Origin of the sequence: Shigella dysenteriae (genome assembly GCF_022354085.1) — a bacterium.
Taxonomy (GTDB): Bacteria; Pseudomonadota; Gammaproteobacteria; order Enterobacterales; family Enterobacteriaceae; genus Escherichia; species Escherichia coli.
The window spans coordinates 4,891,357-4,949,027 of record NZ_CP055055.1 but is presented as its reverse complement, the minus strand read 5'-3'; the positions used below and the strand labels follow the sequence as shown (position 1 = coordinate 4,949,027).

General features: G+C 52.2%; 47 protein-coding genes, 7 tRNA genes and 3 rRNA genes (2 of these 57 only partly in view). 14 read left to right on the top strand and 43 right to left on the bottom strand.

Features of this window, described 5'->3' with window-relative positions:
* Positions 1-1,717, bottom strand: partial view of a class I adenylate cyclase gene (cyaA, locus tag HUZ68_RS23595; protein ID WP_239593985.1) — the 5' portion only. It extends 830 nt beyond the left edge of the window; only the first 1,717 of its 2,547 coding nucleotides appear in the window; the start codon lies at positions 1,715-1,717; its stop codon lies off the left edge, out of view.
* Positions 1,718-2,103: 386 nt separating this feature from the next.
* Between cyaA and hemC the strand changes: the two genes are divergently transcribed.
* From hemC to aslA, 5 genes are all read left to right on the top strand, one after another.
* Entirely contained in the window at positions 2,104-3,045 is a 942-nt protein-coding gene (hemC, locus tag HUZ68_RS23590) for a hydroxymethylbilane synthase (protein WP_001307481.1), read from the top strand.
* Positions 3,042-3,782, top strand: coding sequence for a uroporphyrinogen-III synthase (hemD, locus tag HUZ68_RS23585; RefSeq protein ID WP_000026057.1), 741 nt, complete (start codon positions 3,042-3,044; stop codon positions 3,780-3,782). Before hemC ends, hemD begins: the two co-directional genes overlap by 4 nt.
* A gap of 21 nt (positions 3,783-3,803) precedes the next feature.
* On the top strand, positions 3,804-4,991 hold the full coding sequence (gene hemX / locus HUZ68_RS23580; protein WP_239593984.1) for a uroporphyrinogen-III C-methyltransferase: 1,188 nt from the start codon (positions 3,804-3,806) through the stop codon (positions 4,989-4,991).
* Positions 4,992-4,993: 2 nt separating this feature from the next.
* Positions 4,994-6,190, top strand: coding sequence for a protoheme IX biogenesis protein HemY (hemY, locus tag HUZ68_RS23575; protein ID WP_021565478.1), 1,197 nt, complete (start codon positions 4,994-4,996; stop codon positions 6,188-6,190).
* A gap of 678 nt (positions 6,191-6,868) precedes the next feature.
* Positions 6,869-8,524 (top strand): arylsulfatase AslA, encoded by a 1,656-nt coding sequence (gene aslA, locus HUZ68_RS23570; protein WP_069913881.1) that lies wholly within the window; start codon positions 6,869-6,871, stop codon positions 8,522-8,524.
* A 167-nt stretch (positions 8,525-8,691) separates the two neighbouring features.
* On the opposite strand, the gene HUZ68_RS23565 is transcribed toward aslA, so the two are convergent.
* The 21 genes from HUZ68_RS23565 to trxA form a co-directional block, all read right to left on the bottom strand.
* Complete coding sequence (locus HUZ68_RS23565; protein WP_069913880.1) at positions 8,692-9,927, bottom strand: anaerobic sulfatase maturase; 1,236 nt, start codon at positions 9,925-9,927, stop codon at positions 8,692-8,694.
* Between the two features lie 146 nt (positions 9,928-10,073).
* Positions 10,074-10,150: transfer RNA gene (locus HUZ68_RS23560), tRNA-Pro, on the bottom strand.
* A gap of 42 nt (positions 10,151-10,192) precedes the next feature.
* Positions 10,193-10,279 (bottom strand) — tRNA-Leu (locus HUZ68_RS23555).
* Between the two features lie 20 nt (positions 10,280-10,299).
* A tRNA-His gene (locus tag HUZ68_RS23550) sits at positions 10,300-10,375 on the bottom strand.
* A gap of 58 nt (positions 10,376-10,433) precedes the next feature.
* Positions 10,434-10,510, bottom strand: a tRNA-Arg gene (locus HUZ68_RS23545).
* A gap of 102 nt (positions 10,511-10,612) precedes the next feature.
* The gene (gene thrP, locus HUZ68_RS23540; protein ID WP_000774731.1) at positions 10,613-11,998 is read right to left on the bottom strand and encodes a bifunctional threonine/serine APC transporter ThrP; all 1,386 of its coding nucleotides are present in this window, start codon (positions 11,996-11,998) and stop codon (positions 10,613-10,615) included.
* Between the two features lie 190 nt (positions 11,999-12,188).
* Entirely contained in the window at positions 12,189-12,929 is a 741-nt protein-coding gene (gene wecG / locus HUZ68_RS23535; protein WP_033814724.1) for a lipopolysaccharide N-acetylmannosaminouronosyltransferase, read from the bottom strand.
* Between the two features lie 2 nt (positions 12,930-12,931).
* Positions 12,932-14,284, bottom strand: a complete 1,353-nt coding sequence (gene wzyE, locus HUZ68_RS23530; protein ID WP_021541473.1) for an ECA oligosaccharide polymerase — start codon at positions 14,282-14,284, stop codon at positions 12,932-12,934.
* Positions 14,281-15,360 (bottom strand): TDP-N-acetylfucosamine:lipid II N-acetylfucosaminyltransferase, encoded by a 1,080-nt coding sequence (gene rffT, locus HUZ68_RS23525; RefSeq protein ID WP_239593983.1) that lies wholly within the window; start codon positions 15,358-15,360, stop codon positions 14,281-14,283. Before rffT ends, wzyE begins: the two co-directional genes overlap by 4 nt.
* Positions 15,357-16,607, bottom strand: coding sequence for a lipid III flippase WzxE (gene wzxE, locus HUZ68_RS23520; RefSeq protein ID WP_239593982.1), 1,251 nt, complete (start codon positions 16,605-16,607; stop codon positions 15,357-15,359). Before wzxE ends, rffT begins: the two co-directional genes overlap by 4 nt.
* Position 16,608: 1 nt before the next feature.
* Complete coding sequence (gene rffA, locus HUZ68_RS23515) at positions 16,609-17,739, bottom strand: dTDP-4-amino-4,6-dideoxygalactose transaminase (RefSeq protein WP_000612044.1); 1,131 nt, start codon at positions 17,737-17,739, stop codon at positions 16,609-16,611.
* A 4-nt stretch (positions 17,740-17,743) separates the two neighbouring features.
* Positions 17,744-18,418: a dTDP-4-amino-4,6-dideoxy-D-galactose acyltransferase gene (gene rffC / locus HUZ68_RS23510; protein ID WP_021578137.1), complete on the bottom strand. Its 675-nt coding sequence runs from the start codon at positions 18,416-18,418 to the stop codon at positions 17,744-17,746.
* Positions 18,396-19,277, bottom strand: a complete 882-nt coding sequence (gene rfbA, locus HUZ68_RS23505) for a glucose-1-phosphate thymidylyltransferase RfbA (RefSeq protein WP_000676056.1) — start codon at positions 19,275-19,277, stop codon at positions 18,396-18,398. The genes rffC and rfbA overlap by 23 nt, the downstream gene beginning before the upstream one ends.
* Positions 19,278-19,295: 18 nt before the next feature.
* Complete coding sequence (rffG, locus tag HUZ68_RS23500) at positions 19,296-20,363, bottom strand: dTDP-glucose 4,6-dehydratase (protein ID WP_001226600.1); 1,068 nt, start codon at positions 20,361-20,363, stop codon at positions 19,296-19,298.
* Entirely contained in the window at positions 20,363-21,625 is a 1,263-nt protein-coding gene (gene wecC / locus HUZ68_RS23495; protein WP_000006621.1) for a UDP-N-acetyl-D-mannosamine dehydrogenase, read from the bottom strand. The genes rffG and wecC overlap by 1 nt, the downstream gene beginning before the upstream one ends.
* A complete protein-coding gene (gene wecB / locus HUZ68_RS23490) occupies positions 21,622-22,752 on the bottom strand; it encodes a non-hydrolyzing UDP-N-acetylglucosamine 2-epimerase (protein WP_000866670.1) in 1,131 nt (376 codons plus the stop codon). The genes wecC and wecB overlap by 4 nt, the downstream gene beginning before the upstream one ends.
* 55 nt (positions 22,753-22,807) lie before the next feature.
* A complete protein-coding gene (wzzE, locus tag HUZ68_RS23485) occupies positions 22,808-23,854 on the bottom strand; it encodes an ECA polysaccharide chain length modulation protein (RefSeq protein WP_001295256.1) in 1,047 nt (348 codons plus the stop codon).
* An 11-nt stretch (positions 23,855-23,865) separates the two neighbouring features.
* Positions 23,866-24,969: a UDP-N-acetylglucosamine--undecaprenyl-phosphate N-acetylglucosaminephosphotransferase gene (gene wecA / locus HUZ68_RS23480; RefSeq protein ID WP_001050960.1), complete on the bottom strand. Its 1,104-nt coding sequence runs from the start codon at positions 24,967-24,969 to the stop codon at positions 23,866-23,868.
* Positions 24,970-25,208: 239 nt separating this feature from the next.
* On the bottom strand, positions 25,209-26,468 hold the full coding sequence (gene rho / locus HUZ68_RS23475) for a transcription termination factor Rho (protein ID WP_001054527.1): 1,260 nt from the start codon (positions 26,466-26,468) through the stop codon (positions 25,209-25,211).
* 84 nt (positions 26,469-26,552) lie between these two features.
* Positions 26,553-26,654 (bottom strand): rho operon leader peptide RhoL, encoded by a 102-nt coding sequence (rhoL, locus tag HUZ68_RS23470; protein ID WP_001295255.1) that lies wholly within the window; start codon positions 26,652-26,654, stop codon positions 26,553-26,555.
* Between the two features lie 140 nt (positions 26,655-26,794).
* On the bottom strand, positions 26,795-27,124 hold the full coding sequence (gene trxA / locus HUZ68_RS23465) for a thioredoxin TrxA (protein ID WP_001280776.1): 330 nt from the start codon (positions 27,122-27,124) through the stop codon (positions 26,795-26,797).
* Between the two features lie 130 nt (positions 27,125-27,254).
* Here trxA and rhlB point away from each other — a divergent pair, with 130 nt between their 5' ends.
* Together rhlB and gppA are read left to right on the top strand one after the other, a co-directional pair.
* Entirely contained in the window at positions 27,255-28,520 is a 1,266-nt protein-coding gene (rhlB, locus tag HUZ68_RS23460; RefSeq protein WP_000047499.1) for an ATP-dependent RNA helicase RhlB, read from the top strand.
* A 133-nt stretch (positions 28,521-28,653) separates the two neighbouring features.
* The gene (gppA, locus tag HUZ68_RS23455) at positions 28,654-30,138 is read left to right on the top strand and encodes a guanosine-5'-triphosphate,3'-diphosphate diphosphatase (RefSeq protein ID WP_001295254.1); all 1,485 of its coding nucleotides are present in this window, start codon (positions 28,654-28,656) and stop codon (positions 30,136-30,138) included.
* A gap of 46 nt (positions 30,139-30,184) precedes the next feature.
* Here the strand turns inward: gppA and rep are convergent, their stop codons facing one another.
* Positions 30,185-32,206, bottom strand: a complete 2,022-nt coding sequence (gene rep / locus HUZ68_RS23450) for a DNA helicase Rep (protein WP_001238869.1) — start codon at positions 32,204-32,206, stop codon at positions 30,185-30,187.
* A gap of 216 nt (positions 32,207-32,422) precedes the next feature.
* Between rep and HUZ68_RS23445 the strand changes: the two genes are divergently transcribed.
* Together HUZ68_RS23445 and ppiC are read left to right on the top strand one after the other, a co-directional pair.
* Complete coding sequence (locus HUZ68_RS23445; protein ID WP_000996686.1) at positions 32,423-32,872, top strand: type II toxin-antitoxin system PemK/MazF family toxin; 450 nt, start codon at positions 32,423-32,425, stop codon at positions 32,870-32,872.
* A gap of 194 nt (positions 32,873-33,066) precedes the next feature.
* Entirely contained in the window at positions 33,067-33,348 is a 282-nt protein-coding gene (gene ppiC / locus HUZ68_RS23440) for a peptidylprolyl isomerase PpiC (protein WP_001140251.1), read from the top strand.
* A 45-nt stretch (positions 33,349-33,393) separates the two neighbouring features.
* On the opposite strand, the gene ilvC is transcribed toward ppiC, so the two are convergent.
* Positions 33,394-34,869, bottom strand: a complete 1,476-nt coding sequence (gene ilvC / locus HUZ68_RS23435; protein ID WP_000024951.1) for a ketol-acid reductoisomerase — start codon at positions 34,867-34,869, stop codon at positions 33,394-33,396.
* Positions 34,870-35,018: 149 nt separating this feature from the next.
* Between ilvC and ilvY the strand changes: the two genes are divergently transcribed.
* Positions 35,019-35,909, top strand: coding sequence for an HTH-type transcriptional activator IlvY (ilvY, locus tag HUZ68_RS23430; protein ID WP_000365773.1), 891 nt, complete (start codon positions 35,019-35,021; stop codon positions 35,907-35,909).
* Here the strand turns inward: ilvY and ilvA are convergent.
* From ilvA to ilvL, 7 genes are all read right to left on the bottom strand, one after another.
* Positions 35,906-37,450, bottom strand: coding sequence for a threonine ammonia-lyase, biosynthetic (ilvA, locus tag HUZ68_RS23425; protein ID WP_000785599.1), 1,545 nt, complete (start codon positions 37,448-37,450; stop codon positions 35,906-35,908). The two genes, ilvY and ilvA, sit on opposite strands and share 4 nt — an antisense overlap.
* A 2-nt stretch (positions 37,451-37,452) precedes the next feature.
* The gene (gene ilvD, locus HUZ68_RS23420) at positions 37,453-39,303 is read right to left on the bottom strand and encodes a dihydroxy-acid dehydratase (protein WP_001127413.1); all 1,851 of its coding nucleotides are present in this window, start codon (positions 39,301-39,303) and stop codon (positions 37,453-37,455) included.
* Positions 39,304-39,367: 64 nt separating this feature from the next.
* Positions 39,368-40,297, bottom strand: coding sequence for a branched-chain-amino-acid transaminase (ilvE, locus tag HUZ68_RS23415; protein WP_000208520.1), 930 nt, complete (start codon positions 40,295-40,297; stop codon positions 39,368-39,370).
* Between the two features lie 19 nt (positions 40,298-40,316).
* A complete protein-coding gene (gene ilvM, locus HUZ68_RS23410) occupies positions 40,317-40,580 on the bottom strand; it encodes an acetolactate synthase 2 small subunit (protein WP_000983255.1) in 264 nt (87 codons plus the stop codon).
* Positions 40,577-42,223, bottom strand: coding sequence for an acetolactate synthase 2 catalytic subunit (gene ilvG / locus HUZ68_RS23405; protein ID WP_097761086.1), 1,647 nt, complete (start codon positions 42,221-42,223; stop codon positions 40,577-40,579). Before ilvG ends, ilvM begins: the two co-directional genes overlap by 4 nt.
* 2 nt (positions 42,224-42,225) lie before the next feature.
* Complete coding sequence (ilvX, locus tag HUZ68_RS23400) at positions 42,226-42,276, bottom strand: peptide IlvX (protein ID WP_001387183.1); 51 nt, start codon at positions 42,274-42,276, stop codon at positions 42,226-42,228.
* 86 nt (positions 42,277-42,362) lie between these two features.
* Positions 42,363-42,461, bottom strand: coding sequence for an ilv operon leader peptide (gene ilvL / locus HUZ68_RS23395; RefSeq protein ID WP_001311244.1), 99 nt, complete (start codon positions 42,459-42,461; stop codon positions 42,363-42,365).
* 352 nt (positions 42,462-42,813) lie between these two features.
* On the opposite strand from ilvL, the gene HUZ68_RS23390 reads away from it, so the two are divergent.
* Positions 42,814-44,334: a YifB family Mg chelatase-like AAA ATPase gene (locus HUZ68_RS23390; protein ID WP_000058987.1), complete on the top strand. Its 1,521-nt coding sequence runs from the start codon at positions 42,814-42,816 to the stop codon at positions 44,332-44,334.
* A gap of 24 nt (positions 44,335-44,358) precedes the next feature.
* On the opposite strand, the gene maoP is transcribed toward HUZ68_RS23390, so the two are convergent.
* On the bottom strand, positions 44,359-44,697 hold the full coding sequence (maoP, locus tag HUZ68_RS23385; RefSeq protein ID WP_000841001.1) for a macrodomain Ori organization protein MaoP: 339 nt from the start codon (positions 44,695-44,697) through the stop codon (positions 44,359-44,361).
* 118 nt (positions 44,698-44,815) lie between these two features.
* On the opposite strand from maoP, the gene hdfR reads away from it, so the two are divergent.
* Positions 44,816-45,655, top strand: a complete 840-nt coding sequence (gene hdfR, locus HUZ68_RS23380) for an HTH-type transcriptional regulator HdfR (RefSeq protein WP_000379246.1) — start codon at positions 44,816-44,818, stop codon at positions 45,653-45,655.
* Between the two features lie 95 nt (positions 45,656-45,750).
* Here the strand turns inward: hdfR and HUZ68_RS23375 are convergent.
* The 6 genes from HUZ68_RS23375 to HUZ68_RS23350 all read right to left on the bottom strand — a co-directional run bounded on the left by HUZ68_RS23375 (position 45,751) and on the right by HUZ68_RS23350 (position 50,974).
* Positions 45,751-45,826 (bottom strand) — tRNA-Trp (locus tag HUZ68_RS23375).
* Positions 45,827-45,834: 8 nt separating this feature from the next.
* Positions 45,835-45,911, bottom strand: a tRNA-Asp gene (locus tag HUZ68_RS23370).
* A 54-nt stretch (positions 45,912-45,965) separates the two neighbouring features.
* A 5S ribosomal RNA gene (gene rrf, locus HUZ68_RS23365) occupies positions 45,966-46,081 on the bottom strand.
* A gap of 94 nt (positions 46,082-46,175) precedes the next feature.
* A 23S ribosomal RNA gene (locus tag HUZ68_RS23360) occupies positions 46,176-49,078 on the bottom strand.
* A 193-nt stretch (positions 49,079-49,271) separates the two neighbouring features.
* Positions 49,272-49,347: transfer RNA gene (locus HUZ68_RS23355), tRNA-Glu, on the bottom strand.
* A gap of 85 nt (positions 49,348-49,432) precedes the next feature.
* Positions 49,433-50,974: ribosomal RNA gene (locus tag HUZ68_RS23350) — 16S ribosomal RNA — on the bottom strand.
* Together the 16S, 23S and 5S rRNA genes with 3 tRNA genes alongside form the textbook arrangement of a ribosomal RNA operon.
* Before the next feature lie 480 nt (positions 50,975-51,454).
* On the opposite strand from HUZ68_RS23350, the gene HUZ68_RS23345 reads away from it, so the two are divergent.
* On the top strand, positions 51,455-52,147 hold the full coding sequence (locus HUZ68_RS23345) for a FadR/GntR family transcriptional regulator (RefSeq protein WP_001131179.1): 693 nt from the start codon (positions 51,455-51,457) through the stop codon (positions 52,145-52,147).
* Between the two features lie 22 nt (positions 52,148-52,169).
* Positions 52,170-53,597, top strand: a complete 1,428-nt coding sequence (gene mdtD, locus HUZ68_RS23340; RefSeq protein WP_001280852.1) for a multidrug transporter subunit MdtD — start codon at positions 52,170-52,172, stop codon at positions 53,595-53,597.
* Here mdtD and rbsR read toward each other — a convergent pair.
* The 5 genes from rbsR to rbsA form a co-directional block, all read right to left on the bottom strand.
* On the bottom strand, positions 53,563-54,555 hold the full coding sequence (gene rbsR, locus HUZ68_RS23335; RefSeq protein ID WP_000224470.1) for a ribose operon transcriptional repressor RbsR: 993 nt from the start codon (positions 54,553-54,555) through the stop codon (positions 53,563-53,565). The two genes, mdtD and rbsR, sit on opposite strands and share 35 nt — an antisense overlap.
* A gap of 3 nt (positions 54,556-54,558) precedes the next feature.
* A complete protein-coding gene (gene rbsK / locus HUZ68_RS23330) occupies positions 54,559-55,488 on the bottom strand; it encodes a ribokinase (RefSeq protein WP_001300603.1) in 930 nt (309 codons plus the stop codon).
* Positions 55,489-55,613: 125 nt separating this feature from the next.
* The gene (gene rbsB / locus HUZ68_RS23325) at positions 55,614-56,504 is read right to left on the bottom strand and encodes a ribose ABC transporter substrate-binding protein RbsB (RefSeq protein WP_001056273.1); all 891 of its coding nucleotides are present in this window, start codon (positions 56,502-56,504) and stop codon (positions 55,614-55,616) included.
* A gap of 24 nt (positions 56,505-56,528) precedes the next feature.
* Positions 56,529-57,494 (bottom strand): ribose ABC transporter permease, encoded by a 966-nt coding sequence (gene rbsC, locus HUZ68_RS23320; protein WP_000211852.1) that lies wholly within the window; start codon positions 57,492-57,494, stop codon positions 56,529-56,531.
* A gap of 4 nt (positions 57,495-57,498) precedes the next feature.
* On the bottom strand, positions 57,499-57,671 hold the 3' portion of the coding sequence (gene rbsA / locus HUZ68_RS23315; RefSeq protein ID WP_000387770.1) for a ribose ABC transporter ATP-binding protein RbsA. Its footprint extends 1,333 nt past the window's final position; only the last 173 of its 1,506 coding nucleotides appear in the window; its start codon lies beyond the right edge, outside the window; the stop codon is at positions 57,499-57,501.

Below are 57,671 nucleotides of genomic sequence, written 5' to 3'. Positions count from 1 at the left end.
AATGCACCACCTGATTGCGGAACGCCGCTGTCGGGTCATATTCCAGGTTAACGATAATCGCCAGATGGCGGATCTCACACGGGCTGTAGAGCGCCTTCGGTGTCGGTGCAGGTAAGCGCAGCGGGAAATGGTGCGACACGTCGGCGACCATCTCCTGCAACTTAGGCAAATCGACAATGCCGTTACCTTTAATATACAAACGGGTGCGCGAGGTCAGCAGGCCGTTAAACCATGCCCACGCCACCAGTTTATTCAGGTAACGGTTATATTCCAGCGGCTGATGGCTGATGATCGACTCAATATTTGGCGCGCGGTTATACAGATACCAACCTGAACGGTTAGCACGGCCCGGCGGCACATAAATAAAGGTCAGATTCGGTTCCGAGAGATCGGGTGAAATCTGCGGGTTTACCAGCGTCACTTTACCTGGTAATGCTTCAAACGCGGCATACAGCTTACGCGTCAGCACGCCGATATCCTGCGGACTGGCGGAGACGCTAAGGTTATTGCGACGCGCAAAGCGGATCAGATTACGGTAGCTCTGCATCATCGCGTCGAGCAACTCGTTGTGCGCCTCACGCACCTGATCAATCTTCCAGTTAGCGCGGTTATCGAGCATTGCCAGACGAGCTTCGTCCCAACCCCACTCGCTCACTAACTGGCTCAACACTGCGCGACGCCAGCCTACGCAGGCGCGTTCACGGCTGAGCTTTTCGCACACTTTTAAATAGAAGCAGCGACGTACTAAATCCAGACGGGTAAAATCTTCAATCGCCGCCAGGTATTCAGTAACACGCTCCAGCATCATGCAGTATGGATCGAGACCAAACGATACAATCTCGCCGTCGTGCAAACGCTGTTTGATATCTTTCGCCAGCAGACGTGGGTTCGGGTATTCCCAGGAATAGGCTTCCAGCAGCAGTGTTTTCAGTACCGCTTTGTATGGGGAATCGATACTCTTGTAGAGCTGCCAAAGGCTGGCACCAAAGTACTCTTCAGCAGAAAGCGAGCTTAAGCCACCGAGATCCAGCCATTCATTTGGCGTCAGCACGCCCTGCGCGTAAAGCGTCATCACATAGTCGTCGTAATGCTCTTCTTCGTCGCACGGCACCATATTCCACAGAATACGCTTACCGGCGAGACGCACGGCGGTACGATAAAATTCGTCAAGCAGCAGTATATGCTGGGTGGAGCCACAATCTTCGCCCCCCAGGCTGCCGCTTTCATTATGACGGAAGCGGTTTTCATCAATCAGGAAGAAGCTGACTTCCACACCCAGCGAGGCGGCCCAGCTTTCCAGCAGACTACATTTACGTTGTAGTAACTGGCGCTCTTCGCTATCGAGCCAGGATTGATGACAGACCCAGATATCCAGGTCAGAGGAACAACTTTGCCCTACGGACGAGGTGCTGCCCATGGTGTATACACCAGTAATTGGAAGCTCACCTTTCGGTGGGTCCTGTACTGACATTCCACGATACAGTTCAAGCTCGTTCAGGTAGTGGCGTTGAGTTTCATCAGGCGTGTAAAGGCAAATGCCTTTGGGAACGTTACCATCAAGGTAACCCGGCATTAGCGGATGGTGATAGTGCAACAATGTCGGCAGTAGACTGTAGACCTGTTGGAATGCAGGCCCCATAGCAGCAAGCGCGCGATCCACACGCAATTGATTTATGGCATCCAGTCTCTGTTTCAGAGTCTCAATATAGAGGTACAAGACGTATCGCCTGATTTGCTACCCGTCATGACTGTGATTCCGCCAACATCAACGGTAACACGCGGCATTCGGGATATTTCGTATGTCAAAGGTAACCGTTACCACTTTTCGCGCCTGGTTTTTTTAGTTTCACGACGAAAAAATGGTCTAAAACGTGATCAATTTAACACCTTGCTGATTGACCGTAAAGAAAGATGCGCTACATACAAGTGTAGCACCGTTTATTCTCTGTAAATTCCTTATTACGACGGCGTGAAACGCCTGTCAGGATCCACTGCCAGACCTCATTTTACGGTTTGCGCAGGCGTCTACGTTTCACCACAACACTGACATCACTCTGGCAAGGATGTTAGGATGGACCACGGATGATAATGACGGTAACAAGCATGTTAGACAATGTTTTAAGAATTGCCACACGCCAAAGCCCACTTGCACTCTGGCAGGCACACTATGTCAAAGACAAGTTGATGGCGAGCCATCCGGGCCTGGTGGTTGAACTGGTACCGATGGTGACGCGCGGCGATGTGATTCTTGATACGCCGCTGGCGAAAGTAGGCGGAAAAGGCTTATTTGTAAAAGAGCTGGAAGTCGCGCTCCTGGAGAATCGCGCCGATATCGCCGTACATTCAATGAAAGATGTGCCGGTTGAATTCCCGCAAGGTCTGGGGTTGGTCACTATTTGTGAGCGTGAAGATCCTCGCGATGCCTTTGTGTCCAATAATTATGACAGTCTGGATGCGTTACCGGCAGGCAGTATCGTCGGGACGTCCAGTTTACGTCGCCAGTGCCAACTGGCTGAACGCCGCCCGGATCTGATTATCCGCTCCCTGCGCGGCAACGTCGGCACTCGCCTGAGCAAACTAGATAACGGCGAATACGATGCCATCATTCTTGCCGTAGCCGGACTAAAACGTTTAGGTCTGGAGTCCCGCATTCGCGCCGCGTTACCACCCGAGATTTCTCTTCCGGCGGTAGGACAAGGTGCAGTCGGTATTGAATGCCGCCTTGATGATACGCGCACTCGCGAGCTGCTTGCCGCGCTGAATCACCACGAAACTGCACTGCGCGTTACCGCAGAACGCGCCATGAATACCCGTCTCGAAGGTGGATGTCAGGTGCCAATTGGTAGCTACGCCGAGCTTATTGATGGTGAAATCTGGCTGCGTGCGCTGGTCGGCGCGCCGGACGGTTCGCAGATTATTCGCGGTGAACGCCGCGGTGCGCCGCAAAATGCCGAACAAATGGGGATTTCGCTGGCAGAAGAGCTACTGAATAACGGCGCGCGCGAGATCCTCGCTGAAGTCTATAACGGAGACGCCCCGGCATGAGTATCCTTGTCACCCGCCCGTCTCCCGCTGGAGAAGAGTTAGTGAGCCGTCTGCGCACACTGGGGCAGGTGGCCTGGCATTTTCCGCTGATTGAGTTTTCTCCGGGTCGACAATTACCGCAACTTGCTGATCAACTGGCAGCGCTGGGGGAGAGCGATCTGTTGTTTGCCCTCTCGCAACACGCGGTTGCTTTTGCCCAATCACAGCTGCATCAGCAAGATCGTAAATGGCCCCAACTACCTACTTATTTCGCCATTGGACGCACCACCGCACTGGCGCTACATACCGTAAGCGGACAGAAGATTCTCTACCCACAGGATCGGGAAATCAGCGAAGTCTTGCTACAATTACCTGAATTACAAAATATTGCGGGCAAACGTGCGCTGATATTACGTGGCAATGGCGGTCGTGAGCTAATTGGGGATACCCTGACGGTGCGCGGTGCTGAGGTCACTTTTTGTGAATGTTATCAACGATGCGCAATCCATTACGATGGTGCAGAAGAAGCGATGCGCTGGCAATCCCGCGAGGTGACGATGGTCGTTGTTACCAGCGGTGAAATGTTGCAGCAACTCTGGTCGCTGATCCCACAATGGTATCGTGAGCACTGGTTACTACACTGTCGACTATTGGTCGTCAGTGAGCGTTTGGCGAAACTCGCCCGGGAACTGGGCTGGCAAGACATTAAGGTCGCCGATAACGCTGACAACGATGCGCTTTTACGGGCATTACAATAACTCTCATAACAGGAAGCCATAATGACGGAACAAGAAAAAACCTCCGCCGTGGTTGAAGAGACCAGGGAGGCCGTGGACACCACGTCACAACCTGTCGCAACAGAAAAAAAGAGTAAGAACAATACTGCATTGATTCTCAGCGCGGTGGCTATCGCTATTGCTCTGGCGGCGGGTGTCGGTTTGTATGGCTGGGGTAAACAACAGGCCGTCAATCAGACCGCCACCAGCGATGCCCTGGCTAACCAACTGACGGCATTGCAAAAAGCCCAGGAGAGCCAAAAAGCCGAGCTGGAAGGCATTATTAAGCAACAAGCTGCACAGCTTAAGCAGGCGAATCGTCAGCAAGAAACGCTGGCAAAACAGTTGGATGAAGTCCAACAAAAGGTCGCCACCATTTCCGGCAGCGATGCTAAAACCTGGCTGCTGGCTCAGGCCGATTTTCTGGTGAAACTCGCCGGACGGAAGCTGTGGAGCGATCAGGACGTCACGACCGCTGCAGCGTTGCTGAAAAGTGCAGATGCCAGCCTGGCGGATATGAATGACCCGAGTCTGATTACCGTTCGTCGGGCAATTACCGATGATATCGCCAGCCTTTCTGCAGTTTCGCAGGTGGATTATGACGGCATCATCCTTAAGCTTAATCAGCTTTCAAATCAGGTAGATAACCTGCGTCTGGCCGATAATGACAGCGATGGTTCGCCGATGGATTCCGACGGTGAAGAGCTTTCCAGTTCCATCAGCGAATGGCGTATCAATCTGCAAAAAAGCTGGCAGAACTTTATGGACAACTTCATTACGATTCGCCGTCGTGATGACACCGCCGTACCGCTGTTAGCGCCAAATCAGGATATCTATCTGCGCGAAAATATTCGCTCTCGCCTGCTGGTCGCAGCACAAGCTGTACCGCGTCACCAGGAAGAGACTTATCGCCAGGCGCTGGAGAACGTCTCCACCTGGGTACGAGCTTACTACGATACTGATGATGCCACCACCAAAGCGTTCCTCGACGAGGTGGACCAGTTAAGCCAGCAAAATATCTCGATGGATCTTCCGGAAACCCTGCAAAGCCAGGCGATGCTGGAAAAACTGATGCAGACCCGCGTGCGTAACCTGCTGGCACAACCGGCAGCGGGGACAACGGAAGCTAAACCTGCACCGCAAGCTGCACCGCAAGCTGATACTCCGGCAGCCGCGCCGCAAGGAGAATAACCATGCTAAAAGTGTTATTGCTCTTTGTGTTGCTGATTGCGGGGATCGTGGTTGGCCCGATGATTGCCGGTCATCAGGGTTATGTGCTGATCCAGACCGACAACTACAATATCGAAACCAGCGTCACGGGCCTGGCGATCATATTGATTCTGGCGATGGTAGTGCTGTTTGCCATTGAGTGGCTACTGCGGCGGATCTTCCGCACTGGCGCGCACACCCGTGGGTGGTTTGTCGGGCGTAAGCGTCGCCGTGCACGTAAGCAGACCGAACAGGCGCTGCTGAAACTGGCGGAAGGCGATTATCAGCAAGTTGAAAAGCTGATGGCGAAAAATGCCGATCACGCTGAACAACCGGTGGTGAACTATCTACTGGCTGCCGAAGCCGCGCAACAACGTGGTGATGAAGCGCGCGCCAACCAACATCTGGAACGCGCAGCGGAGCTGGCCGGCAATGACACCATTCCGGTAGAAATCACCCGTGTACGTCTGCAACTGGCCCGTAATGAAAACCATGCTGCACGCCACGGCGTGGATAAGCTGCTGGAAGTTACGCCACGCCATCCGGAAGTATTACGTCTGGCGGAACAGGCGTATATCCGCACAGGTGCATGGAGTTCGCTGCTGGATATTATCCCATCAATGGCGAAAGCCCATGTTGGTGATGAAGAACATCGTGTAATGCTGGAACAACAGGCATGGATTGGCCTGATGGATCAGGCGCGTGCCGATAACGGTAGCGAAGGTTTGCGTAACTGGTGGAAAAACCAAAGCCGGAAAACGCGTCATCAGGTAGCGTTGCAGGTGGCAATGGCGGAACATCTTATTGAATGTGACGATCATGATACTGCCCAGCAAATTATCATCGATGGCCTGAAACGCCAGTACGACGATCGCCTACTGCTGCCGATTCCTCGACTGAAAACAAACAATCCGGAACAGCTGGAAAAAGTGCTGCGCCAGCAAATCAAAAACGTCGGCGATCGCCCGCTGTTGTGGAGCACACTGGGCCAGTCACTGATGAAGCACGGAGAATGGCAGGAAGCATCGCTCGCCTTCCGCGCAGCGCTGAAACAACGTCCGGACGCCTACGATTACGCATGGCTTGCCGACGCGCTGGACAGACTGCACAAGCCGGAAGAAGCTGCAGCGATGCGTCGCGACGGTTTGATGTTAACGTTGCAGAACAACCCACCACAGTAGTTCCTTCTCACCCGGAGGCAAGCACCTCCGGGGCCTTCCTGACACATAAAAAAACGCCTGCTCTTATTACGGAGCAGGCGTTAAAACAGGTCTGTATGACAACAAGTGGGTGCTTCACTCAACGTTGTGTCCATGGTGTCTGATGAGGCATAAGCGACATCTGTCAGTGGACGATAAGCACCGTAAACGGCTCTGCGTCATTCCGGAGTTTATGAGGCACTAAGGCGAACATAAGAGATGGAATGAGCATCTACTCGTTTATTATGCCACAGAGAATCGGGAAATAACATCCCTTAACACTTGTTATGAGATAATTCTGTAATCCTCTTTGCTTCCTGAGTAATAACTTCCTGAGTGAATATTTAACCTGAGCTTGATCCTACACATACTTATTATGAATGATAAAATTCATTCAATTAATAACACATATATTAATTGCCGTTAAAACTAAAAACAGCATCAATAATCAACGCGATATAATAAACCTGCCTTACATATCAACTGCGCCAGAGGTAGGATTGAAAACGCTCTCCTGATTTTTAAATTCATTTCTTGGATAAATAAATAATTTATTTTTATCACTATTATTTATGTAATCATCCTGTCAGGGAGAGGGATCTCAATTATCAATGCTTAATTACGTCATCATTTTGTTGACATGAAACCGGAGCATTTTGCATGGAAATTTCGTTTTCACCCAAACTACTGGTGGTCGCTGTCGCCGCCGCTATTCCTTTGCTCGCCAGTGCTGCAGATACCCCCTCAACCGCTACCGCGCGCGAAGGCTATGCCGGGTATGATCACCCCAATCAGTACCTGGTTAAACCTGCAACCACCATTGCCGATAATATGATGCCTGTGATGCAGCATCCGGCACAGGATAAAGAAACCCAGCAGAAGCTGGCGGAATTAGAGAAAAAGACCGGTAAGAAACCGAACGTGGTTGTTTTCTTACTGGATGACGTGGGCTGGATGGATGTCGGCTTTAATGGCGGTGGCGTGGCGGTAGGTAACCCAACGCCAGATATTGACGCCGTTGCCAGCCAGGGATTGATTTTAACCTCTGCCTATTCTCAACCAAGTTCTTCCCCTACCCGCGCCACTATTCTCACCGGGCAGTACTCCATCCACCACGGCATTCTTATGCCGCCGATGTACGGGCAACCGGGCGGGCTGCAAGGGTTAACCACCCTGCCGCAATTGCTGCACGACCAAGGTTACGTCACCCAGGCTATCGGGAAATGGCATATGGGGGAAAACAAAGAGTCGCAGCCGCAGAACGTCGGCTTTGATGATTTCCGTGGCTTCAACTCAGTGTCCGATATGTATACCGAATGGCGCGATGTTCACGTCAACCCGGAAGTCGCCCTGAGTCCGGACCGTTCTGAATACATCAAGCAATTACCATTTAGCAAAGATGATGTTCATGCTGTACGCGGCGGCGAACAGGAGGCCATTGCTGACATTACGCCGAAATATATGGAAGACCTGGATCAACGCTGGATGGAATATGGCGTTAAGTTCCTCGACAAGATGGCGAAGAGCGATAAACCTTTCTTCTTATATTACGGTACGCGCGGCTGTCACTTCGATAACTACCCGAACGCCAAATATGCGGGAAGTTCTCCGGCCCGTACCTCTTATGGTGACTGTATGGTAGAGATGAACGATGTGTTCGCTAATCTCTACAAAACGCTGGAGAAAAACGGTCAGCTGGATAACACGCTTATTGTCTTCACCTCCGATAACGGCCCGGAAGCCGAAGTGCCTCCGCACGGTCGCACACCGTTCCGTGGTGCGAAAGGATCTACCTGGGAAGGCGGCGTTCGCGTTCCAACTTTCGTGTACTGGAAAGGCATGATCCAACCGCGTAAATCTGACGGCATTGTTGATCTGGCAGATCTCTTCCCAACAGCACTGGATCTGGCGGGGCATCCTGGCGCGAAAGTCGCGAATTTAGTGCCGAAAACCACCTTTATCGATGGTGTGGACCAGACATCTTTCTTCCTGGGAACAAACGGTCAGTCTAACCGTAAGGCCGAGCACTACTTCCTCAACGGCAAACTCTCTGCTGTACGTATGGATGAGTTCAAATACCATGTGCTGATTCAGCAGCCATACGCTTATACCCAGAGCGGGTATCAGGGTGGGTTCACCGGCACGGTAATGCAAACAGCCGGATCGTCGGTGTTTAACCTGTATACCGATCCGCAGGAGAGCGACTCTATCGGCGTGCGCCATATTCCGATGGGTGTACCGCTACAGACCGAAATGCACGCGTATATGGAGATCCTGAAAAAATATCCACCACGCACGCAGATTAAATCTGATTAAGCCGGCGCTATCGCTGAGATCTGCCTTTGCCGGATGCGATGCTGACGCATCTTATCCAGCATACAGAACGCTGCAATTTATTGAATTTGCACGATCATGTAGGCCGGATAAGGCGTTTACGCCGCATCCGGCAATCAACCGCAGGCGGCCACAAAATGGCCGCTTTTTTACTTACTCACCACCAGCAAATGCGCATGCATAATGTCGCTGGCCGGACGACCGTGCGCCAGCAAATCAGCCATTGCTTTAAGATATGGCGGTAGATGGCGGAAATAACGCTGATACCCGGCACACAAATAATTCAGTCCCGGTTTGCCGCTGGCATCGAGCATGAAGCGGTGTTTCGGGCAGCCTCCCCAGCACGCTTTTAACACGTTGCAACTGCGACACTGCGCCGGTAACTGCTTAAATTTATCTTCACCAAAAGCCTGCTGCTGCGGAGAATCTACCATTTCTGCAATTGTTTGCTGGTGCATATTCCCCAACCGATATTGCGGATAAACATAGTGATCGCAGGCGTAAACGTCGCCGTTGTGCTCAACAATCACCGAGCGCCCACAGGTTGGCTGATGATGGCAAACCGCACCCGGCGCACCGACAAAATTGGCAAACGCCCATTCGATATTCATCACGAAAATCTTGCCGACGTCGCGTTTAATCCAGTGGTCGAATATCGCCACCAGAAATTCACCAAATTCATCGGGGCGCACAGACCATTCCGTCAGTTCCCCCTGAATATCACCAGGCGCATGTAGTTTCAGTCCTTCGCGGGCAGTCGTTTCATCAGCCAGGCGCTCGACCACCGGAATAAACTGGATGAATTCCACTCCCGCATCGCACAAAAAATCATATACCTGCAACGGTTGCTGCGCGCTGGTGCGATTAACGCAGACCAGCACGTTATAGTCGACATGATGTTTTTGCAGGAACGTCAGGGCACGCATCACCAGCTTATGCGTGGGTCTGCCACCTTTAGTCACGCGATATTGATTGTGGATCTCAGCCGGACCATCCAGCGATAACCCAACAAGAAAATGATTTTCTGCCAGAAATGCACACCATTCGTCATCGAGCAGCACGCCGTTAGTCTGGAAGCTGTTACTTATCTTCCTGCCAGCACCATATTTCGCCTGTAGCGCTACGGCACGGCGGTAAAACTCCAGCCCGAGTAGCGTTGGTTCGCCGCCCTGCCAGGTAAAAGCCACTTCGTTTTGCGGTTCGCTGGCAGCGATATAGTGACGGACATACGCTTCCAGCGTGTCATCGTCCATATGCGTGACTGGCTTTTCGCGGTAAAGGGATTGTTTTTCGAGATAAAAACAGTAGTCACAGTTCAGATTACAATCGGAACCGCTCGGTTTCGCCATCACATGAAAAGCACGCGTTGGAACCTGTTGCAGCATGGTCGCTCCTTGCCTGAAGTCATCCTTCAATACGTTAAGGGCGAAATCATACCGTGGGGCAATGAGTTATTACGGGCGTTTATTGCGAAGGAAGGGTGATAGAATGCACAGAAAACAAAAAACCCCGCCGAAGCGGGGTTCAAAATTGGTCGGCGAGAGAGGATTCGAACCTCCGACCCACTGGTCCCAAACCAGTTGCGCTACCAAGCTGCGCTACTCGCCGAAATACTGCTTTTTGAATTTTTAGTTCAATTCTTTAAAGTCGTGGTGCGAGGGGGGGGACTTGAACCCCCACGTCCGTAAGGACACTAACACCTGAAGCTAGCGCGTCTACCAATTCCGCCACCTTCGCATTGTCACAACTTCTAATAATGGGGTGGCTAATGGGATTCGAACCCACGACAACTGGAATCACAATCCAGGGCTCTACCAACTGAGCTATAGCCACCACTACAAATCTTGTTACGCGGTATTACTACCACCGCAGCTCAAGCGCCGGGACTAAATGGCGCGCCCGACAGGATTCGAACCTGAGACCTCTGCCTCCGGAGGGCAGCGCTCTATCCAGCTGAGCTACGGGCGCTTAGCGCCGTTGCGGGGGTGGATAATACGGACTTCCCACCCCTCTGTCTAGTCCCTTTTTAAATAAATTGCGCGTTTGGTTACGGTTTGTGCGTTTTGCTGCTTATTCCTCCAGTTTATGCGCTTTCCCGTGGCGATTAAGGCCAAAAACTTTATAAATCGCCGTCACCGCCAGCATAAAGATGATGCCAACAAACAGCGACATACGCGTATCTTCATTAAAGTACATGCCGATCAAAACGCAAATCAGGAATGCCATTGTTACGTAGTTGGCCCACGGGAACAGGATTGAGCGGAACGGATGGCTGGCAATCGCCGCTTTATGTGCACGCCGAAAACGCAGCTGGCTTATCAATATCACAAACCATGGCACCATCCCCGGAAGCACGCTGGCACTGTAGACGTAGACAAACACACGCTGCGGATTGGGAATGATGTAGTTCAGGCATGAGCCAATTAGCAGAATAGCAATAGATACTGCCACACCCGCAACTGGTACGCCGTGACGGGAAACTTTCGCCATCGCCGCCGGTAACTGACGGTTTTTCGCCAGTGCGTAGAGCATACGTCCGCAACTGTACATGCCGCTGTTACAGCCAGAGAGCGCAGCCGTCAGCACCACAAAGTTGATAATGCCCGCCGCTGCGGTAATACCGATTTTGGCAAAAGTCAGTACGAACGGGCTGCCGTTGCTGCCTATTTCGTTCCACGGGAAGATGGTGACGATAACGAAAATCGCGCCAACGTAGAAAATCAGGATTCGCCACAGCACCTTGCCTACGGCACTGCGCAGCGTCACCTGCGGATTCTTCGCTTCACCGGCAGTAATGCCAATCAGCTCCACGCCCTGGTAGGACGCCACCACAATACACAATGCCGTCAGGAACCCTTTCCAGCCACCAGCAAAGAACCCCCCGTGCTCTGTGAGATTGCTAAAACCAATCGACTGCCCGCCATTGCCAAAGCCAAAGAAAATCACGCCCAGGCCAATGACAATCATCACGATAATCGTGGTGACTTTGATCATCGCGAACCAGAACTCGATTTCGCCGTACAACCGCACCGCCGCCAGATTCGCCAACGCCACCAGCGCCACTGCGATCAATGCGGGTATCCACTGCGCCATCTCCGGGAACCAGAACTGGACATAAACGCCAATGGCGGTGATTTCAGAGATCCCCACCGCCATCCACATAAACCAGTAAGACCAGGCGGTGAGATAGCCAAAAAACGGGCTCATATAACGATGCGCATAAACGGCGAACGAACCGGTAACCGGTTCGAGGAACAACATTTCGCCCATTGAACGCATGATGAAAAAGACGAACAGCCCGGCGATGATATAGGCCAACAATACGGATGGCCCGGCCCATTTCAGGGTACTGGCGGCCCCCATAAACAGGCCGACGCCAATAGTGCCCCCCAGGGCGATGAGTTCGATATGTCGAGCTTCCAGCCCACGCTGTAGCTCTGGTTTGTTATCTGCCATAAATCCTCGTGTTGTGTTTGCATGCTTTCCGGTGTTACCGGTTATCGTTATGGGTACATCGAGTGTTGCGAATGTTTTCGTAATTCAGGAGAAATGGCAAATAAAGCATTAAAAATTTGAATGCTTTGTGTAATAAAAAGACAGGCAGGCGACGAAGTGACCACTCCGTCGCTTTACAAAGAGAGGAAAATCAGAGCTCGCCGGTGTAATGCCAGCGTAAATAACGCAGCAAACGAAGCTGACGCTTAATGCGGCTCGGCTGCGAAAGCAGGCGGTAGAGCCACTCCAGTCCCAGCGTTTGCCAGATTTTCGGTGCGCGTTTTACGTGACCGGTGAAAACATCGTAAGTCCCGCCAACGCCCATATACAGCGCATCTGGATGCACCAGACGGCAGTCGCGCATGAAGATCTCCTGCTTTGGCGATCCCATCGCAACGGTGACAATTTGCGCACCGCTGGCATGAATGCGTTCAAACAGCGCCTGACGCTGCTCGGGTTTAAAATAACCATCCTGACTGCCAACGATATTCACATTCCACTGGTTGCGCAGTTTAGCTTCAGTTTGCGCCAGCACTTCAGGTTTACCACCCACAAGAAATACCGGCGTCCCTTCTTTGCCTGCGCGCGCCATCAGCTCTTCCCAGAGATCGGCACCGGCAACGCGGGAAACCTGCGCCTGCGGGTACTTTTTACGTACTGAACGTACAACGCTGATGCCATCCGCATATTTAAATTCGGCAGCGTTAATTAACTCCCTGACCTCGGCGTTATCTTCAATGGTCAGCATTTTTTCAGCATTAATGGCAACCAGCGTTCCCTGCTTAAGCTGCCCGTCAGCAAACAGATAATCGAGGGCGTGCTGCATATCACGCCAACCAATCAACTGTAAGCCACGCAGCGTATAGGTCGGTGCCGTGGTGTTGTTATTCATTGTTATCCTTCAACCTGCGTCCGGAGCGATGATTTTGTACGTTTATGAATGAGTCCGGCGCTTTCAAAAAGCCAGTACAACAGTTTTGCGATCATCAGACATGCGCCGAAGACCACGATAAAAAAGACTACGCGTGAGACAAACGAATCCAGCCCTTCACGTGCCAGCACGATCATATTGAAGATCGCCCCAAAGCAGAAACTGTGCAATATCGCAGCCTTATAGCGATTAGTCTCGCGGTTGCCCAGCTCATACAGCCAGTCGAACCATTTGATGATCAGGCCAACCACGATCGCCCCTAGCGGGATGAACAACGCGCCGCCCATAACAACCAGTGAGCCTATAAGCGTAGGCGAGATCGCCAGACCGGAGTGGTTATTCAGCACTTCCCAGGTAAAGTAGTTGGCGGAGTTCAGCACCAGACTCGGGCGCCCCGGCCACAGCCAGGAAGGGATAAAGACATAGAAATCGCGGACAATTGGCGCCAGGCCCTGGAAGTCGATGTTGTCGTAGTTCTGCAACAGCAACGCCAGATTCTCCCACGGCGAGAAGGTATCGCGAGTGAGATAGAGAAATGTATAGAACGCCTCATCGCCGCTCACGTTCATTCCGTAGCGTTTTAGCGCCAGCCAGAACATGCCAACAATCCCCAGCACGCCCGCCGCCGCCAGCATCCACAGTGAAATCCAGCCGCGAATAATGCCGATAAACAGGAAGATAGCGAATGCGATGATGATATTGGCGCGAGTACCGCCGACAATCATGTAAGTCAGCAGGCCAAAGGCGACCGTGCTGACGAGGAAAAACAGCCACGCTTTGCTGTCCTGGCGCAGAAAATAGACCACCAGCATCGCCGGGATGAAAAAGTAAAAGAAGCGTTTTAACGCCACGCCGGAGACTTCACTGGAAAAGATCTGACTGTAGGAGTTAAGCCGGAACAGCAAAAAGCCGTTGTGCATGAAGAAGATGCCGACGCTTACCAGCGCGATACCCATCAGGATCACCCACGTAAGATTGGTCTCCACGCGGTTCATGGTAAACAGCGGACGGCGCGGTACATCAGCAACGCGTTTGCGTAGGCGGGTTTTGTAGGTGACATAGTAAACCGCGTAGAAGCAGCCCGCAGAAAGCAACGCCTGCAACAAGATTTCTGGCGGCGCGACACCAACATCAAAGCGAAATACCAGCACGCTGGTCAGCGGGAAGCCGAAGAAAAAGGTGAGCAAAAACAGCAATGAAAAGAAGACATTGAAGTTAAAGCGCACACGGCGAAACTCAAACCAGGTCAGCGTGGCAATAAACAGCGTGCAGAGCAGCCAGACAACAAACAGGCCACTGAATTGCAGCAGACTCATGCGACCTCCCCGGCGGCAATCGCCAACGCCCGCTGCCAGCCTTGTAGATAGTTAGGGCTAAAGAAGGCAATGGTGTTTTTATCCACCGACGCCAACTGGCGCTGCGCTTCACGCACAATATCCTCGTTGAGATCGTCGGTAGTAAACAGCACCGGTAAATGCTGTTCCGTCATATCCTGCCAGAACGGATTTTCCCGGTTAAGCACACAAGGAATGCCCGCCTGAATCAGTAAGCACAGCGTACCAATGCCCTGCTGGCGGGCAAAAATAAAGTAACCAAGATCGCACTGACGAAGTAGCGTCAGATAGGCGTCAAATTCCAGTTTTTCACTCAGAACTTGCAGATTTTCTTCGCTGAATAACTCCAGCCCCGCCTGACGAACTTCCTCGATGTACGCTTCGTTATTAGGCGGATATCCCATCGGCACCACCACTTTTACCGTATCGCCAAATTGCTGATGAACGGCGCGCAAGGCAGCAATATGCTCATTGCTGCGGTCGCCGGAGTTCCCCACCAGAATGGTCATTTTCCCTTCACGTTGCCGATCGTTCGCCATCGTATTGAGAGAAGGATCCATCCGCGTCGGGAAGTACAGCAGTTCGCCCCGCATCTTTGGATGCGTTTTGGCAAAAAAGCTCAAATCACCGCGGGTGGCAAATACACAGCCGACTCGCTTTTGCGCCAGGCGACGTAGCGGGTAAAAAAGCTTATATCTCAAGCCACTGGAAAGCTCATACAGATCTGCCCCCCAGATATGCCAGAAAAACTGGCGGGACTTAATGCCACCACTCAGCAAAGCCAGCCACAGTGTGGGATTGAACTGACCGTGGAAGAAAAAACGCTGCTGACGGTTAGCTTTTGCTTTCGCGATGACCGCTTCCGCCAGCGATTTTTTCCCAGGGAAAAATTGCACAGAAAGCGCCGGACAGCTATCACTTAAGCCGTCGTCCTTGCCAACAACCATAAACTCGCGCGCGTGCTCGCTCGTCGCGGCCAGCGCGTCATTGAAAAACCGCAAAACGGTTCGGTTATGGTGAGGGATATCCGATCCCAGTACGTGAATCAGTACAGTCATGCCCGCCTACGCCAGAGTAAAAACACGCCACAACAAAGAGAAAAATAGACGATATAGGTTGCCATATAGGCCTGCGCCGCGCCCAGTGCACCATGCGCAGGGATTAGCCAGTGGGCAAATACCATCAATAAAGTGAACTGGCTGACTTCCGCCAGAATATAAAACCGCAATGACGCTTTGGCGATCACCAGATAACCAAAGACATAAGCGCCCACTTTTAACACATCACCCACCAACTGCCAGGCAAAGAGATCGCGCATAGCGGTAAATTTATTCGACAACAGCAGCCAGATAGCAAAATCACGCAGCAACCAGACGGTAAAACTCGCCGCCGCCACTGCCGGTAAGACGAATTTCAGCGATTTAACCACTTCCCGGGTGATATCGCGCTTTTCCGTTAGCCGCGACAACGTGGGCAGTAAATATACGCTGAACGATGCCGTAATAAATTGCAGGTAGGCATCGGAAATACTGCTCACCCCTTGCCAGATCCCCACTTCATCCCAGCTATACTGCGCCGCCAGCAGTTTACGCATCATGATGTAAGCAACAGGCAAGGTCACCGACGTAATCAACGCCATGAGCGTAAATTTGCTCAACTGCCCTGCCAGACCGTTATCCCAGCTGGGTTTCAGATAGCTTAACGGGACAGCACCACGCTTAATTAACATGACGGCGGCAGGAATCACCACCAGCGCGGGAATCAGCGCCAGACCCAGCAACGCCCCTTCATAACCGCCCAAACGGTAACTGACGTAGTACGCGAGAACGCCAATCAAGCTACCGACAATCAGCGATAACGCATTACCTGCGGCATCGCGAAAGCCTTTCATCAGCGCCAGTAACAGGTTGCCCCAGGCGATCCCCATTTGCACCAGCGCCACTAAACGTACCAGCCCCTGATAGTCGTTATTACCAAACAATCCCTGGCTGATTGGCGCTGCTGCCAGCACAAAAACCAGCGCCATCAGCGTAGAGAAACCAAGTACCATCGCTGATGAAGTGCCGACCACGCGGCGCAGCTGTTGCGGATTATCATGGTACTGGGCAACGTATTTGGTTACACCGTTAAAGATGCCAGCCCCGGCAAGCACGCCGAGCACGGTAATCAACTGGCGGAAATTTGCCGCCAGCCCAAGCCCCGCAGGACCAAATGACACCGCCAGCAACTTACCGACCAGCAACCCGGCACCAATCTTGACCAGTGTACTGGCCGCCGTCCATAAGGACGCTTTTGCCAACGACATATCAGGAGAAGTAGTTCAACAAAGTCGCAATTACCGTACGCTGATTGACGGGCGACAGGTTGTAGAACAGCGGCAGGCGCAGCAGGCGCTCGCTCTCTTTGGTGGTGTAGCGATCTTCACCGTGGAACTCACCAAAGCGTTCCCCCGCAGGGCAACCGTGCAGCGGAATGTAATGGAACACCGCCATAATTTCCGCTTCTTTCAGAAAGTTAATCAACGCGCTCCGGTCATCAATATCCCGCAGTTTAATGTAGAACATATGCGCGTTCTGCACGCAGCCATCGGGAATCGACGGCAGCTCGATACGCCCGGCTTTCGCCAGAGGTGCTAACGCATCGTAGTAGTTTTGCCACAGCGCCAGACGTTGCTGGTTGATACGATCCGCTGCTTCCAGTTGCGCCCACAAGTACGCAGCTTGCAGATCGGACATCAAATAGCTGGAGCCAATATCGCGCCAGGTATATTTATCGACCTGACCACGGAAGAACTGGCTGCGGTTAGTGCCCTTTTCACGGATGATCTCGGCTCGTTCGATTAACGCTTTATCGTTAATCAGCGTCGCGCCACCTTCACCGCCCGCCGTGTAGTTTTTGGTTTCATGGAAGCTAAAGCAGCCAATATGACCAATGGTTCCCAGTGCACGCCCTTTGTAAGTGGACATCACGCCCTGAGCGGCATCTTCCACCACAAACAGATTATGCTTTTTCGCCAACGCCATAATGGTGTCCATTTCGCAGGCCACACCCGCGTAATGGACCGGCACGATAACGCGCGTTTTGTCGGTGATCGCCGCTTCAATCAGCGTTTCGTCGATGTTCATGGTGTCCGGGCGAACATCCACAAAAACGATTTTTGCGCCACGCAGCACAAAGGCATTGGCGGTGGAGACAAAGGTGTAGCTCGGCATGATCACTTCATCGCCAGGCTGGATATCGAGCAGCAGCGCCGCCATCTCCAGCGAAGCGGTGCAGGACGGCGTCAGTAACACTTTGGCGCTGCCAAAACGTTGCTCCAGCCACTGCTGGCAGCGACGGGTAAAACCGCCATCGCCACACAGTTTGCCGCTACCCATTGCCGACTGCATATAGTCGAGTTCGGTTCCCACCACCGGCGGTGCGTTAAATGGAATCATGTGATCACCTGTATAACCAGTACGCGGTGCTTTCTACATTCGCACCACTTTGTATGTATCGTTTAAGCGCGGCGGTGTTGCCCATTTGGGTCGCCACCCGCAAAGTTGTTTTACCGCGAGCATACGCCCAGTTTAGCGCCGTTTGCATCAGCTCAGCACCTGCACCGCGTCCAGCCAGCAGGCCAATTCGCGCATCTGTCGCATTGAGTTCCCGTAAAGAGACATAGCCGCGAATATCGCCGGACGCCGCACGTAAAATCAGACATTGATGATCAAAGGTGCCGCGCACGGCATTTTCAATCCACTGTGCATAAAAGCGACTGCTGGCGTCAGGCGCATACCATGGCGCACGAAAACGGCTTTGCGCAAATGCGGCGCTGGCTAACTGACGTAATGCGGGAATATCGGTCTCTTGTGCCACTACAGCACCGCTATCACTGGCATTGTTCACGGGTAGCGCCAAATCAACTTCACCTTCTACCAGGGAGAATCCCAGCTGTTGCAGGGCATCCAGTTCACCCGTATTTGATGCCGCAATTTTGGCCTGCACCCGTGACCACGGCGCTAACGCGTCTGGCGTCAGGAGCGGTGCTTCAGACGTAATGCGCACGATGGCGCTGTTAACACCAAAGAAGTCGTTTTCCCAGGTTAGTGGCTCAATACTGGCGCGGACGGGCACGAAGTAACTCCAGCAGATATTGGCCATAGCCAGTTTTCGCTAATGAACTGGCAGCACGCTTCACACCCTCGTCATCGAGCCAGCCGTTACGCCAGGCGATCTCTTCCAGGCAGGCAATCTTAAAGCCCTGGCGTTTTTCTACTGTCTGCACAAAGGTACTGGCTTCAATCAGGCTGTCGTGAGTGCCAGTGTCCAGCCAGGCAAATCCGCGCCCGAGCAGTTCAACGGTCAGGTTGCCCGCCTCGAGGTACATCTGGTTGATGGAGGTAATCTCCAGTTCACCACGCTCCGACGGCTTCACCTGCTTTGCGTACTCCACGACTTTACTGTCGTAGAAATAAAGCCCGGTCACCGCCCAGTTTGATTTCGGCTGTTTTGGCTTTTCTTCCAGCGAGATAGCGCGGAAATTATCGTCAAACTCCACCACGCCAAAGCGTTCCGGGTCCATCACCTGATAGCCAAAAACCGTCGCCCCTTCCGTGCGCGCCGCAACATGACGCAGCTTCGGACTGAAGCCCTGACCGAAGAAGATGTTATCGCCCAGCACCAGACAAGAAGGTTCACCATTAAGGAAGGTTTCACCGATGATAAAGGCCTGCGCCAGACCGTCCGGGCTGGGCTGTTCGGCATATTCCAGCTGGATACCGAACTCACTACCATCGCCCAGCAGGCGCTGGAAATAACCTTTATCTTCCGGCGTAGTGATGATGAGAATTTCGCGGATACCGGCCAGCATCAGCACCGACAGCGGATAGTAAATCATTGGCTTATCGTAAATCGGCAACAGTTGCTTCGATACGCCGCGCGTAATCGGATGCAATCGGGTGCCGGAACCGCCCGCCAGGATAATACCTTTCATGTTTGCCTCCGCTGAAAATTAGCCTTTCAGACCTAAACGCTCGCCCTGATAGCTGCCGTCCTGCACCTGCTTCCACCAGCTTTCATTAGCCAGATACCACTGCACCGTTTTACGCATTCCACTTTCAAAGGTTTCCTGCGGCAGCCAGCCAAGTTCATGGGCAATTTTCGAAGCATCAATGGCATAACGCAGATCATGCCCCGGACGGTCAGCGACAAAGGTGATCAGGTCACGATAGTGCGCCACGCCGTGCGGCTTGTTCGGAGCCAGTTCTTCCAGCAGCTCGCAAATGGTTTCCACAACATCGAGATTCTTACGCTCGTTGTGACCACCAATATTATAGGTTTCACCGACTTTCCCGGTGGTCGCCACGCAATACAGCGCGCGGGCGTGATCTTCCACATACAGCCAGTCACGGATTTGCTGCCCGTTGCCATATACCGGCAGCGATTTACCCGCCAGCGCGTTGAGGATCATCAGCGGGATCAGTTTTTCCGGAAAGTGGTAAGGGCCGTAGTTATTCGAGCAGTTGGTGATAAGCGTCGGCAGACCATAGGTCCGCAGCCAGGCGCGCACCAGATGGTCGCTGCTGGCTTTTGACGCGGAATAAGGGCTGCTCGGCGCATACGGCGTGGTTTCGGTGAAGAAATCATCCGTCGAGTGCAGGTCACCATATACTTCGTCAGTGGAGATATGATGAAAACGGAACGCTGATTTTTTATCTTCCGTTAGCGCATTCCAGTAAGCCCGCGCCGCTTCAAGCAATGTATAAGTCCCGACAATGTTGGTTTCAATAAACGCTGCCGGGCCGTCAATAGAACGGTCAACATGGCTTTCGGCTGCCAGATGCATGACACAGTCTGGCTGATGCTCAGTGAATACGCGTGCCAGTTCTGCCCGATCGCAGATATCAACTTTCTCAAAGGCAAAGCGCTCGCTTTGCGCGACCGGTGCCAGCGACATCAGGTTTCCGGCGTAGGTCAGCTTATCGACCACTACCACCGCATCGCTCGTTTCGTTGATGATATAACGCACCAGCGCCGAGCCAATAAACCCGGCACCGCCTGTTATCAGAATCTTTCTCATCAGCGCCAGACTCCTTTGGCATCGACGACATACTGCTGATGGACATTGTCGCCATTGATAACTTTGAACTGACTATGATCGACCAGCATCACCAGCACGTCTGCCGTTGCCAGCGCCTCGTCAAGCTGCGCCAGAGTACAAAGCCCGGTCAGTTTTTTCGGCAACTGGTGGATGTTAGGCTCAACAACCAGAGTTTCGCCGCTATGCCACTGGGCGATCAGTTCAGCGATTTCCATCGCCGGGCTTTCGCGCAGGTCATCAATATTCGGTTTAAACGCCAGACCAAAGCAGGCGATTTTCAGTTCACTGGCGCGTTTATCGGTAGCCGCCAGGCAATCAGCCACCGCCGCTTTCACCTGATCGATAACCCAGAACGGTTTGTGATCGTTAACTTCGCGCGCGGTACGGATAAGCCGCGCCTGCTGGGGGTTCTGTGCCACGATAAACCACGGATCAACAGCAATGCAGTGACCGCCCACGCCAGGGCCAGGCTGAAGAATATTAACGCGAGGGTGACGATTCGCCAGGCGAATCAGTTCCCAGACGTTAATCCCCTGATCGGCACAAATCAGCGACAATTCATTAGCAAAAGCGATATTCACATCGCGGAAGCTGTTTTCGGTGAGCTTACACATTTCCGCCGTCCGCGAGTTAGTGACGACACACTCACCTTCGAGGAAAATTTTGTACAGTTCGCTGGCGCGGGCCGAACAAACCGGCGTCATACCACCAATCACGCGATCGTTTTTAATCAGCTCGACCATAACCTGGCCCGGTAACACGCGTTCCGGGCAGTAAGCAATGTTGACGTCCGCCTGCTCGCCCACCTGCTGTGGGAAAGTGAGATCCGGACGCATCTCTGCTAACCATTCTGCCATCTTCTCGGTTGACCCCACCGGCGAGGTGGATTCAAGGATCACCAGCGCGCCTTTTTTCAGCACTGGCGCAATGGAGCGAGCAGCCGATTCAACGTAGGTCATATCTGGCTCATGATCGCCTTTAAACGGCGTGGGTACAGCAATCAGCCAGGCATCCGCTTCAACTGGCGTCGTGCTCGCTCGTAAAAAACCGCCTTCTACGGCAGTTTTTACTACGCTCGCCAAATCAGGCTCGACGATATGGATTTCGCCACGATTGATGGTATCAACCGCGTGTTGGTTGATATCGACACCAATCACCTGTTTTTGCCGTGAGGCAAACGCAGCTGCTGTAGGCAGCCCGATATAACCCAGTCCGATAACAGAAATGGTCGCAAAACTCATAGTGATATCCGATTATTTTTTAACGCTTCCAGAATGCGAGAGCATGCCTGACCATCACCATACGGGTTATGGGCGCGGCTCATAGCTTGATATTCGTTTTCGTCTTTTAAAAGACGCGTCACTTCCTCGACAATTCGCTGCTTATCCGTGCCTACCAGACGCACCGTACCCGCCGTCACCGCTTCCGGACGCTCAGTGGTATCGCGCATCACCAGCACCGGTTTCCCCAGCGAAGGCGCTTCTTCCTGAATGCCGCCTGAGTCGGTCAAAATCAGCCAGGCGTGGTTCATCAGCCAGACAAACGGTAAATACTCCTGGGGATCGATCAGAATGACATTTTTCACATGCCCCAGAATGCGATTGACCGGCTCTCTGACGTTCGGGTTGAGATGCACCGGATAGACAATCTGGATGTCCTGGTGCGTGGTGGCGATGTCTGCCAGCGCATGGCAGATTTCTTCAAAGCCACGACCGAAGCTTTCACGCCTGTGACCGGTCACCAGAATCATCTTTTTATCGGGGTCGATAAACGGGTAATTTGCCGCAAGTTCTGAACGCAGCGTGTCGCTGCTCATCACCTGATCACGCACCCATAACAGTGCATCAATGACTGTATTACCGGTAATGAAGATTCGGCTATCCGCAACGTTTTCACGCAGCAAGTTTTGCCGGGAAGTTTCGGTTGGAGAGAAGTGATACATCGCCAGATGCCCGGTCAATGTACGGTTAGCCTCTTCCGGCCACGGCGAATAGAGATCGCCCGTGCGCAGACCAGCCTCAACGTGACCAACAGGAATACGCTGATAAAACGCCGCCAGGCTGGTTGCCAGCGTCGTCGTCGTATCGCCGTGAACCAGCACGACGTCTGGTTTGAACTCGGCAAGAATAGGTTTTAGCCCTTCCAGAATCCGACAGGTTATCTCTGTCAGGCCCTGTCCTGGCTGCATTATGTTGAGATCGTAGTCAGGTACAATGGAAAAGAGTTTCAGCACCTGATCGAGCATCTCCCGATGCTGCGCAGTGACGCAAACTTTAGCCTCAAAAAAAGGATCTTTTGCCAACGCATGCACCAACGGAGCCATCTTGATGGCTTCCGGGCGCGTACCAAATACAGTCAGTACTTTCACATCGATTCTCTTCGAATAAGCGGCGAGCACCTTTGCGCTCACCGCAGCAGTGTTGCTATTTCGAGCAACGGCGGGTTAATGCGACACCAGCCCCGATCAGCCCCCCGACAATGCCCCACATAATCATCAGGAAGGCACGACGTGGGCTATCGCGTTTTACCGGTTCTTCCGGCGTACGCAAATAGCGATAGGTCTGAAAACGCGGATCCAGGGTTGGACCAACATTCAGGGTGTTTAACATGGCCCGATTCTGATCATAGTCGAGATCAAAGGCCGGACCGACGGCCTGTAAATTTTCCAGTCGAGCCTGGAGCATTGGACGCCCAAGCAGGAACATTTCTGAATCAGGTAATTCCTCGGCAGGCACATCTGTCGCACTGCGCGAAATATTATGCTGCTCAGCAATTTTCAGCGCCTGCTCAATGCTGTTCATCCGGCGGTCGTAGATGGCTTTCGCCACCTCTTCCTGACGCTTCACCTGAGCTTTCATCTGGATGGTGCGTGCCGCCCATGCGCCTTTCAGCTCATCATTCAGATGGCTGGCTGCACGCTGGCTGGCAAAAGCAACATACTGACGTAACAGGTTATTAGCGTCAGGCGCGGTTTCGGCAATAAGCTTCACGCTGTCATTGACCGCGCGGGTAAAGTCTCCGGGGATAAACTGGATGTTGTTAATCATTTCATCCAGCAACGCCGCATCGGCTTTGCTGTTGCCCACCATCCGCTGCTTGTAATAGTCGGTTTGCAGCCAGAACTCTCTGCGGGTATCCCACGAGGCCAGTTGCATAACAAACTCTTTATAGGCTTCGTCCATGACCGATGGTTGGTCGGCAGAAGCCATGTTTGAACGGACATCCAGGTTACGCAAAAATTGCTGCTGCGAGTAATATCCCCCCAGCATATTCACCGTTGGACGATCGGTAATCGCCGTCGAGCTCCACTCCTGACGAGCAAAAAACGTATACGCCAGCGCGATTAACGCAAACGCCAGCCCCATGCCAATAATCCATAGCTTCCCAGCCCACAAGGTACGAAACAACCCACGAATATCCAGTTCATTTTCAGCGTCTTCGGCCGGTTTCCCAGGCATTGGTTGTGTCATCACATCCTCATTTATTTGGTTAAATTGGGGCTGCCACCACGATTTCTACGCAGTCTGCGTTTTACGCGCTTAATAAAGCGAGCAACTTTCCAGGCACGCTTAATGCAATATCCATAGAGGAAGAATGCTAGCAAAAAGAGCACCAGCATGACCCACTCCGGGACAAAATGAGAATATTCTGCCAGCACGCCAATGGAAGCGAGCAGTGCTGCGGCAAGGGTAATCAGCACAAACGCCTGGCGGGAAGTAAACCCGGCACGCATGATCAAATGGTGAATATGCTGACGGTCAGGAGAGAATGGGCTCATGCCTTTACGCAGGCGACGGTACATAATCGCCACCATATCCATTAGCGGAATGGCGATTATCCACAAAGCGGTAACCGGGCTGATGGGATGGGTTTTGCCCTGGGTCGTTTCGAGCAGGATCCAGATCACGGTAAAACCAATCAGCGTACTGCCCGCATCACCCATAAAGACTTTGTAGCGGCGACCCAGGATACCAAGGTTAAGCATGATGTATGGCAGGATGGCGGCGATCATCGCAAAGCACCAGATTGCGAGGCTGGTTTGCCCGTCGAACCACAAAATCATACCGATTGCTGCAAACGAGACGCAGGACAACCCGCCCAGCAAGCCATCAATGCCATCAACCATGTTGAACGCATTAATGGCCGCCCAGACGGCAAATAGCGTCAGGAAGTAACCAAACGGTCCGAGCACCATCTCCCAGGAGCCAAAGATATAACCCAGGCTACTGAGATAAAGCTTGCCGAACACCATCATAACAATGCCAACAGCGGCCTGTATGGTGGCACGGATTTTTACGCTGATATCAAAACGGTCATCCAGCGCGCCAATGAAAACAAGCACACCGGCACAAGCGAGATAGAGAGATGCATGCGGAATATAGTAATCGACAATTCCGAACGTGAAGCAAATCCCTGCGTAAACCGAAATCCCCCCAACGAGAGGTATCAATCCCTGGTGACGTTTGCGGAAGTTTGGTTTATCCACTAAACCGACTTTTTTTGCCACCTTACGGGCAAAAAACAGAAACAGTGTCGTGAATAAAAAAATACTGATGAGATCAGTACTCACTGTCAGTAAATTCACAATGCATGCTCTCAGAGAAAATTATTAGCAGAAGTATAACCACGAAGACCTTTATTCAGAAGGGAAAGTCCGTTCCGAACCCACCAGTCCTGTGCAAAAATTAACCATTTGATATGCAAATTGCATAACATGCCAGCAAATTCCAGGAATTTTCCTAACATCGCCAGCGCGGCATTAAGATTACAGATATAAAAGCAAAACGCCACGTAAACACGTGGCGTTTTTGGCATAAGACAAATTTATGAGCGTTTCATCATTTCGAAGAAATCGTCATTGGTCTTGGTCATTGCCAGTTTATTAATGAGGAATTCCATTGCATCGATTTCGCCCATCGGGTGAATGATTTTGCGCAGGATCCACATTTTCTGCAGTTCTTCCTGAGTCGTGAGCAGCTCTTCTTTACGGGTACCGGAACGGTTGTAGTCGATAGCCGGGAAGACGCGTTTTTCAGCGATCTTACGAGAGAGGTGCAGTTCCATGTTGCCTGTACCTTTAAACTCTTCGTAGATAACTTCGTCCATTTTAGAACCGGTATCGATAAGCGCCGTCGCGATAATGGTCAGGCTGCCGCCCTCTTCCACGTTACGCGCCGCACCAAAGAAGCGTTTCGGACGATGAAGGGCATTGGCGTCCACACCACCGGTCAACACTTTACCTGACGCCGGAACAACGGTGTTGTAAGCGCGCGCCAGACGAGTGATGGAGTCGAGCAGAATGATAACGTCTTTCTTGTGCTCAACCAGGCGTTTCGCCTTCTCGATCACCATTTCCGCAACCTGAACGTGGCGAGATGCGGGTTCGTCAAAGGTAGAAGCAACAACTTCACCTTTTACCAGTCGCTGCATCTCGGTTACTTCTTCCGGACGTTCGTCGATCAGCAGAACCATCAGCACACAATCCGGGTGGTTGTAAGCAATGCTCTGAGCAATGTTCTGCAGCAGCATGGTTTTACCGGCTTTCGGCGGTGCCACAATCAGACCACGCTGACCACGACCGATAGGTGATGCCAGATCCAGTACGCGAGCGGTTAAATCTTCAGTAGAACCGTTACCACGTTCCATACGCAGACGAGAGTTTGCGTGCAGCGGGGTTAAGTTCTCAAAGAGGATTTTGTTGCGGGCGTTTTCAGGTTTGTCGAAGTTAACTTCGTTAACTTTCAGCAGCGCAAAATAGCGTTCACCTTCTTTCGGCGGGCGAATCTTACCAGAGATGGTATCACCAGTGCGGAGGTTGAAACGGCGGATTTGGCTAGGGGAAACGTAGATGTCATCAGGACCGGCGAGGTAGGAGCTGTCTGCGGAACGGAGGAAACCAAATCCATCCTGCAATATCTCCAGTACGCCATCACCAAAGATATCTTCGCCACTCTTTGCGTGCTGCTTCAGGATGGCAAAAATAATGTCCTGCTTACGCATACGAGCCAGGTTTTCCAGCCCCATATTTTCGCCGAGAGTGATCAGCTCAGAAACCGGCGTATTCTTTAATTCGGTAAGATTCATAGTGGTGTGAGTTCTTAAACTTGGGGTAAATCTCGAACTTAATGTTGTGAATGGTATGGCAGGATCATCCATGCCTGTTTACGGTCATCGACTCATGTCTTTTCGCTGCCTGGTCACAGGAGAGTACGCAGAACTGAAACGACAAGACGGATTGAGTGACGAGCCAGAAATCTGTTCACTTCGCATTTAAGATAAAACGGGAAGCGTTGGAAATTACAAGATTCAAACTTAATAAGGTATGTTTAATACGAAGTCAACACTAAGTTAGCATGACTCACGCCGGGCGTCCAGTTTTTAGCGACGGGGCACCCGAACATGAAATTCCCTTACGCCAGGTTAGCGTCGAGGAACTCTTTCAACTGACCTTTAGACAGTGCGCCCACTTTGGTTGCCGCCACTTCACCGTTTTTGAACAGCAGCAGAGTAGGGATACCACGGATGCCATATTTCGGCGCAGTGCCAGGGTTTTGATCGATGTTCAGTTTTGCAACGGTCAGTTTGCCCTGATATTCGTCAGCGATTTCATCCAGAATCGGGGCGATCATTTTGCACGGACCGCACCACTCTGCCCAGAAATCGACGAGGATCGCCCCGTCCGCTTTGAGTACATCCGTGTCAAAACTGTCGTCAGTCAGGTGAATAATTTTATCGCTCATATATAACTCCACAGGAATAAGCCTGGCGTGTTGGTTTCGTTGTTGGTGTAACATTAACCAACTAAAGGTTGACTTTATTTCACCGGATACGCTTTCGTAAAGCAATAGTAAGCTGATATTCTACCACACTATGAGCAAAACACATTTAACAGAACAGAAGTTTTCCGACTTCGCCCTGCATCCGAAGGTTGTAGAAGCCCTTGAAAAAAAAGGGTTTCATAACTGTACGCCCATTCAGGCACTGGCCCTTCCGCTGACGCTGGCGGGTCGTGACGTAGCCGGGCAGGCGCAAACCGGTACCGGGAAAACGATGGCGTTTCTTACGTCAACGTTTCATTATCTTCTCTCTCATCCTGCGATTGCCGATCGCAAGGTGAATCAGCCGCGTGCCTTAATTATGGCACCGACGCGTGAACTTGCCGTGCAGATCCATGCCGATGCGGAACCGCTGGCGGAAGCTACCGGCCTGAAGCTGGGTCTGGCTTACGGTGGTGATGGTTACGACAAACAGCTGAAAGTGCTGGAAAGCGGCGTTGACATTCTGATTGGCACCACGGGTCGTTTAATTGACTACGCCAAGCAGAACCACATTAACCTCGGTGCCATTCAGGTTGTGGTACTGGACGAAGCCGATCGCATGTACGATCTGGGCTTTATTAAAGATATCCGCTGGCTGTTCCGCCGTATGCCGCCTGCAAACCAGCGCCTCAACATGCTGTTCTCCGCCACGCTTTCGTACCGGGTACGTGAACTGGCGTTCGAGCAGATGAACAATGCCGAATATATTGAAGTGGAACCGGAACAGAAAACGGGCCACCGTATTAAAGAAGAGCTTTTCTACCCTTCTAACGAAGAAAAAATGCGTTTGCTCCAAACGCTGATCGAAGAAGAGTGGCCAGACAGAGCGATTATTTTCGCCAATACCAAACACCGTTGTGAAGAGATCTGGGGCCACCTGGCGGCAGATGGTCATCGTGTCGGTTTGTTGACAGGCGATGTCGCGCAGAAAAAACGTCTGCGTATTCTTGATGAATTTACCCGTGGCGATCTGGATATTCTGGTTGCCACCGACGTTGCCGCGCGTGGTTTGCATATTCCGGCAGTGACACACGTCTTTAACTACGATTTACCCGATGACTGTGAAGATTACGTTCACCGTATTGGTCGTACAGGTCGCGCAGGCGCAAGCGGTCACTCTATTAGCCTGGCGTGTGAAGAGTATGCATTGAATTTGCCTGCTATTGAAACCTATATTGGTCACTCAATTCCGGTAAGCAAATACAATCCGGACGCATTGATGACCGATCTGCCAAAACCGCTGCGCCTCACGCGCCCACGTACAGGCAATGGTCCGCGTCGTACTGGCGCTCCGCGTAATCGTCGTCGTTCAGGTTAAATAAAATGTCATACTCAAAATCATTCAAACTGTATCAAGATGGCAAGAGAATGAATCCTGAATCACTTACTGTAGTAAGTGATTCAGGTGAAAGAATGCAGCCAACACAGAGACAGATTGAAGGATGAAGAGTATGGGTTCCACCTCGTCGCTGTATGCAGCCATTGATCTCGGTTCGAATAGTTTTCATATGCTGGTTGTGCGCGAGGTGGCTGGAAGCATCCAGACGCTGACGCGAATAAAACGCAAAGTGCGTCTGGCTGCTGGCCTGAATAGCGAAAATGCCCTCTCCAATGAAGCAATGGAGCGCGGTTGGCAATGTTTGCGCCTGTTTGCTGAACGTCTGCAAGATATTCCTCCCTCGCAAATTCGCGTTGTCGCTACGGCGACGTTACGCCTTGCCGTCAATGCGGGTGATTTTATTGCCAAAGCGCAGGAAATTCTCGGTTGTCCGGTACAGGTGATCAGCGGTGAAGAGGAAGCACGTCTGATTTATCAGGGCGTTGCTCACACCACTGGTGGTGCCGATCAGCGCCTGGTGGTGGATATAGGCGGAGCCAGTACTGAACTGGTAACCGGCACGGGTGCACAAACCACCTCGTTGTTCAGCCTGTCGATGGGCTGCGTCACCTGGCTGGAACGCTATTTTGCCGATCGTAATCTGGGGCAGGAAAATTTTGATGCTGCAGAAAAAGCGGCACGCGAAGTGTTACGTCCGGTTGCCGATGAATTACGGTATCACGGCTGGAAAGTGTGCGTTGGTGCTTCCGGCACCGTGCAGGCGTTACAGGAAATCATGATGGCACAGGGGATGGATGAACGCATTACCCTGGAAAAGTTGCAGCAATTGAAACAGCGAGCCATTCATTGCGGTCGGCTGGAGGAACTGGAGATTGACGGGCTGACGCTGGAACGTGCGTTAGTGTTCCCGAGTGGTCTGGCGATCCTGATCGCCATTTTTACCGAACTGAATATTCAGTGTATGACCCTGGCGGGCGGTGCGCTGCGTGAAGGCCTGGTCTATGGCATGTTGCATCTGGCCGTCGAGCAGGATATTCGCAGCCGTACGCTGCGTAATATTCAACGCCGCTTTATGATCGATATTGATCAGGCACAGCGCGTAGCCAAAGTTGCGGCTAACTTCTTCGATCAGGTGGAAAACGAATGGCATCTTGAAGCAATAAGCCGCGATTTGCTCATCAGCGCCTGTCAGCTTCATGAAATCGGCCTGAGCGTTGACTTCAAACAAGCGCCGCAACACGCTGCTTATCTGGTGCGTAATCTGGATCTTCCCGGTTTTACCCCCGCACAGAAAAAATTGCTGGCGACGCTACTGCTCAACCAGACTAATCCGGTCGATCTCTCATCGCTGCATCAGCAAAATGCCGTACCGCCGCGCGTCGCAGAACAACTCTGCCGTTTACTACGCCTGGCCATCATTTTTGCCAGCCGTCGCCGTGACGATCTCGTGCCAGAGATGACATTACAGGCTAACCATGAACTGTTGACCTTGACGCTTCCGCAAGGTTGGCTAACCCAACATCCGCTGGGTAAAGAGATTATTGCTCAGGAAAGCCAGTGGCAGAGCTATGTCCACTGGCCGCTGGAAGTGCATTAATGAGTAAGTGCCGGATGCGATGCTGACGCATCTTTTCCGGCCTTGATTATTTCCCTCGTTTTGCCGCCATCATCGCTTTCAGATTCGCCAGATGGCTTTGCCCTTTCTGCATCCGTTCTTCGGCGCTGACCACTTTGCGCTCCTGTTCCCAAATCAGATCATCCTGCGGCAGCTCCAGCAAAAAGCGGCTCGGCTCAGGGCGCACCAGTTCGCCGTACTGACGGCGTTCTTTACACAGCGTAAAGGTCAATTCCTTCTGGGCGCGGGTAATGCCGACATAGGCCAGCCGCCGCTCCTCATCGATATTATCTTCATCGATACTGCTCTGGTGCGGCAAAAACCCTTCTTCCATACCGACCATGTAGACATAAGGAAACTCCAGCCCTTTCGACGCGTGGAGAGTCATCAGTTGCACCTGATCCAGCTCTTCCTCACTCTCGCCGCGCTCCATCATGTCGCGCAAAGTAAAGCGCGTCACCACCTGGGTGAGCGTCATCGGCTCATCCAGTTCGCTGCCTTCCAGCATCTCCGTCATCCAGCTAAACAGTTGGTTGACGTTCTTCATGCGCATTTCGGCAGCTTTCGGGCTGGGCGATGTTTCGTATAGCCAGGATTCATAATCCATGCCGTGGATCAGATCGCGCACCGCGGCAATCGGCTCCCGCTCCGCCAGACGCTGGATTTCTGCCAGCCAGTGAGTAAAGCGGGTCAACGCCTCATAACCACGTCCGCTAAGCGTCTGACTCAATCCCATATCAAAGCTGGCGGTAAACATGCTTTTATTGCGCGTCATCGCCCATTCACCCAACTTTTTCAGCGTCGCCGGGCCAATCTCTCGCTTCGGCGTGTTAACGATCCGCAAAAACGCGCTGTCATCATCCGGGTTAGTCAGTACGCGCAGATAAGCCAGCAAGTCCTTGATTTCCGGACGGGAGAAGAACGACGTGCCACCAGATATTTTGTACGGGATGCGGTTTTGCATCAGGAATTTTTCAAATACCCGCGACTGATGGTTGCCGCGATAAAGAATGGCGTAATCTTTGTACTGCGTTTTATTGACGAAGTGATGCGCAATCAGTTCACCAGTGACGCGCTCGGCTTCATGTTCTTCGTTATTCGCGCTTAAAACTTTTAGCTCTGTGCCGTAACCCAGTTCGGAGAACAGACGCTTTTCAAAGACGTGCGGGTTATTGGCGATCAGGATGTTCGCCGCTTTCAGAATACGCCCGGAAGAGCGATAGTTCTGCTCAAGCTTAATCACCTTCAGCGCCGGAAAATCCTGACTCAGCAGCACCAGGTTTTGCGGACGTGCACCGCGCCAGGAGTAGATCGACTGGTCATCGTCACCCACCACGGTAAAGCGCGCGCGGCTGCCCACCAGCAGTTTCACCAGTTCATACTGGCTGGTGTTGGTGTCCTGATACTCATCCACCAGCAGGTAGCGAATTTTGTTCTGCCAGCGTTCGCGTACTTCTTCATTGCGTTGCAGCAGCAACGTCGGCAATAAAATCAGGTCATCGAAGTCGAGAACGTTACAGGCTTTCAGGTGTGCATCATACAGCCCATAACAATGGGCAAAAATACGATCCCGCTCGCCCTTTGCCTCTGCCGCCGCCTGCGCCGGAGTTTTGAGATCGTTCTTCCAGTTAGAGATGGTCGAAATCAGTTGTTGCAGGAGAACTTTGTCATCTTCAATCAGCCCCTCGGTCAACTCTTTAAGCAAAGCAAGCTGATCGGTATCGTCAAACAACGAGAAGTTCGCTTTCATCCCAAGCGCCGCATACTCGCGTTTGATGATATCCAGCCCCAACGTATGGAAAGTGGAGATCATCAGCCCACGCGCCTCTTTGCGCCCCAGCGTCTGCCCTACACGCTCTTTCATCTCGCGCGCTGCTTTATTAGTAAAGGTCACCGCCGCAATGTGCCGCGCCTGATAACCGCAACCGCGGATCAGATGGGCGATTTTATTGGTGATAACACGAGTTTTACCGGAACCCGCGCCCGCCAGCACCAGGCAGGGGCCGGTAACGAATTCGACAGCTTGTTGTTGGCCGGGGTTTAGACGCATAGGTGTATTGCTCAATCTTCGAACGGGGGGAGGATTGTAGCAGAATCGCATTTGAATGTGACCGCGTGTAAGCCGCTAACCGGTTGGCTGCGGATGTTTAAATCAGAGAGAGAAGACCGAAATCGGAGTTCATCGTGAATCCATTAGACTTAGAAAATATCGGGTCGTAACGTTGTGTTATTACTTTTTCAGAGTTTACTAAGGAGAGGTTTACTCGTGGCGATTAATTTCAGCCCTAAGGTTGGTGAAATACTGGAATGCAACTTTGGTAACTATCCTGTTAGCCAAAATGGACCGTTCAGCACCACGTATTACGATGGCCGCATTCCTCCTGAAATGATAAAAAACAGGTTAGTTGTCGTGCTCAACGGAAAAATTAATGGCAACGCATGTATCGTCGTTCCATTATCAACCACTCGCGACCATGACAAGTTAAATCGTGGAATGCATGTTGAAATAGCCAGTAATATTATCAATGACCTGCAATTCTTTGATCAGCAGATTCGTTGGGCCAAAGCCGACCTGGTACAACAAGTCAGTCGAAACAGATTAAACAGAGCAAGAACTTACAGAGGGTATCTTAATCAATGTTTGCCACATGAGTTGGTTGCAGACATACAGAGGGCGGTCATCAAGTCAATCAATGCCATATCGCTCATAAATTGACAATAAAATCACCATCCCCGATAATGACTTTGTAGCCCATAGAGGCCCTAAGTTTTCTCCCCTTGAGGGACCTGCGAAGCCCGGATTTTCCGGGCTTTTGCCATATATGTGACCCGTCCTGACTGACAATTACGTTAGCATCTGCGGATCATGCTAAAATCGCCGTCTGACAATTATTCACTCAAGGCACGATCATGGCAAAAACAGCAGCAGCACTGCATATCCTTGTAAAAGAAGAGAAACTGGCTCTGGATCTTCTCGAGCAGATTAAGAACGGGGCCGATTTCGGCAAGCTGGCGAAGAAACACTCCATTTGCCCATCAGGCAAACGCGGCGGTGATTTAGGTGAATTCCGCCAGGGTCAGATGGTTCCGGCGTTCGATAAAGTTGTGTTCTCTTGTCCGGTACTGGAGCCGACTGGCCCGCTGCATACCCAGTTCGGTTACCACATCATAAAGGTGCTTTACCGTAACTAACAGTAAGGCCTTCTCCAGGAGAAGGCCTTGAACTCTGAATCGCTATTAACCCGCAACAGCAATGCGTTTCATATCTGTCATATAGCCGCGCAGTTTCTTACCTACCTGCTCAATTGCATGGCTGCGAATCGCTTCGTTCACATCACGCAGTTGCGCGTTATCTACCGCGCCTTCCGGAATAGCTTTACCCAGGTCGCCCGGTTGCAGCTCTGCCATAAACGGTTTCAGCAACGGCACACAAGCGTAAGAGAACAGATAGTTACCGTACTCAGCGGTATCAGAGATAACCACGTTCATTTCGTACAGACGCTTACGGGCGATGGTGTTGGCAATCAGCGGCAGCTCGTGCAGTGATTCATAATATGCAGACTCTTCAATGATGCCGGAATCGACCATGGTTTCGAACGCCAGTTCAACGCCCGCTTTCACCATCGCGATCATCAGTACGCCTTTATCGAAGTACTCCTGCTCGCCGATTTTGCCTTCATACTGCGGCGCGGTTTCAAACGCGGTTTTGCCGGTCTCTTCACGCCAGGTCAGCAGTTTCTTATCATCGTTGGCCCAGTCCGCCATCATGCCGGAGGAGAATTCGCCGGAGATGATGTCGTCCATATGTTTCTGGAACAGCGGCGCCATGATCTCTTTCAGCTGTTCTGACAGCGCGTAAGCACGCAGTTTCGCCGGGTTAGAGAGACGGTCCATCATCAGGGTGATGCCGCCCTGTTTCAGTGCTTCGGTGATGGTTTCCCAACCGAACTGAATCAGTTTTTCTGCGTATGCCGGATCGGTGCCTTCTTCCACCAGCTTGTCGAAGCACAGCAGAGAGCCAGCCTGCAACATACCGCACAGGATGGTTTGCTCACCCATCAGGTCAGATTTCACTTCCGCAACGAAGGACGATTCCAGCACGCCCGCACGGTGACCACCGGTTGCCGCCGCCCATGCTTTAGCTATCGCCATGCCTTCGCCTTTCGGATCGTTTTCCGGGTGAACGGCAATCAGCGTCGGTACGCCGAATCCACGTTTGTACTCTTCACGTACTTCGGTGCCTGGGCATTTCGGCGCAACCATGACTACGGTGATGTCTTTACGGATCTGCTCGCCCACTTCGACGATGTTGAAACCATGCGAGTAACCCAGCGCCGCGCCGTCTTTCATCAGTGGCTGTACGGTGCGCACTACATCAGAGTGCTGCTTGTCCGGCGTCAGGTTAACCACCAGATCCGCCTGTGGGATCAGTTCTTCGTAAGTACCCACTTTAAAACCATTTTCGGTCGCTTTACGCCAGGATGCGCGCTTTTCGGCAATCGCTTCCTTACGCAGCGCGTAGGAGATATCCAGACCAGAATCACGCATGTTCAGGCCCTGGTTCAGACCTTGAGCGCCACAGCCGACGATGACCACTTTTTTACCCTGAAGGTAGCTCGCGCCATCGGCGAATTCGTCGCGGCCCATAAAGCGACATTTGCCCAACTGTGCCAGTTGCTGGCGCAGGTTCAGTGTATTGAAGTAGTTAGCCATGGTGATTCCTCGTGATGTTGTGCTTCTTATTGTTCGGTTCGCGTTTGCGAGATTGAATTCACTATATGACAGGAAATTTATTGCGGAAATTGATATATTCACAACGTCACATTGCAATTTTTGCAACGTCAACATCGAGGGCTGTCCCTGTGGATTTACGCGATCTGAAAACCTTCCTGCATCTGGCGGAAAGCCGCCATTTTGGCCGCAGCGCGCGGGCGATGCACGTTAGCCCATCCACGCTCTCACGGCAGATTCAGCGCCTGGAAGAAGATCTTGGTCAGCCGCTATTTGTGCGCGATAACCGCACGGTAACGCTGACGGAAGCGGGCGAAGAGCTGCGCGTTTTCGCCCAGCAAACGCTGTTGCAGTATCAGCAGCTGCGCCACACCATCGATCAGCAAGGGCCGTCGCTCTCTGGCGAATTACATATCTTCTGCTCGGTGACTGCTGCCTACAGCCATCTGCCGCCGATTCTGGATCGCTTCCGCGCGGAACACCCGTCGGTGGAGATTAAACTCACCACTGGTGATGCGGCAGATGCGATGGAAAAGGTGGTCACTGGTGAAGCGGATCTGGCGATTGCCGGGAAACCGGAGACTCTGCCCGGCGCAGTGGCGTTTTCGATGCTGGAGAATCTGGCAGTAGTGCTGATTGCGCCCGCGCTGCCCTGCCCGGTGCGTAACCAGGTTTCGGCAGAGAAGCCGGACTGGTCTACAGTGCCGTTTATCATGGCCGATCAGGGACCGGTACGCCGCCGCATTGAACTGTGGTTTCGACGCAATAAAATCAGCAACCCGATGATTTACGCCACGGTTGGCGGGCATGAAGCGATGGTATCGATGGTGGCGCTCGGCTGTGGCGTGGCATTGTTGCCGGAAGTGGTGCTGGAAAACAGCCCAGAACCGGTGCGTAACCGCGTGATGATTTTAGAGCGCAGCGATGAGAAAACGCCGTTTGAGCTGGGGGTGTGTGCGCAAAAAAAGCGGCTACATGAGCCGCTGATTGAGGCATTCTGGAAGATTTTGCCGAACCATTAACCCGCCAAAAAGAACCTGAACGCCGGGTTATTGGTTTCGTCGTGGCAATCGTAGCCCAGCTCATTCAGCCGGGTTTCGAAATCCGGTTCATGGTCGCCAAGTTCGAACGCCGCCAGTACGCGCCCGTAGTCGGTGCCATGGCTGCGATAGTGGAACAAAGAAATGTTCCAGTGCGTACCCAGCGTGTTGAGGAAGCGCAGCAGCGCGCCCGGTGATTCCGGGAATTCGAAGCTGTAGAGGCGTTCCTGCAACGGATGTGACGGGCGCCCGCCGACCATATAGCGCACATGCAACTTCGCCATTTCGTCGTCGGAGAGATCCACCACGCTGTAGCCGCCGTCGTTGAGCATCTGCAAAATTTCTTTGCGCTCTTCGAGGCCGCGGCTCAGGCGCACGCCGACAAAGATGCAGGCGTTTTTGGCATCGGCAAAACGGTAGTTGAACTCGGTGACCGATCGCCCGCCAAGCAGTTGGCAGAATTTGAGGAAGCTGCCTTTTTCTTCCGGAATGGTCACCGCCAACAACGCTTCACGCTGTTCGCCCAGTTCGCAGCGTTCCGAGACGTAGCGCAGGCCGTGAAAGTTCACGTTAGCACCGGAAAGAATATGCGCCAGGCGTTCGCCGCGAATGTTGTGCTGAGCGATATATTTTTTCATTCCCGCCAGCGCCAACGCGCCAGAGGGTTCCGCCACTGCGCGCACATCTTCGAATAAATCCTTCATCGCCGCACAGATCGCATCACTATCGACGGTGATGATGTCGTCGAGATACTCCTGGCATAAACGGAAGGTTTCGTCGCCGATGCGTTTTACCGCGACACCTTCGGCGAACAGTCCCACGCGTGGCAGATCAACCGGATGACCCGCATCCAGCGCTGCTTTCAGGCAGGCGGAGTCTTCCGCTTCTACGGCGATCACTTTGATTTGCGGCATCAGTTGTTTGATCAGCACCGCCACGCCAGCAGCCAGACCGCCGCCGCCGACTGGCACAAATACGCGGTCGAGATGAGCATCCTGCTGGAGCAGTTCCAGCGCCAGCGTGCCTTGCCCGGCAATCACCATCGGATGGTCGAACGGCGGCACCCAGGTGAACCCCTGCTGCTGTGACAGTTCAATCGCTTTGGCTTTCGCTTCATCAAAGTTCGCGCCGTGGAGCAGCACTTCGCCGCCGAATCCACGTACCGCATCGACTTTGATATCGGCGGTGGCGGTTGGCATGACGATCAGCGCCTTCACGCCTAACCGTGCGGAAGAAAACGCGACGCCCTGCGCGTGGTTACCCGCAGAAGCAGTGATCACGCCGTGCGCTTTTTGTTCTTCCGTCAGGCCCGCCATCATGGCGTATGCGCCGCGCAGCTTAAAGCTGTGCACTGGCTGGCGATCTTCGCGCTTCACCAGAATGACGTTATCAAGACGCGACGACAGTTTTTCCATTTTTTGTAGCGGCGTAACCTGCGCCGCCTCGTAAACCGGCGCGCGCAGCACTGCTCTTAAATATTCGGCACCTTCCGGGGCACCGGACAGGGGTTGCGAGTCAGCCATTATTAACCCCCCAGTTTCGATTTATCGCGCACCGCGCCTTTGTCGGCGCTGGTTGCCAGGCTGGCATAAGCACGCAGGGCAAAGGAGACCTGACGTTCACGATTTTTCGGCGTCCAGGCTTTGTCACCCCGAGCTTCCTGCGCTTCACGACGCGCCGCCAGTTCGGCATCGCTTACCTGTAACTGAATGCCACGGTTCGGAATGTCGATAGCGATAAGATCGCCGTCTTCAATCAGGCCAATGCTGCCGCCGCTTGCCGCTTCCGGTGAGACGTGGCCGATAGAAAGGCCAGAGGTGCCGCCAGAGAAACGACCGTCGGTGATCAGCGCACAGGCTTTACCGAGCCCCATTGATTTCAGGAAGCTGGTTGGGTAGAGCATTTCCTGCATCCCCGGACCACCTTTTGGGCCTTCATAGCGAATTACTACCACATCTCCGGCGACAACTTTACCGCCGAGAATCGCTTCTACCGCGTCGTCCTGGCTTTCGTATACTTTCGCCGGGCCGGTGAATTTGAGGATGCTGTCATCGACGCCCGCAGTTTTAACGATGCAGCCGTTTTCCGCGAAATTTCCGTAGAGCACCGCCAGGCCACCGTCTTTGCTGTAGGCGTGTTCCAGCGAGCGAATACAGCCATTTGCGCGATCGTCGTCCAGCGTATCCCAGCGGCAATCCTGCGAGAATGCCTGTGTGGTACGAATGCCTGCAGGGCCTGCGCGGAACATATTTTTTACCGCGTCATCCTGGGTCAGCATAACGTCGTATTGTTCCAGCGTTTGCGGCAACGTCAGGCCAAGTACGTTTTTCACATCGCGATTCAGTAAGTTAGCGCGATCCAGTTCGCCGAGAATACCGATAACACCACCAGCACGGTGAACATCTTCCATATGGTATTTTTGGGTGCTCGGCGCAACTTTGCATAACTGCGGGACTTTACGCGAAAGTTTGTCGATATCACTCATGGTGAAGTCGATTTCCGCTTCCTGCGCCGCCGCCAGCAGGTGAAGTACGGTGTTAGTCGATCCACCCATCGCGATATCCAGCGTCATGGCATTTTCAAACGCCGCTTTACTGGCGATATTACGCGGCAGTGCACTTTCGTCGTTTTGCTCGTAGTAACGTTTGGTCAATTCAACAATGCGTTTACCAGCATTGAGGAACAGCTGCTTACGGTCAGAGTGTGTTGCCAGCAGCGAGCCGTTGCCCGGCTGCGACAGACCCAGCGCTTCGGTCAGGCAGTTCATCGAGTTAGCGGTAAACATCCCGGAGCAGGAACCGCAGGTTGGGCATGCGGAACGTTCAACCTGATCGCTCTGGGAGTCAGAAACTTTCGGGTCTGCCCCCTGGATCATCGCATCAACCAGATCGAGCTTGATGATCTGATCGGACAGTTTGGTTTTCCCGGCCTCCATCGGGCCGCCGGAAACAAAGATCACCGGAATATTCAGGCGCAGAGAGGCCATCAGCATCCCCGGGGTGATTTTGTCACAGTTAGAGATGCAGACCATGGCGTCGGCGCAGTGGGCGTTGACCATATACTCAACGGAATCAGCGATCAGTTCGCGAGATGGCAGTGAATAAAGCATCCCCCCGTGGCCCATGGCAATCCCATCATCCACCGCAATGGTGTTGAACTCTTTGGCAACGCCGCCAGCCGCTTCAATTTGTTCGGCGACCAGTTTACCGAGATCGCGCAGATGGACGTGACCCGGTACAAATTGGGTGAACGAGTTCACAACCGCGATAATCGGCTTGCCAAAATCGGCGTCGGTCATTCCGGTGGCGCGCCACAGCGCACGAGCACCCGCCATATTACGACCATGAGTGGTGGTGGCGGAACGGTACTTAGGCATACTTTATTTACTCCCAGTGTCTGTCTCGTAAATGGGACGGTGCGTGCCGTCCCATTTTTTGTATTTATTGATTAACTTGATCTAACCAGCCCCATTTATCTTCGGTTTCGCCAGTGAAGAGGCCGAAGAAGGCTTGCTGAATGCGTTTGGTGACCGGGCCGCAACGGCCTTCACCTACCTGAATACCGTCTACGCTGCGCACTGGCGTGATTTCTGCCGCCGTACCGGACATAAACACTTCATCCGCCAGATACAGGGATTCGCGCGACAGCACCTGCTCACGCACTTCAATTCCCAGCTCTTTCGCCAGTTTGATGATGGCGTCACGGGTAATACCCGGCAGCGCGGAGGAGGTGAACGGTGGGGTGAACAGCACACCATCTTTCACTTCAAACAGGTTTTCGCCTGCGCCTTCAGAGATATAACCGTTCACATCCAGCGCGATACCTTCCTGATAACCGTGGCGGCGCGCTTCGCTACCCACCAGCAGGGAAGAGAGATAGTTACCACCGGCTTTTGCCGCAGTTGGGATGGTGTTTGGTGCTGCGCGGTTCCAGGAGGAAACCATCGCATCGATCCCCTGCTCCAGCGCTTCTGCGCCCAGATACGCTCCCCACGGGAAAGCGGCGATAATCACATCGGTTGAGTATCCCGCTGGCGGGTTAACGCCCATACCAACATCACCGACGAAGATCAGCGGACGGATATAGGCGCTGGTGAGATTGTTTTTGCGGATCACGTCACGACAAGCTTCCATCAGCTCATCAATGCTCTGCGAAACCGGGAAGCGATAGATTTTGGCGGAGTCATGCAGACGCTGCATATGCTCACGATGGCGGAATACAACCGGTCCTTTGTGCGAGTCGTAGCAACGGATGCCTTCAAAAACCGAGGTGCCATAGTGCAGCGCGTGCGACATCACATGCACCTTCGCGTCTTCCCAGCGAACCATCTCCCCATTGAACCAAATGTAATCAGCTTTCTTCGTGGTCATTTTTATATTCCTTTTGCGCTCAGGCGCGGATTTGTTGTGATGTGGTTGTGCTCTGGCAGATGGCAACGTGTGCGACGTCCACCAGTTTATTTAACTGACTAAACAGTAAGTCGACCGACCGTGGGCTGGCAACGGTCAATTCGATATTTATATTTTGTGCATCGCTGGCGGCGGCCATATTCATTGAGCAGACGTGGAAACCACGATGACGCACCACGCGTAAAACACGTTCTAAGGTTTCCGGATTGAAGCGAGCCGATACATTGACCTGATGTTGCATCATGATAATTTCTCCAACATTTCTGAATTACTGGCACCAGGCGGCACCAGCGGCCAGACGTTCTCAAGTTCGTCGATTGAGACATGAAGCAGGTATGGCCCATCACTGTTCAGCATGGTGTCGAGTGCCGCTTCAACCTGGTCTTTACGGGTGATGTGTTGGCCAGGGATGCCGAAGGCGCTGGCTAACATGAGGAAATCGGGGTTATCAGTAAGGGTGGTTTCGCTGTATCGTTCCTGAAAAAACAGTTGCTGCCATTGTCGAACCATCCCTAACCGTTGGTTATCGAGTAAGACGATTTTCAACGGTAACTGCTTGCGTTTTACGGTGCCCAGCTCTTGCACATTCATCATGAAAGAGCCGTCACCGGAGATACAGACAACGGTATCGTTCGGTCGCGCGACTTGTGCGCCAACCGCCGCCGGTAAACCAAAACCCATGGTACCTAAGCCGCTGGAGGTGATGAAATTTTCCGGGCGAGTGTGGGCGATGTGCTGCGCAGCCCACATCTGGTGCTGCCCCACATCAGTGGTCACGACGCAATCCGCAGGTTTACGATCCGACAGTTGCTTTAACAACAACGGCGCGTAGATAGCGTCACCGGGATGGTCGTAACGCCAGGCATGTTCATCACGCAGCTGCGCGCAGTGTAGCTGCCAGTCATTGATATTTAACGGCTGCTGTAATGCTGGTAACAGAGCATTTAAATCACCTTGTAATGCCACATGTACCTGACGCAGCTTGTTCATTTCTGCCGGGTCGATATCCATATGGATAACACTGGCGTGTGGTGCGAAGGTGTTCAGTTTGCCGGTCACCCGGTCATCAAAACGTGCACCCACGGCGATCAGCAAGTCGCACTCCTGCACCGCGAAGTTCGCCGCTTTGGTGCCATGCATTCCCAGCATGCCCAGATAGTACGGATAATCTGCTTCAACTGCGCCCAGCCCTTTCAGCGTGCAGGTGGCAGGCATTTTTGTGGTAGCGAGAAATTCTCGTAAAGCAGGAACTGCCTGCGCCATACCCACGCCACCACCAACGTACAGCATCGGTTTTTGCGCTTTTGCCAGCATCTGGCGCGCTTGCTCAACTTCGGCATGTGGGAAAGTCACTTCGTTTTCAACGGTGGTGAACCACGGTTCCAGGTCGCCGCTGGCTAACTGGATATCTTTTGGGATATCGACCAGAACCGGACCAGGACGACCTGAGCTGGCAACGTCGAATGCTTCAGCCATAATGCGCGGCAACTCTTCCAGCGACTGCACCAGAAAGCTGTGCTTGGTACAGGCTAACGACAATCCCAGGACATCCACTTCCTGAAATGCGTCAGTGCCGATAAACGGTGCGGACACTTGACCGGTGATGGCAACAACAGGGATAGAATCTAACAGTGCGTCCGCAAGCCCGGTTATCAGGTTGGTTGCGCCCGGACCAGACGTGGCGATACATACGCCAGTTTTGCCGGTAGCACGGGCATAACCGATAGCCGCCATTGCCGCACCCTGCTCATGTCGGCACAGCAAGTGCTCCACGCCGCCGTCATACAATGCATCGTAAACCGGCATAATTGCGCCACCCGGATAACCGAAAACGGTGTTCACACCCTGTGCCCGCAACGCATGTACCACCCACTGTGCGCCATTCATAGTTAGTTCCCCGTCCTGAATCTTGAGAAACAGAATTTTGTGCTGTTATTCATTGTCTGCTCCTCGGTTATGTTTTTAAGGTCAAAAAAAACCCCCGGACCTTTCGGTGCGGGGGTCTTAGTTCGTTAAGGCTTGATCTCTAAGCCTTTCCTCGTCCAAGTGCAGCCCCGCACGGTGGGATAATAATCACCACCACGCTAATCACGACCAGGCTAATCACTCGTAGAAGGGCTGTCATTTTGTCTTTTCTTGCATCTTGTTCGAAGGAATGCCTAAAGAGTTACCATAGATTTTGCGAATAGCACAAGATATTTTTTGGCCGTTTTTTATGATGGCTTTAATAATTTCAATAGAAATTGTTGTTTTTTAAAAAGAAAATAGTGAGTGAAAAAAATTCAATTTCAGTACGAATGTTGTTCCCTCCCTCGTAGTTCATCCTTTGTCCGCTGCATTTTTGCGAGCATCATTCCACCGCCAGAACAACTCAACTTCACTTGCACAAATAAACAGGAATCAGCCACTAAAATTCACGAATTAGCGGGCTACAGCAGCGATATCTTATGCACATAATGGTGACTCAAGGAGGGCTTATGTCACTGTCAATTGTTCATACCCGCGCAGCCCTGGGAGTAAATGCGCCCCCAATCACTGTTGAGGTACATATCAGTAAAGGTCTACCCGGTTTAACGATGGTGGGCTTACCAGAAACAACGGTAAAAGAAGCCCGCGATCGCGTGCGCAGCGCCATTATCAATAGCGGATATGAATATCCGGCCAAAAAAATTACCATCAACCTGGCTCCAGCCGATCTACCAAAAGAAGGGGGACGATATGATTTACCTATCGCCATTGCGTTGCTGGCGGCCTCAGAACAGCTTACAGCCAATAAGTTAGATGAATATGAATTAGTCGGAGAACTGGCGCTTACAGGCGCTCTGCGTGGCGTTCCCGGTGCAATCTCCAGTGCAACTGAAGCTATTAAGTCGGGCAGAAAAATTATCGTCGCGAAAGATAACGAAGATGAAGTGGGGCTAATTAACGGTGAAGGATGCCTGATAGCCGATCATCTGCAGGCTGTCTGTGCGTTTCTGGAAGGTAAGCACACTCTCGAACGCCCGAAACCAACTGATGCAGTATCCCGGGCGCTACAACATGATCTCAGTGATGTTGTCGGTCAGGAGCAAGGAAAGCGAGGACTGGAAATTACCGCCGCTGGTGGGCACAACCTTTTACTGATTGGACCGCCGGGAACAGGTAAAACAATGCTCGCCAGCCGTATTAATGGCCTGTTGCCAGATTTAAGCAATGAAGAGGCACTGGAGAGCGCTGCGATATTAAGTCTGGTAAATGCTGAATCAGTACAAAAACAATGGCGGCAGCGCCCGTTCCGCTCACCTCATCACAGTGCGTCGTTAACTGCGATGGTGGGCGGTGGTGCAATTCCAGGGCCAGGTGAAATTTCGCTGGCGCATAACGGCGTGCTTTTTCTTGATGAGTTACCTGAATTTGAACGGCGTACACTGGATGCTTTGCGAGAGCCGATTGAATCCGGGCAGATCCATCTTTCACGCACACGAGCAAAAATAACCTATCCAGCCCGTTTCCAGCTTGTTGCGGCGATGAATCCCAGCCCTACCGGACATTATCAGGGAAACCATAACCGCTGCACGCCAGAACAGACATTACGTTATCTCAACCGGCTCTCGGGGCCCTTTCTCGACCGCTTCGATCTCTCACTGGAGATCCCATTACCACCCCCCGGCATTTTGAGTAAAACGGTAGTGCCGGGAGAAAGCAGCACCACCGTTAAACAACGTGTAATGGCTGCCAGAGAGCGCCAATTTAAGCGGCAGAATAAGTTGAACGCCTGGCTGGATAGTCCAGAAATACGCAAATTCTGCAAGCTTGAGAGCGAAGATGCGCAGTGGCTGGAAGAAACGCTGATCCATCTGGGGTTATCGATTCGTGCCTGGCAGCGGTTATTGAAAGTTGCACGAACCATTGCTGATATTGATCAGTCTGACATTATCACACGTCAGCATTTGCAGGAGGCAGTTAGCTATCGTGCGATTGACCGTTTGCTCATCCATCTGCAAAAACTACTGACATAAAAAAAGGGCATTTCGCCCTTTTTATTAATCGTCAGAATCGGTGTAGTCTTCAGCACCTTCAACCTGCGGTTTACCGCCGGAAAGGGTGTGAAAACGTTTTGGACGCTTGATACGCGTCATATACTTGGACCACACGCGTTCTGCTTCTGTCACTGGCTCACGTTCGCCACGGCATACTGCTACGAAGAGTTTCTCTTCCTCGGTAACCGGCTCGCGTTTGCCAAGATCCAACTCATTGAAGGCATAACCATGACGCTCAAGCAGTTGTGCCTCTTTGATGGTGAAATCACCATGGCGAGAGAATCCACGTGGATAATGTTTATTGTCGAAATATCGATTAGTCGTCGTAAAGCTTTCCGCCATCCTGCACGCTCCTAATTCTTTGACCGAGCTAGTTATGGCGCGGAGTATTAGTTACGCTTGACAGAGTGTAAAACAAAACATTTAAATCATAACGACAAATAATTTTGCGGAGAGCACTGTGGATACGGAATTGTTAAAAACTTTCCTGGAAGTTAGCCGAACGCGTCACTTTGGTCGAGCGGCTGAATCGCTCTATCTGACCCAGTCAGCAGTGAGCTTTCGAATCAGACAACTGGAAAATCAACTGGGTGTGAACCTTTTCACCCGCCACAGAAACAATATCCGTTTAACCGCTGCCGGTGAAAAACTACTGCCTTATGCAGAAACGCTCATGAGCACCTGGCAGGCCGCCCGTAAGGAGGTGGCGCATACCTCACGACATAACGAGTTTTCTATCGGTGCCAGCGCCTCATTGTGGGAATGTATGCTTAATCAGTGGCTGGGACGTTTGTATCAAAATCAGGATGCCCATACAGGCTTACAGTTTGAAGCGCGAATTGCCCAACGGCAGTCTCTGGTAAAACAGCTGCATGAACGCCAGCTTGATCTTCTTATTACCACTGAAGCGCCCAAAATGGACGAATTTAGTAGTCAGTTGCTGGGGTATTTCACTTTAGCGCTTTATACCAGTGCCCCTTCTAAACTAAAGGGAGATCTTAACTATCTGCGACTGGAGTGGGGGCCAGATTTTCAACAGCATGAGGCAGGTTTGATCGGTGCTGACGAAGTGCCCATTCTGACAACCAGTTCTGCTGAACTGGCACAGCAACAGATTGCGATGCTTAATGGTTGCACCTGGCTACCCGTCAGCTGGGCGCGTAAAAAAGGCGGCCTGCATACCGTTGTCGATAGCACAACACTTTCACGGCCGCTTTATGCCATATGGCTGCAAAATAGCGATAAAAATACGTTGATTCGCGATCTATTGAAAATTAACGTGCTGGATGAAGTGTATTAATCTGAATGGCTGGCAAGGATGCCGGTAGAAGGATTTACTTCAGAGAGGGTTATTTCAGATAAAAAAAATCCTTAGCTTTCGCTAAGGATGATTTCTGGCAGGGGCGGAGAGACTCGAACTCCCAACACCCGGTTTTGGAGACCGGTGCTCTACCAATTGAACTACGCCCCTAATTAGGGTGGCGGAACGGACGGGACTCGAACCCGCGACCCCCTGCGTGACAGGCAGGTATTCTAACCGACTGAACTACCGCTCCACCGAATTCTTTTACAACCACCGGTTTTATGACCGGCTTACTGCTTAATTTGATGCCTGGCAGTTCCCTACTCTCGCATGGGGAGACCCCACACTACCATTGGCGCTACGGCGTTTCACTTCTGAGTTCGGCATGGGGTCAGGTGGGACCACCGCGCTACGGCCGCCAGGCAAATTCTGTTTCATCAGACCGCTTCTGCGTTCTGATTTAATCTGTATCAGGCTGAAAATCTTCTCTCATCCGCCAAAACATCTTCGGCGTTGTAAGGTTAAGCCTCACGGTTCATTAGTACCGGTTAGCTCAACGCATCGCTGCGCTTACACACCCGGCCTATCAACGTCGTCGTCTTCAACGTTCCTTCAGGACCCTTAAAGGGTCAGGGAGAACTCATCTCGGGGCAAGTTTCGTGCTTAGATGCTTTCAGCACTTATCTCTTCCGCATTTAGCTACCGGGCAGTGCCATTGGCATGACAACCCGAACACCAGTGATGCGTCCACTCCGGTCCTCTCGTACTAGGAGCAGCCCCCCTCAGTTCTCCAGCGCCCACGGCAGATAGGGACCGAACTGTCTCACGACGTTCTAAACCCAGCTCGCGTACCACTTTAAATGGCGAACAGCCATACCCTTGGGACCTACTTCAGCCCCAGGATGTGATGAGCCGACATCGAGGTGCCAAACACCGCCGTCGATATGAACTCTTGGGCGGTATCAGCCTGTTATCCCCGGAGTACCTTTTATCCGTTGAGCGATGGCCCTTCCATTCAGAACCACCGGATCACTATGACCTGCTTTCGCACCTGCTCGCGCCGTCACGCTCGCAGTCAAGCTGGCTTATGCCATTGCACTAACCTCCTGATGTCCGACCAGGATTAGCCAACCTTCGTGCTCCTCCGTTACTCTTTAGGAGGAGACCGCCCCAGTCAAACTACCCACCAGACACTGTCCGCAACCCGGATCACGGGTCAACGTTAGAACATCAAACATTAAAGGGTGGTATTTCAAGGTCGGCTCCATGCAGACTGGCGTCCACACTTCTAAGCCTCCCACCTATCCTACACATCAAGGCTCAATGTTCAGTGTCAAGCTATAGTAAAGGTTCACGGGGTCTTTCCGTCTTGCCGCGGGTACACTGCATCTTCACAGCGAGTTCAATTTCACTGAGTCTCGGGTGGAGACAGCCTGGCCATCATTACGCCATTCGTGCAGGTCGGAACTTACCCGACAAGGAATTTCGCTACCTTAGGACCGTTATAGTTACGGCCGCCGTTTACCGGGGCTTCGATCAAGAGCTTCGCTTGCGCTGACCCCATCAATTAACCTTCCGGCACCGGGCAGGCGTCACACCGTATACGTCCACTTTCGTGTTTGCACAGTGCTGTGTTTTTAATAAACAGTTGCAGCCAGCTGGTATCTTCGACTGATTTCAGCTCCATCCGCGAGGGACTTCACCTACATATCAGCGTGCCTTCTCCCGAAGTTACGGCACCATTTTGCCTAGTTCCTTCACCCGAGTTCTCTCAAGCGCCTTGGTATTCTCTACCTGACCACCTGTGTCGGTTTGGGGTACGATTTGATGTTACCTGATGCTTAGAGGCTTTTCCTGGAAGCAGGGCATTTGTTGCTTCAGCACCGTAGTGCCTCGTCATCACGCCTCAGCCTTGATTTTCCGGATTTGCCTGGAAAACCAGCCTACACGCTTAAACCGGGACAACCGTCGCCCGGCCAACATAGCCTTCTCCGTCCCCCCTTCGCAGTAACACCAAGTACAGGAATATTAACCTGTTTCCCATCGACTACGCCTTTCGGCCTCGCCTTAGGGGTCGACTCACCCTGCCCCGATTAACGTTGGACAGGAACCCTTGGTCTTCCGGCGAGCGGGCTTTTCACCCGCTTTATCGTTACTTATGTCAGCATTCGCACTTCTGATACCTCCAGCATACCTCACAGTACACCTTCACAGGCTTACAGAACGCTCCCCTACCCAACAACACATAGTGTCGCTGCCGCAGCTTCGGTGCATGGTTTAGCCCCGTTACATCTTCCGCGCAGGCCGACTCGACCAGTGAGCTATTACGCTTTCTTTAAATGATGGCTGCTTCTAAGCCAACATCCTGGCTGTCTGGGCCTTCCCACATCGTTTCCCACTTAACCATGACTTTGGGACCTTAGCTGGCGGTCTGGGTTGTTTCCCTCTTCACGACGGACGTTAGCACCCGCCGTGTGTCTCCCGTGATAACATTCTCCGGTATTCGCAGTTTGCATCGGGTTGGTAAGTCGGGATGACCCCCTTGCCGAAACAGTGCTCTACCCCCGGAGATGAATTCACGAGGCGCTACCTAAATAGCTTTCGGGGAGAACCAGCTATCTCCCGGTTTGATTGGCCTTTCACCCCCAGCCACAAGTCATCCGCTAATTTTTCAACATTAGTCGGTTCGGTCCTCCAGTTAGTGTTACCCAACCTTCAACCTGCCCATGGCTAGATCACCGGGTTTCGGGTCTATACCCTGCAACTTAACGCCCAGTTAAGACTCGGTTTCCCTTCGGCTCCCCTATTCGGTTAACCTTGCTACAGAATATAAGTCGCTGACCCATTATACAAAAGGTACGCAGTCACCCCATAAAAGAGGCTCCCACTGCTTGTACGTACACGGTTTCAGGTTCTTTTTCACTCCCCTCGCCGGGGTTCTTTTCGCCTTTCCCTCACGGTACTGGTTCACTATCGGTCAGTCAGGAGTATTTAGCCTTGGAGGATGGTCCCCCCATATTCAGACAGGATACCACGTGTCCCGCCCTACTCATCGAGCTCACAGTATGTGCATTTTTGTGTACGGGGCTGTCACCCTGTATCGCGCGCCTTTCCAGACGCTTCCACTAACACACACACTGATTCAGGCTCTGGGCTCCTCCCCGTTCGCTCGCCGCTACTGGGGGAATCTCGGTTGATTTCTTTTCCTCGGGGTACTTAGATGTTTCAGTTCCCCCGGTTCGCCTCATTAACCTATGGATTCAGTTAATGATAGTGTGTCGAAACACACTGGGTTTCCCCATTCGGAAATCGCCGGTTATAACGGTTCATATCACCTTACCGACGCTTATCGCAGATTAGCACGTCCTTCATCGCCTCTGACTGCCAGGGCATCCACCGTGTACGCTTAGTCGCTTAACCTCACAACCCGAAGATGTTTCTTGCGATTCATCATCGTGTTGCGAAAATTTGAGAGACTCACGAACAACTCTCGTTGTTCAGTGTTTCAATTTTCAGCTTGATCCAGATTTTTAAAGAGCAAATATCTCAAACATCACCCGAAGATGAGTTTTGAGATATTAAGGCAGGTGACTTTCACTCACAAACCAGCAAGTGGCGTCCCCTAGGGGATTCGAACCCCTGTTACCGCCGTGAAAGGGCGGTGTCCTGGGCCTCTAGACGAAGGGGACGTATCAGTCTGCTTCGCAAGACGCCTTGCTTTTCACTTTCTATCAGACAATCTGTGTGAGCACTGCAAAGTACGCTTCTTTAAGGTAAGGAGGTGATCCAACCGCAGGTTCCCCTACGGTTACCTTGTTACGACTTCACCCCAGTCATGAATCACAAAGTGGTAAGCGCCCTCCCGAAGGTTAAGCTACCTACTTCTTTTGCAACCCACTCCCATGGTGTGACGGGCGGTGTGTACAAGGCCCGGGAACGTATTCACCGTGGCATTCTGATCCACGATTACTAGCGATTCCGACTTCATGGAGTCGAGTTGCAGACTCCAATCCGGACTACGACGCACTTTATGAGGTCCGCTTGCTCTCGCGAGGTCGCTTCTCTTTGTATGCGCCATTGTAGCACGTGTGTAGCCCTGGTCGTAAGGGCCATGATGACTTGACGTCATCCCCACCTTCCTCCAGTTTATCACTGGCAGTCTCCTTTGAGTTCCCGGCCGGACCGCTGGCAACAAAGGATAAGGGTTGCGCTCGTTGCGGGACTTAACCCAACATTTCACAACACGAGCTGACGACAGCCATGCAGCACCTGTCTCACAGTTCCCGAAGGCACCAATCCATCTCTGGAAAGTTCTGTGGATGTCAAGACCAGGTAAGGTTCTTCGCGTTGCATCGAATTAAACCACATGCTCCACCGCTTGTGCGGGCCCCCGTCAATTCATTTGAGTTTTAACCTTGCGGCCGTACTCCCCAGGCGGTCGACTTAACGCGTTAGCTCCGGAAGCCACGCCTCAAGGGCACAACCTCCAAGTCGACATCGTTTACGGCGTGGACTACCAGGGTATCTAATCCTGTTTGCTCCCCACGCTTTCGCACCTGAGCGTCAGTCTTCGTCCAGGGGGCCGCCTTCGCCACCGGTATTCCTCCAGATCTCTACGCATTTCACCGCTACACCTGGAATTCTACCCCCCTCTACGAGACTCAAGCTTGCCAGTATCAGATGCAGTTCCCAGGTTGAGCCCGGGGATTTCACATCTGACTTAACAAACCGCCTGCGTGCGCTTTACGCCCAGTAATTCCGATTAACGCTTGCACCCTCCGTATTACCGCGGCTGCTGGCACGGAGTTAGCCGGTGCTTCTTCTGCGGGTAACGTCAATGAGCAAAGGTATTAACTTTACTCCCTTCCTCCCCGCTGAAAGTACTTTACAACCCGAAGGCCTTCTTCATACACGCGGCATGGCTGCATCAGGCTTGCGCCCATTGTGCAATATTCCCCACTGCTGCCTCCCGTAGGAGTCTGGACCGTGTCTCAGTTCCAGTGTGGCTGGTCATCCTCTCAGACCAGCTAGGGATCGTCGCCTAGGTGAGCCGTTACCCCACCTACTAGCTAATCCCATCTGGGCACATCCGATGGCAAGAGGCCCGAAGGTCCCCCTCTTTGGTCTTGCGACGTTATGCGGTATTAGCTACCGTTTCCAGTAGTTATCCCCCTCCATCAGGCAGTTTCCCAGACATTACTCACCCGTCCGCCACTCGTCAGCGAAACAGCAAGCTGTTTCCTGTTACCGTTCGACTTGCATGTGTTAGGCCTGCCGCCAGCGTTCAATCTGAGCCATGATCAAACTCTTCAATTTAAAAGTTTGATGCTCAAAGAATTAAACTTCGTAATGAATTACGTGTTCACTCTTGAGACTTGGTATTCATTTTTCGTCTTGCGACGTTAAGAATCCGTATCTTCGAGTGCCCACACAGATTGTCTGATAAATTGTTAAAGAGCAGTGCCGCTTCGCTTTTTCTCAGCGGCGCGGGGTGTGCATAATACGCTTTCCCGCTACAGAGTCAAGCATTTATTTTTGCTTTCTCTGCCGGAATTCTCAGAAGAACCCCGCTGACCCGGCGGCGTGTTTGCCGTTGTTCCGTGTCAGTGGTGGCGCATTATAGGGAGTTATTCCGGCCTGACAAGAGGAAATTTAAAATAATTTTCTGACCGCGCATTTTTTCAGCAAAAGCCCCGTTAATGTGCCATAAAACAAGCAATTTGCCGTTTTTGCAACCGTAATCACACTTCCTGGTGGCATACTAAGGAGGAATAAAAAGAAAAAGGAAGAGTAGTAATGCCTTTAAGCGCACAACAGTTAGCTGCACAGAAAAACCTTTCGTATGTTCTGGCTGAGAAGCTGGCGCAACGGATCTTAAAAGGTGAATATGAACCCGGCACCATTTTGCCTGGTGAGATTGAGCTGGGCGAGCAATTTGGAGTGAGTCGTACAGCGGTACGCGAAGCAGTCAAAACGTTAACGGCAAAAGGGATGGTTTTACCGCGACCGCGAATTGGTACCCGGGTCATGCCACAATCGAACTGGAATTTTCTTGATCAGGAATTGCTTACCTGGTGGATGACAGAAGAGAACTTTCATCAGGTCATCAATCACTTTCTGGTTATGCGTATCTGTCTGGAGCCACAAGCTTGCCTACTGGCAGCAACGGTTGGCACCGCGGAACAGAAAGCGCATCTCAATACGTTAATGGCCGAAATGGCGGCATTAAAAGAGAACTTTCGCCGTGAACGCTGGATCGAAGTCGATATGGCCTGGCATGAGCATATCTATGAAATGAGCGCCAATCCGTTTTTGACCTCATTCGCCTCGCTATTCCATTCGGTTTATCACACTTACTTCACGTCAATTACCAGCGACACAGTGATAAAGCTGGATCTGCATCAGGCGATTGTCGATGCGATTATCCAAAGCGATGGCGACGCGGCATTTAAAGCTTGTCAGGCGCTGCTACGCTCACCTGATAAGTGATAACCCGATAACAGGACATTGAATGAGCGATAAAAAGAAGCGCAGTATGGCGGGTTTGCCGTGGATCGCGGCGATGGCCTTCTTCATGCAGGCACTTGATGCCACTATTCTGAATACCGCCTTACCCGCAATCGCTCATAGCCTTAATCGTTCTCCTCTCGCGATGCAATCAGCCATCATCAGTTATACGCTGACGGTGGCGATGCTTATTCCGGTAAGCGGATGGCTAGCCGATCGCTTCGGTACGCGTCGCATTTTTACCCTTGCCGTGAGTCTGTTCACATTGGGTTCTCTGGCCTGCGCACTTTCTAATTCGCTACCACAGCTGGTTGTCTTCCGGGTTATTCAGGGGATAGGCGGCGCAATGATGATGCCTGTTGCTCGGCTGGCCTTACTGCGCGCTTATCCTCGTAATGAACTTCTTCCAGTATTGAATTTTGTCGCCATGCCGGGTCTGGTGGGGCCAATTTTAGGCCCCGTTCTTGGCGGCGTGCTGGTCACCTGGGCAACCTGGCACTGGATATTTTTAATCAATATCCCCATAGGTATTGCGGGCCTTCTTTACGCGCGCAAACATATGCCCAATTTCACCACCGCACGACGCAGATTCGATATCACTGGCTTTTTGCTGTTTGGCCTCAGCCTTGTTCTCTTTTCAAGCGGAATAGAGCTATTCGGGGAAAAGATTGTCGCCAGCTGGATTGCCTTGACGGTAATTGTCACCAGCATCGGGTTACTGCTTCTCTATATTCTCCATGCACGACGCACGCCAAACCCATTAATTTCATTAGATTTATTTAAAACCCGCACTTTCTCGATCGGTATCGTAGGCAATATTGCAACCCGTCTGGGGACCGGCTGTGTACCGTTCCTTATGCCATTGATGTTACAGGTAGGATTTGGTTATCAGGCGTTTATTGCCGGCTGTATGATGGCACCGACAGCGTTAGGTTCCATTATTGCAAAATCGATGGTTACCCAAGTCTTACGTCGTCTGGGCTATCGCCATACGTTAGTGGGGATCACGGTGATTATTGGGCTAATGATCGCTCAGTTCTCTTTGCAATCACCGGCAATGGCGATATGGATGCTGATCTTGCCGTTGTTTATATTAGGGATGGCTATGTCGACGCAGTTTACCGCGATGAATACCATCACACTTGCCGATCTGACCGATGACAACGCCAGCAGCGGTAACAGTGTTCTGGCGGTCACGCAGCAACTGTCGATTAGTTTAGGCGTTGCTGTAAGTGCGGCCGTCCTTCGCGTTTATGAAGGGATGGAAGGCACAACGACTGTCGAACAATTCCACTATACGTTTATCACGATGGGCATTATTACTGTTGCTTCAGCAGCAATGTTCATGCTTCTGAAAACAACCGATGGTAATAATTTGATCAAAAGACAGCGTAAATCTAAGCCGAACCGCGTTCCATCAGAATCGGAGTAAGTTGTAATCGTTGTTGCTGAAGAGTTGGCTGGGTTATCCGATGGATGAGTACATCAATCGCCAGCTCCCCCAGTTCATCTTTCGGTTGGTGGATAGTGGTTAATGGTGGCGTCATAAAGCTTGCCAGTTCGATATCGTCATAGCCAATCACCGCGATATCCTGCGGAACCTGTAACTCTGCCTGATATAACGCCTGGTAAACGCCAACAGCCATAGCGTCATTTCCGGTAAAGACGGCCTGAGGACGCAGCGGATGTGATAGCAGTTGGCGCATAGCGTCAAACCCACCGTTAAATTCAAAATCACCAGTGACTTCATAGCCATCAGGAATGTTGAGACCCGCACGTTTCATCGCCGCCCGATAACCTTCCAACCGCAGGCGCGCCGGAGTTTTATCCAGCGGGCCGGTAATACAGGCGATACGGGTATGACCTTTATCGATCAGATATTGCGTTGCTAAGTCTCCGCCCAGCAACGAGTTATCCTGAATAAGATCGCTGTCGCCATCGAACGGAGCCCAGTCCATCATCACGGTAGGCACTGTCGGATAACGTTGCATGATTTCACGCGAAGGCTGATGCGTTTCGGTGCACAGTAACAGCAAGCCATCAACGCGTTTTTGCATCAGCGTTTCCAGATTGCGATTCATCCGCTGTTCATCGCCTTCGGTATTGCAAAGGACAAGACTATAACCGCGTTCGAAGCAGCTGCGTTCAACGCCGCGCACCAGTTCTGAATAGAAAGGATTAGTACTGGCAGTGATCAACATGCCAATGGTATGTGTTTGATTGAGTTTGAGGCTACGCGCCAGAGCTGATGGCGCGTAATTGAGTTCTTTAATCGCCGCTTCAACTTTGGCGGTAATCGCTTCACTGACGAAGCGATCTTTATTGATAACGTGAGAAACTGTTGAGGTAGAAACGCCCGCCAGGCGGGCAACATCTTTCATTGTAGCCAAGCGTCACCTCTGCCTGTCTAAAAATGCGTCGATCTCTTCACGCCACGGTACGGAAGGTTGTGCGCCTTTACGTGTTACGGCAATCGCAGCGGCGGCATGGGCAAAACGAATCGCCTCTGGCAATGGTTTTTCTTCCAGCAACGCCGTGATTAACGCGCCGTTAAAGGTATCTCCGGCAGCAATGGTATCGACAGCCTGCACCCGGAATCCAGGAACGCGCTGACCTTCACCATTCACGCTAGCCCATACACCACGACTTCCTAAAGTAATCAGTACAGTACGGATACCTTTTTCATGCAGTACCTGCGCCGCCTTCGCTGCATCTTCATCATTTTCAACACGAATACCGGTGAGCTTTTCTGCTTCCGTTTCGTTTGGCGTAATAATGTCCACCAGCGCCAGCAGTTCGTCAGGAAGTTCGCGAGCCGGAGCCGGGTTAAGCGCAACGATAGTCTTATTTTGATGGGCGATTTTCGCCGCTGCCATCACACTTTCGAGTGGTGATTCCAGCTGCATTAATAATGCTGACGCGTTGGCAATACGCTCACGTTGCGCTTCCACCAGCGCCGGGGAAAGGGCAGCATTAGCGCCGGCATGAATACCAATGACATTCTCACCTTCGCCATTAACAAAAATCAGCGCCACACCTGTTGATTCGCCTTTGATCACGCTGACCGGAGTAATATCGATGTTATCAGTGGCGAGCTGCTGGCGAACGCTCTCACCAATGCTGTCATCGCCAGTACAGGCAATAAACGCGATATTCGCACCGCTACGCCCAGCAGCCACAGCCTGATTCGCGCCTTTGCCGCCAAATGCAACCTGATAGTGGTTACCGGTTACGGTTTCGCCTGGAGTAGGAAAAGATTGAAGATTAAGAATGTGGTCAGCATTAATGCTGCCAAGAACAACGAGGCTGCCTGCGTTTTGCATATTCGGGATGTCCATAAAATGCGCCACCGTGTTAGGGTGGCGCGTGCCCTGCTTTTCTTTATATTACACGTTCATCTGTCGATGACGTATTTATGTCACCATCAGGTCATACAACCTGATTAAAACTACTGCTTAACAACCAGTTTCAGATCAACCGGATACTTAGCCTGAACTTTCTCGCCTTTCAGCACTTTATCTGCGGTTTCAACGCCTTTCGCGCCAATCTGATCGGGTAGCTGAGCGATAGTCGCTGCTAGTTTGCCATCATTCACCGCTTTTTCGCCATCCGGTGTACCGTCAAATCCGACGACCATCACATCCGATTTACCGGCAGTTTGCAGTGCGCGCAGCGCGCCCAGCGCCATTTCATCATTCTGCGCAAATACAGCCTGAACATCCGGATGAGCGGTCAACAGGTTCTGCATTACGTTCAAACCTTTAGTGCGATCAAAATCTGCTGGCTGGCTGGCAAGAACATTAAACTTGTGAGCAGCAACGGCCTGCTGGAAGCCTTCGCCACGTTCACGGGCTGCGGATGTACCAGCAATGCCTTGCAGCTCGATAACTTTGGCACCTTCACCCGCTTTCTTCGCGATGTAATCACCGGCGATTTTGCCGCCCAGTACGTTATCAGATGCAATGTGGCTCACCACTTCACCTTTCGTTGCCTGGCGGTCAAGAGTGATAACCGGGATGTTCGCCTGGTTAGCCATCTTCACAGCATTACCCACTGCGTCGGAGTCGGTCGGGTTAATCAGCAGAATTTTTGTGCCGCGAACGGTTAAGTCCTGCACGTTCGCCAGCTCTTTCGCCGGGTTGTTCTGGGAGTCCAGCACCACCAGGTTATAGCCAAGTTTATCCGCCTCTTTCTGCGCGCCATCTTTCAGCGATACAAAGAACGGGTTGTTAAGCGTGGAGACCACCAGCGCGATGGTGTCTTTTGCCATCGCATTCGCACTGACGGTGGCGCTTAGCGCAACAGCGGAAACCAGGGTAGCCAGTTTTTTCATGTTCATATTCAAGATGTCCTGTAGTCGTTATTACTGCTTTTTGTTGTCTACCAGCACCGCCAGCAAAATCACCACCGCTTTGACGATCATCTGGTAATAGGAGGAAACACCTAACAAATTCAATCCATTATTAAGGAAGCCAAGAATTAATGCGCCGATCAACGTCCCAACAATGCGACCTTTTCCGCCCGCCAGACTCGTACCGCCCAGAACCACCGCAGCAATAGCATCCAGCTCATAGCCAGTCCCCGCCGTGGGTTGTGCGGAGGAGAGACGCGCCACTTCAATGATCCCGGCCAGCGATGCCAGCAGACCACAAAGAGAATAGACGATGATTTTGATTTTATTGACGTTGATACCAGAAAGACGCGTTGCCGCTTCGTTGCCGCCCAGCGCGTAGATGTAACGCCCCAGACGCGTGTGATGCAGCATGTACCAGGCCGCGAGGAAGACAAACCCCATGATCCAGACTGGCGTCGGTACGCCCAGCGGACGACCAATACCAAACCAGCCAAACAGATCGGCGTTCTCAGTAAAGCCGGTATTCACTGGGCTACCGTTGGTATAAACCATGGTCACGCCGCGCAGTAAAAGCATCATAACCAGCGTAGCGATAAACGCCTGGACGCGACCTTTCGCTACAATCACTCCGGTTACCGCACCAATTGCGGCACCTAACGCGAGAGCGGCAGCGACAGCCACCAGCGCATTGACTTCAATGCCGACGATAGATGCAGCAACTGCGCCGGTTAGCGCCAACAGAGAACCTACCGACAAGTCTATGCCCGACGTCAGGATCACCAGCGTCATCCCGACCGCCATAATGGCGTTCACCGAAGTTTGCTGGAGAATATTGAATAAGTTATTGATGGTGAAAAAGTTCGGACTTAACGTCGAGACAATCGCGATCAGCACCAGCAGAGCGATAAGCGATTTCTGCTCCATCAGCCACGCTTTCGTGAAATAACGGCGACCAGAGACAGTCTGGGTTGTCATTTTTTTACTCCTGATTCACGCGATTAAGCTTGCCCACAGCGGCAGCCATTAACACTTCCTGGGTGGCCTGCTCACGAGTAAATTCCCCGCTGAGATGCCCTTCATGCATGACGATGATGCGATCGCTCATGCCTAATACTTCTGGCATCTCCGATGACACCAGAATGATGCTCAAGC

What these genes read in the sequence shown, in the direction of transcription:
- hemC (WP_001307481.1), top strand. Translation starts at nt 2,104, where the DNA reads ATGTTAGACAATGTTTTAAGAATTGCCACACGCCAAAGCCCACTTGCA.
- hemD (WP_000026057.1), top strand. Translation starts at nt 3,042, where the DNA reads ATGAGTATCCTTGTCACCCGCCCGTCTCCCGCTGGAGAAGAGTTAGTG.
- hemX (WP_239593984.1), top strand. Translation starts at nt 3,804, where the DNA reads ATGACGGAACAAGAAAAAACCTCCGCCGTGGTTGAAGAGACCAGGGAG.
- hemY (WP_021565478.1), top strand. Translation starts at nt 4,994, where the DNA reads ATGCTAAAAGTGTTATTGCTCTTTGTGTTGCTGATTGCGGGGATCGTG.
- aslA (WP_069913881.1), top strand. Translation starts at nt 6,869, where the DNA reads ATGGAAATTTCGTTTTCACCCAAACTACTGGTGGTCGCTGTCGCCGCC.
- HUZ68_RS23565 (WP_069913880.1), bottom strand. Translation starts at nt 9,927, where the DNA reads ATGCTGCAACAGGTTCCAACGCGTGCTTTTCATGTGATGGCGAAACCG.
- thrP (WP_000774731.1), bottom strand. Translation starts at nt 11,998, where the DNA reads ATGGCAGATAACAAACCAGAGCTACAGCGTGGGCTGGAAGCTCGACAT.
- wecG (WP_033814724.1), bottom strand. Translation starts at nt 12,929, where the DNA reads ATGAATAACAACACCACGGCACCGACCTATACGCTGCGTGGCTTACAG.
- wzyE (WP_021541473.1), bottom strand. Translation starts at nt 14,284, where the DNA reads ATGAGTCTGCTGCAATTCAGTGGCCTGTTTGTTGTCTGGCTGCTCTGC.
- rffT (WP_239593983.1), bottom strand. Translation starts at nt 15,360, where the DNA reads ATGACTGTACTGATTCACGTACTGGGATCGGATATCCCTCACCATAAC.
- wzxE (WP_239593982.1), bottom strand. Translation starts at nt 16,607, where the DNA reads ATGTCGTTGGCAAAAGCGTCCTTATGGACGGCGGCCAGTACACTGGTC.
- rffA (WP_000612044.1), bottom strand. Translation starts at nt 17,739, where the DNA reads ATGATTCCATTTAACGCACCGCCGGTGGTGGGAACCGAACTCGACTAT.
- rfbA (WP_000676056.1), bottom strand. Translation starts at nt 19,277, where the DNA reads ATGAAAGGTATTATCCTGGCGGGCGGTTCCGGCACCCGATTGCATCCG.
- rffG (WP_001226600.1), bottom strand. Translation starts at nt 20,363, where the DNA reads ATGAGAAAGATTCTGATAACAGGCGGTGCCGGGTTTATTGGCTCGGCG.
- wecC (WP_000006621.1), bottom strand. Translation starts at nt 21,625, where the DNA reads ATGAGTTTTGCGACCATTTCTGTTATCGGACTGGGTTATATCGGGCTG.
- wzzE (WP_001295256.1), bottom strand. Translation starts at nt 23,854, where the DNA reads ATGACACAACCAATGCCTGGGAAACCGGCCGAAGACGCTGAAAATGAA.
- rho (WP_001054527.1), bottom strand. Translation starts at nt 26,468, where the DNA reads ATGAATCTTACCGAATTAAAGAATACGCCGGTTTCTGAGCTGATCACT.
- rhoL (WP_001295255.1), bottom strand. Translation starts at nt 26,654, where the DNA reads ATGCGAAGTGAACAGATTTCTGGCTCGTCACTCAATCCGTCTTGTCGT.
- trxA (WP_001280776.1), bottom strand. Translation starts at nt 27,124, where the DNA reads ATGAGCGATAAAATTATTCACCTGACTGACGACAGTTTTGACACGGAT.
- rhlB (WP_000047499.1), top strand. Translation starts at nt 27,255, where the DNA reads ATGAGCAAAACACATTTAACAGAACAGAAGTTTTCCGACTTCGCCCTG.
- gppA (WP_001295254.1), top strand. Translation starts at nt 28,654, where the DNA reads ATGGGTTCCACCTCGTCGCTGTATGCAGCCATTGATCTCGGTTCGAAT.
- rep (WP_001238869.1), bottom strand. Translation starts at nt 32,206, where the DNA reads ATGCGTCTAAACCCCGGCCAACAACAAGCTGTCGAATTCGTTACCGGC.
- ppiC (WP_001140251.1), top strand. Translation starts at nt 33,067, where the DNA reads ATGGCAAAAACAGCAGCAGCACTGCATATCCTTGTAAAAGAAGAGAAA.
- ilvC (WP_000024951.1), bottom strand. Translation starts at nt 34,869, where the DNA reads ATGGCTAACTACTTCAATACACTGAACCTGCGCCAGCAACTGGCACAG.
- ilvA (WP_000785599.1), bottom strand. Translation starts at nt 37,450, where the DNA reads ATGGCTGACTCGCAACCCCTGTCCGGTGCCCCGGAAGGTGCCGAATAT.
- ilvD (WP_001127413.1), bottom strand. Translation starts at nt 39,303, where the DNA reads ATGCCTAAGTACCGTTCCGCCACCACCACTCATGGTCGTAATATGGCG.
- ilvE (WP_000208520.1), bottom strand. Translation starts at nt 40,297, where the DNA reads ATGACCACGAAGAAAGCTGATTACATTTGGTTCAATGGGGAGATGGTT.
- ilvM (WP_000983255.1), bottom strand. Translation starts at nt 40,580, where the DNA reads ATGATGCAACATCAGGTCAATGTATCGGCTCGCTTCAATCCGGAAACC.
- ilvG (WP_097761086.1), bottom strand. Translation starts at nt 42,223, where the DNA reads ATGAATGGCGCACAGTGGGTGGTACATGCGTTGCGGGCACAGGGTGTG.
- ilvL (WP_001311244.1), bottom strand. Translation starts at nt 42,461, where the DNA reads ATGACAGCCCTTCTACGAGTGATTAGCCTGGTCGTGATTAGCGTGGTG.
- HUZ68_RS23390 (WP_000058987.1), top strand. Translation starts at nt 42,814, where the DNA reads ATGTCACTGTCAATTGTTCATACCCGCGCAGCCCTGGGAGTAAATGCG.
- maoP (WP_000841001.1), bottom strand. Translation starts at nt 44,697, where the DNA reads ATGGCGGAAAGCTTTACGACGACTAATCGATATTTCGACAATAAACAT.
- HUZ68_RS23345 (WP_001131179.1), top strand. Translation starts at nt 51,455, where the DNA reads ATGCCTTTAAGCGCACAACAGTTAGCTGCACAGAAAAACCTTTCGTAT.
- mdtD (WP_001280852.1), top strand. Translation starts at nt 52,170, where the DNA reads ATGAGCGATAAAAAGAAGCGCAGTATGGCGGGTTTGCCGTGGATCGCG.
- rbsK (WP_001300603.1), bottom strand. Translation starts at nt 55,488, where the DNA reads ATGCAAAACGCAGGCAGCCTCGTTGTTCTTGGCAGCATTAATGCTGAC.
- rbsB (WP_001056273.1), bottom strand. Translation starts at nt 56,504, where the DNA reads ATGAACATGAAAAAACTGGCTACCCTGGTTTCCGCTGTTGCGCTAAGC.
- rbsC (WP_000211852.1), bottom strand. Translation starts at nt 57,494, where the DNA reads ATGACAACCCAGACTGTCTCTGGTCGCCGTTATTTCACGAAAGCGTGG.